42 protein-coding genes and 1 riboswitch (2 of these 43 cut by a window edge) are annotated in these 57,671 nt (G+C 39.8%); of the genes, 21 read left to right on the top strand and 21 right to left on the bottom strand.

Annotated features, from left to right (window positions below; all coding sequences use genetic code 11):
• Both IMPJCBKJ_RS11360 and IMPJCBKJ_RS11355 read right to left on the bottom strand, forming a co-directional pair.
• Nucleotides 1-458: the 5' portion of a hypothetical protein gene (locus IMPJCBKJ_RS11360; RefSeq protein WP_063705788.1), read on the bottom strand. It extends 88 nt beyond the left edge of the window; 458 of the gene's 546 nt are visible here — the first part of the coding sequence; it begins with the start codon at nucleotides 456-458; the stop codon falls past the left edge of the window.
• Between the two features lie 2 nt (nucleotides 459-460).
• Nucleotides 461-1,735 (bottom strand): hypothetical protein, encoded by a 1,275-nt coding sequence (locus tag IMPJCBKJ_RS11355; RefSeq protein ID WP_166340378.1) that lies wholly within the window; start codon nucleotides 1,733-1,735, stop codon nucleotides 461-463.
• Between the two features lie 148 nt (nucleotides 1,736-1,883).
• Here IMPJCBKJ_RS11355 and nhaD point away from each other — a divergent pair, with 148 nt between their 5' ends.
• Together nhaD and lysC are read left to right on the top strand one after the other, a co-directional pair.
• Nucleotides 1,884-3,134 carry a sodium:proton antiporter NhaD gene (gene nhaD / locus IMPJCBKJ_RS11350; protein ID WP_054551492.1) on the top strand — a complete coding sequence of 417 codons (1,251 nt, stop codon included), beginning with the start codon at nucleotides 1,884-1,886 and terminating at the stop codon, nucleotides 3,132-3,134.
• Between the two features lie 88 nt (nucleotides 3,135-3,222).
• A riboswitch (Lysine riboswitch) is annotated at nucleotides 3,223-3,395 on the top strand.
• A gap of 81 nt (nucleotides 3,396-3,476) precedes the next feature.
• Nucleotides 3,477-4,856: a lysine-sensitive aspartokinase 3 gene (gene lysC, locus IMPJCBKJ_RS11345; protein WP_166340376.1), complete on the top strand. Its 1,380-nt coding sequence runs from the start codon at nucleotides 3,477-3,479 to the stop codon at nucleotides 4,854-4,856.
• Here lysC and IMPJCBKJ_RS11340 read toward each other — a convergent pair.
• Nucleotides 4,833-5,570: a 4'-phosphopantetheinyl transferase superfamily protein gene (locus IMPJCBKJ_RS11340; RefSeq protein ID WP_166340374.1), complete on the bottom strand. Its 738-nt coding sequence runs from the start codon at nucleotides 5,568-5,570 to the stop codon at nucleotides 4,833-4,835. The genes lysC and IMPJCBKJ_RS11340 overlap by 24 nt on opposite strands.
• A gap of 147 nt (nucleotides 5,571-5,717) precedes the next feature.
• Here IMPJCBKJ_RS11340 and IMPJCBKJ_RS11335 point away from each other — a divergent pair, with 147 nt between their 5' ends.
• Complete coding sequence (locus tag IMPJCBKJ_RS11335; protein ID WP_166340372.1) at nucleotides 5,718-7,043, top strand: sodium-dependent transporter; 1,326 nt, start codon at nucleotides 5,718-5,720, stop codon at nucleotides 7,041-7,043.
• An 89-nt stretch (nucleotides 7,044-7,132) separates the two neighbouring features.
• Here the strand turns inward: IMPJCBKJ_RS11335 and IMPJCBKJ_RS11330 are convergent, their stop codons facing one another.
• Nucleotides 7,133-8,116, bottom strand: coding sequence for a 2-hydroxyacid dehydrogenase (locus IMPJCBKJ_RS11330; RefSeq protein ID WP_054561682.1), 984 nt, complete (start codon nucleotides 8,114-8,116; stop codon nucleotides 7,133-7,135).
• On the bottom strand, nucleotides 8,082-8,597 hold the full coding sequence (locus IMPJCBKJ_RS11325; protein WP_054551485.1) for a redoxin domain-containing protein: 516 nt from the start codon (nucleotides 8,595-8,597) through the stop codon (nucleotides 8,082-8,084). Before IMPJCBKJ_RS11325 ends, IMPJCBKJ_RS11330 begins: the two co-directional genes overlap by 35 nt.
• Nucleotides 8,598-8,711: 114 nt before the next feature.
• Between IMPJCBKJ_RS11325 and IMPJCBKJ_RS11320 the strand changes: the two genes are divergently transcribed.
• On the top strand, nucleotides 8,712-9,593 hold the full coding sequence (locus tag IMPJCBKJ_RS11320; RefSeq protein WP_166340370.1) for an NAD(P)-dependent oxidoreductase: 882 nt from the start codon (nucleotides 8,712-8,714) through the stop codon (nucleotides 9,591-9,593).
• Between the two features lie 39 nt (nucleotides 9,594-9,632).
• On the opposite strand, the gene sbcB is transcribed toward IMPJCBKJ_RS11320, so the two are convergent.
• Nucleotides 9,633-11,078, bottom strand: coding sequence for an exodeoxyribonuclease I (gene sbcB, locus IMPJCBKJ_RS11315; RefSeq protein WP_166340368.1), 1,446 nt, complete (start codon nucleotides 11,076-11,078; stop codon nucleotides 9,633-9,635).
• A gap of 264 nt (nucleotides 11,079-11,342) precedes the next feature.
• Between sbcB and IMPJCBKJ_RS11310 the strand changes: the two genes are divergently transcribed.
• The 3 genes from IMPJCBKJ_RS11310 to IMPJCBKJ_RS11300 all read left to right on the top strand — a co-directional run bounded on the left by IMPJCBKJ_RS11310 (nucleotide 11,343) and on the right by IMPJCBKJ_RS11300 (nucleotide 12,688).
• Complete coding sequence (locus tag IMPJCBKJ_RS11310) at nucleotides 11,343-11,519, top strand: hypothetical protein (RefSeq protein WP_166340366.1); 177 nt, start codon at nucleotides 11,343-11,345, stop codon at nucleotides 11,517-11,519.
• An 88-nt stretch (nucleotides 11,520-11,607) separates the two neighbouring features.
• Nucleotides 11,608-12,195, top strand: coding sequence for a hypothetical protein (locus IMPJCBKJ_RS11305; protein WP_166340364.1), 588 nt, complete (start codon nucleotides 11,608-11,610; stop codon nucleotides 12,193-12,195).
• 112 nt (nucleotides 12,196-12,307) lie between these two features.
• A complete protein-coding gene (locus IMPJCBKJ_RS11300) occupies nucleotides 12,308-12,688 on the top strand; it encodes a hypothetical protein (RefSeq protein ID WP_138600519.1) in 381 nt (126 codons plus the stop codon).
• A 12-nt stretch (nucleotides 12,689-12,700) separates the two neighbouring features.
• Here the strand turns inward: IMPJCBKJ_RS11300 and IMPJCBKJ_RS11295 are convergent, their stop codons facing one another.
• Together IMPJCBKJ_RS11295 and IMPJCBKJ_RS11290 are read right to left on the bottom strand one after the other, a co-directional pair.
• Nucleotides 12,701-13,120: a hypothetical protein gene (locus IMPJCBKJ_RS11295; protein WP_054551479.1), complete on the bottom strand. Its 420-nt coding sequence runs from the start codon at nucleotides 13,118-13,120 to the stop codon at nucleotides 12,701-12,703.
• 83 nt (nucleotides 13,121-13,203) lie between these two features.
• The gene (locus IMPJCBKJ_RS11290; protein ID WP_054551478.1) at nucleotides 13,204-14,145 is read right to left on the bottom strand and encodes a sodium-dependent bicarbonate transport family permease; all 942 of its coding nucleotides are present in this window, start codon (nucleotides 14,143-14,145) and stop codon (nucleotides 13,204-13,206) included.
• A gap of 110 nt (nucleotides 14,146-14,255) precedes the next feature.
• On the opposite strand from IMPJCBKJ_RS11290, the gene IMPJCBKJ_RS11285 reads away from it, so the two are divergent.
• Nucleotides 14,256-15,206 carry a LysR family transcriptional regulator gene (locus tag IMPJCBKJ_RS11285; RefSeq protein WP_054551477.1) on the top strand — a complete coding sequence of 317 codons (951 nt, stop codon included), beginning with the start codon at nucleotides 14,256-14,258 and terminating at the stop codon, nucleotides 15,204-15,206.
• An 18-nt stretch (nucleotides 15,207-15,224) separates the two neighbouring features.
• Here IMPJCBKJ_RS11285 and IMPJCBKJ_RS11280 read toward each other — a convergent pair whose 3' ends face one another.
• The 3 genes from IMPJCBKJ_RS11280 to IMPJCBKJ_RS11270 all read right to left on the bottom strand — a co-directional run bounded on the left by IMPJCBKJ_RS11280 (nucleotide 15,225) and on the right by IMPJCBKJ_RS11270 (nucleotide 18,729).
• Entirely contained in the window at nucleotides 15,225-16,367 is a 1,143-nt protein-coding gene (locus tag IMPJCBKJ_RS11280; RefSeq protein WP_054551476.1) for a GGDEF domain-containing protein, read from the bottom strand.
• Nucleotides 16,368-16,448: 81 nt separating this feature from the next.
• Complete coding sequence (locus IMPJCBKJ_RS11275; protein WP_166340362.1) at nucleotides 16,449-17,342, bottom strand: TIGR01777 family oxidoreductase; 894 nt, start codon at nucleotides 17,340-17,342, stop codon at nucleotides 16,449-16,451.
• 97 nt (nucleotides 17,343-17,439) lie between these two features.
• On the bottom strand, nucleotides 17,440-18,729 hold the full coding sequence (locus IMPJCBKJ_RS11270; protein ID WP_138600527.1) for a diguanylate cyclase: 1,290 nt from the start codon (nucleotides 18,727-18,729) through the stop codon (nucleotides 17,440-17,442).
• Nucleotides 18,730-18,932: 203 nt separating this feature from the next.
• Here IMPJCBKJ_RS11270 and IMPJCBKJ_RS11265 point away from each other — a divergent pair, with 203 nt between their 5' ends.
• Both IMPJCBKJ_RS11265 and IMPJCBKJ_RS11260 read left to right on the top strand, forming a co-directional pair.
• Nucleotides 18,933-23,702: a hypothetical protein gene (locus IMPJCBKJ_RS11265; RefSeq protein ID WP_166340360.1), complete on the top strand. Its 4,770-nt coding sequence runs from the start codon at nucleotides 18,933-18,935 to the stop codon at nucleotides 23,700-23,702.
• 160 nt (nucleotides 23,703-23,862) lie between these two features.
• The gene (locus IMPJCBKJ_RS11260) at nucleotides 23,863-25,881 is read left to right on the top strand and encodes an ATP-binding protein (RefSeq protein WP_138615919.1); all 2,019 of its coding nucleotides are present in this window, start codon (nucleotides 23,863-23,865) and stop codon (nucleotides 25,879-25,881) included.
• Between the two features lie 98 nt (nucleotides 25,882-25,979).
• Here IMPJCBKJ_RS11260 and IMPJCBKJ_RS11255 read toward each other — a convergent pair whose 3' ends face one another.
• Both IMPJCBKJ_RS11255 and cspD read right to left on the bottom strand, forming a co-directional pair.
• Entirely contained in the window at nucleotides 25,980-28,202 is a 2,223-nt protein-coding gene (locus IMPJCBKJ_RS11255; RefSeq protein WP_166340358.1) for an NADP-dependent isocitrate dehydrogenase, read from the bottom strand.
• A 433-nt stretch (nucleotides 28,203-28,635) separates the two neighbouring features.
• A complete protein-coding gene (gene cspD / locus IMPJCBKJ_RS11250) occupies nucleotides 28,636-28,851 on the bottom strand; it encodes a cold shock domain-containing protein CspD (RefSeq protein ID WP_036968098.1) in 216 nt (71 codons plus the stop codon).
• 209 nt (nucleotides 28,852-29,060) lie between these two features.
• Here cspD and clpS point away from each other — a divergent pair, with 209 nt between their 5' ends.
• Nucleotides 29,061-29,369 (top strand): ATP-dependent Clp protease adapter ClpS, encoded by a 309-nt coding sequence (gene clpS, locus IMPJCBKJ_RS11245; protein WP_161804337.1) that lies wholly within the window; start codon nucleotides 29,061-29,063, stop codon nucleotides 29,367-29,369.
• A 71-nt stretch (nucleotides 29,370-29,440) separates the two neighbouring features.
• Complete coding sequence (gene clpA / locus IMPJCBKJ_RS11240; RefSeq protein ID WP_054561665.1) at nucleotides 29,441-31,705, top strand: ATP-dependent Clp protease ATP-binding subunit ClpA; 2,265 nt, start codon at nucleotides 29,441-29,443, stop codon at nucleotides 31,703-31,705.
• A gap of 171 nt (nucleotides 31,706-31,876) precedes the next feature.
• Here clpA and infA read toward each other — a convergent pair whose 3' ends face one another.
• The 4 genes from infA to trxB form a co-directional block, all read right to left on the bottom strand.
• Nucleotides 31,877-32,095 carry a translation initiation factor IF-1 gene (gene infA, locus IMPJCBKJ_RS11235; protein ID WP_002962494.1) on the bottom strand — a complete coding sequence of 73 codons (219 nt, stop codon included), beginning with the start codon at nucleotides 32,093-32,095 and terminating at the stop codon, nucleotides 31,877-31,879.
• Between the two features lie 90 nt (nucleotides 32,096-32,185).
• Nucleotides 32,186-32,890 (bottom strand): arginyltransferase, encoded by a 705-nt coding sequence (locus IMPJCBKJ_RS11230; protein WP_054551468.1) that lies wholly within the window; start codon nucleotides 32,888-32,890, stop codon nucleotides 32,186-32,188.
• A complete protein-coding gene (gene aat, locus IMPJCBKJ_RS11225; protein WP_166340356.1) occupies nucleotides 32,883-33,599 on the bottom strand; it encodes a leucyl/phenylalanyl-tRNA--protein transferase in 717 nt (238 codons plus the stop codon). The genes IMPJCBKJ_RS11230 and aat overlap by 8 nt, the downstream gene beginning before the upstream one ends.
• 105 nt (nucleotides 33,600-33,704) lie before the next feature.
• Nucleotides 33,705-34,655, bottom strand: coding sequence for a thioredoxin-disulfide reductase (gene trxB, locus IMPJCBKJ_RS11220; RefSeq protein WP_054551466.1), 951 nt, complete (start codon nucleotides 34,653-34,655; stop codon nucleotides 33,705-33,707).
• Between the two features lie 288 nt (nucleotides 34,656-34,943).
• On the opposite strand from trxB, the gene pssA reads away from it, so the two are divergent.
• The gene (gene pssA, locus IMPJCBKJ_RS11215; RefSeq protein WP_166340353.1) at nucleotides 34,944-36,269 is read left to right on the top strand and encodes a CDP-diacylglycerol--serine O-phosphatidyltransferase; all 1,326 of its coding nucleotides are present in this window, start codon (nucleotides 34,944-34,946) and stop codon (nucleotides 36,267-36,269) included.
• A gap of 60 nt (nucleotides 36,270-36,329) precedes the next feature.
• On the opposite strand, the gene IMPJCBKJ_RS11210 is transcribed toward pssA, so the two are convergent.
• Nucleotides 36,330-37,073 carry a YciK family oxidoreductase gene (locus tag IMPJCBKJ_RS11210; RefSeq protein WP_054551464.1) on the bottom strand — a complete coding sequence of 248 codons (744 nt, stop codon included), beginning with the start codon at nucleotides 37,071-37,073 and terminating at the stop codon, nucleotides 36,330-36,332.
• A 228-nt stretch (nucleotides 37,074-37,301) separates the two neighbouring features.
• On the opposite strand from IMPJCBKJ_RS11210, the gene IMPJCBKJ_RS11205 reads away from it, so the two are divergent.
• Together IMPJCBKJ_RS11205 and sohB are read left to right on the top strand one after the other, a co-directional pair.
• Complete coding sequence (locus tag IMPJCBKJ_RS11205; RefSeq protein ID WP_054551463.1) at nucleotides 37,302-39,728, top strand: VolA/Pla-1 family phospholipase; 2,427 nt, start codon at nucleotides 37,302-37,304, stop codon at nucleotides 39,726-39,728.
• A gap of 114 nt (nucleotides 39,729-39,842) precedes the next feature.
• Nucleotides 39,843-40,859: a protease SohB gene (gene sohB / locus IMPJCBKJ_RS11200; protein ID WP_166340351.1), complete on the top strand. Its 1,017-nt coding sequence runs from the start codon at nucleotides 39,843-39,845 to the stop codon at nucleotides 40,857-40,859.
• A gap of 76 nt (nucleotides 40,860-40,935) precedes the next feature.
• On the opposite strand, the gene IMPJCBKJ_RS11195 is transcribed toward sohB, so the two are convergent.
• Nucleotides 40,936-42,267: a dicarboxylate/amino acid:cation symporter gene (locus IMPJCBKJ_RS11195; protein ID WP_054551461.1), complete on the bottom strand. Its 1,332-nt coding sequence runs from the start codon at nucleotides 42,265-42,267 to the stop codon at nucleotides 40,936-40,938.
• Between the two features lie 193 nt (nucleotides 42,268-42,460).
• Here IMPJCBKJ_RS11195 and IMPJCBKJ_RS11190 point away from each other — a divergent pair, with 193 nt between their 5' ends.
• Both IMPJCBKJ_RS11190 and topA read left to right on the top strand, forming a co-directional pair.
• Nucleotides 42,461-45,793, top strand: coding sequence for a hypothetical protein (locus IMPJCBKJ_RS11190; RefSeq protein WP_054551460.1), 3,333 nt, complete (start codon nucleotides 42,461-42,463; stop codon nucleotides 45,791-45,793).
• Between the two features lie 294 nt (nucleotides 45,794-46,087).
• On the top strand, nucleotides 46,088-48,748 hold the full coding sequence (topA, locus tag IMPJCBKJ_RS11185; protein WP_054551459.1) for a type I DNA topoisomerase: 2,661 nt from the start codon (nucleotides 46,088-46,090) through the stop codon (nucleotides 48,746-48,748).
• 133 nt (nucleotides 48,749-48,881) lie between these two features.
• On the opposite strand, the gene IMPJCBKJ_RS11180 is transcribed toward topA, so the two are convergent.
• Nucleotides 48,882-49,124, bottom strand: a complete 243-nt coding sequence (locus IMPJCBKJ_RS11180) for a hypothetical protein (RefSeq protein WP_054551458.1) — start codon at nucleotides 49,122-49,124, stop codon at nucleotides 48,882-48,884.
• Between the two features lie 236 nt (nucleotides 49,125-49,360).
• Between IMPJCBKJ_RS11180 and IMPJCBKJ_RS11175 the strand changes: the two genes are divergently transcribed.
• Nucleotides 49,361-49,909, top strand: a complete 549-nt coding sequence (locus IMPJCBKJ_RS11175) for a TIGR00645 family protein (RefSeq protein ID WP_054551457.1) — start codon at nucleotides 49,361-49,363, stop codon at nucleotides 49,907-49,909.
• A gap of 54 nt (nucleotides 49,910-49,963) precedes the next feature.
• Here IMPJCBKJ_RS11175 and IMPJCBKJ_RS11170 read toward each other — a convergent pair whose 3' ends face one another.
• Complete coding sequence (locus IMPJCBKJ_RS11170; RefSeq protein WP_166340349.1) at nucleotides 49,964-51,589, bottom strand: alpha-glucosidase family protein; 1,626 nt, start codon at nucleotides 51,587-51,589, stop codon at nucleotides 49,964-49,966.
• A 683-nt stretch (nucleotides 51,590-52,272) separates the two neighbouring features.
• On the opposite strand from IMPJCBKJ_RS11170, the gene IMPJCBKJ_RS11165 reads away from it, so the two are divergent.
• The 3 genes from IMPJCBKJ_RS11165 to IMPJCBKJ_RS11155 all read left to right on the top strand — a co-directional run.
• The gene (locus IMPJCBKJ_RS11165; protein ID WP_166340347.1) at nucleotides 52,273-55,062 is read left to right on the top strand and encodes a TonB-dependent receptor; all 2,790 of its coding nucleotides are present in this window, start codon (nucleotides 52,273-52,275) and stop codon (nucleotides 55,060-55,062) included.
• 105 nt (nucleotides 55,063-55,167) lie between these two features.
• The gene (locus IMPJCBKJ_RS11160) at nucleotides 55,168-56,664 is read left to right on the top strand and encodes a tryptophan halogenase family protein (protein ID WP_166340345.1); all 1,497 of its coding nucleotides are present in this window, start codon (nucleotides 55,168-55,170) and stop codon (nucleotides 56,662-56,664) included.
• 2 nt (nucleotides 56,665-56,666) lie between these two features.
• Nucleotides 56,667-57,671 carry the 5' portion of a glycoside hydrolase family 13 protein gene (locus IMPJCBKJ_RS11155; RefSeq protein ID WP_166340343.1) on the top strand. It continues 846 nt past the right edge of the window, so 1,005 of the gene's 1,851 nt are visible here — the first part of the coding sequence; it begins with the start codon at nucleotides 56,667-56,669; its stop codon lies beyond the right edge, outside the window.

Raw genomic sequence — 57,671 nt, 5'->3', positions numbered from 1 at the left:
TTTTCTACTTCGCGAGCAAGACCTAAACGCACCATACGTAGGTAAACGTCTTTGCGTAAATCTGAGCCTGAGAAGATTTCTAATTGATCAAACAGGTGCTTGTTGATTTGCACTAAGGTTTGCATTAGTTCAAGGTCGTTTACTTCGTCAAACAAAGCACGCATTGGATCTTTACCGGTATTGGCATAGTGCTCAATCAAGATGTAGATAGTCAGTGCAATGGCTCGCGAAATTTTACCCATATTTGGGGTGCTTTCGTCGCTACCAAAATAGTAAAAGCCACGGCTATCGTGTTGCAGGTCATGGCCAAGGGCGTTAAATAACGCGCGATAAGCATCAATGTGTTGATCAAGCTCTTGCCACATCAGCGTGTCTTGTTCGCTAATGTGGTAGCCTGATGTGAGCTTTTTATTAATAGCTTGCAGATGTGTTAAATCATCTAAATTAATATCTGTCATGGTTATTGCTCTGTTGCTTTTTTATCGTCAGCAATCGATGAGTTAAATGGGTAAAGAGAGAAGTGTTGCTGGGCAATTTTTATTTTTACTTTCTCTTGGCTTTGGCTGATTTCAAGGTCGCCATCGCTAATCAATTTTTGATACAAGAACAGCATTTCGTCAGCTTCTAAATCTGGGTAGCTTTCATCTAAGAAACTAAGCAGCGGCTGAGCTTTTTTGCTGGCTTTTTTAAAGCGTTTTCTAAATTGTGTTTTAACGTCGTTGTAATCAGGGATATGCGGGCTTTGATAGGCGGGCACATCATCATGTTCAGGAAGCTGATATTCATCGTGCTCAAAGTCAACTAAGCCTGCCATATAGGCCACAATATGACGTTGCTGACCAAGTGAAAAGCGTTGCGCGTCTGAGACAAAGTTAGGCTGTACTGCACTTAACATGTTATCGACGCCATTTTTACGCACTAAACCAAGCACTTTAGCCGCTTGACGCGTAATTAGGTTGTTACGGCGTAACTCTTCACGCAGTGGCATCAACATATCGGCGCTTTTACGTAAACTTTCACGGCCAACTAAATGCATTTCTAGAATACGAGTACGTAATTGTTCAAGCATGCGCTTGTCTTGATATGATTTACCAAGGCGGTCAATTTGCTCTATTTGCGAGCTAATTTGCGCTTCGATGGTATTAAAGCAAGCGTGGAAGTCACCTCGAATATCAACCATTTCCAGCATAGGCTCGATGTATTCATCGAACGCTTCAATTACAGCCTGATAGCGTTTTTGCAGTGATTGCACCGCGTTGTCTGCTTTTGCTTGCTCAACAATATTTAAAATTGCGTTTTCATTGTGGGCAAACAATTTCATTATTTTGCGTACCCGATCATCCATAATGCGGCTAAAGCGGCGAAGCTCGTCGTAATCTTCAATTTCACCCGCTTTAGCAAGGCGATTGCCAAGGCGAGCTAAGTCATCAACGAGCACGCTAATCTCTTGAGCAAGACCTAAGTGCTCTTCTTGTAGCAAGAAAGTCGCAAAATCGGCGATCGCGCGGTTTATTTCTAACTGTGATGATTTTGCCAGTGGAATGATAATATCTTGATTCAATAAACGGTTTGTTTCTTTATAAATGCGTTCGTTTGACCATGAAGGCTGCTTTTGTTTTATCGCATTTTGTACGTCTTTCAAGCTGAAATCAGCCATCTTAAAACGTTTAAATAGCAGTTCTAACACCCCCCAATGTTCAGTAAGGGTATTTAATAACTTTTTAGCTGGGATCATAAGGCTCCAGTAAATTCAGACTTTGGTGTTGGCGATTAGTAGTAAATTATGTAATTGAGAATAGTTTTATGCTTTCTATGCTGCTAGAATCCGCGCCGAAACACTCGACTTACAATTTTTACATTATTATAAAGGTTGTTCAAACACCATGGTAACCCCACTTATCCTAACCCTGATAGCGGTGGCATTTTTGCTTATCGTTATAGAGGATATTATCCATGTAAACAAGGCCAAAACGACGCTTTTTTTTGGCACTTTATGCTGGATTATCTTATTTATCTCTCCAATTCATGGGCAAAGCCCAGAAACCATACAACATCAACTGGATCACAACATATTAGAAATCGCGACTTTGTGGCTATTCTTAATGGCTGCGATGACCTTTGTAGCGTATTTAAACTCTAAAGGCTTTATCCAGAATATTGTTCATAAAATTATGCCAAATCAAATCAGTGAACGAAAGCTGATGTTTCTGATTGGTGGTTTTGCATTTCTATTTTCATCTATTTCAGACAACATAACGGCAACTTTAATCTCGCTTGCGGTGGTGATGTCACTTAAGTTAGATCCTAAAAAATTAATAAAATATGCGACCTTAATTGTATTTAGTGTTAACTCGGGTGGGGTGTCGTTGATCACCGGTGATGTGACAACCTTGATGATTTTCTTAGACGAAAAAGTCACCATTGCTAATCTACTATTATTAATTGCCCCTGCACTGACAAGTGTTGCACTGCTGGCGGCGATGTTGTCGGTGGGTATGTCGGGTAATGTTGTGTTTGAAAAACAAGCAGCCCGTCGTATCGAAAAGACAGATATTACCATTGCGGTTATCTTCTTCTCGACGATTATTGCCACGTTAACTTTGAGTGTGCTTTATAGTGTGCCGCCGCTGTTAACCTTTTTATTTGGTTTATCACTTATGTTTTTGGTTGCGCAATTTTTAATGCGCAAAAAAGACGTAAACAAAAAAATCATCGATTATATTCGTGAAATTGAATACGACACCTTATTGTTCTTCGTTGGTGTGTTATTGCTGGTTGGTGCATTAAAAGAAGTGGGCATGCTTGCTAAATTTACTCACTTATATGAGTTGATGGCACCGGAATATGCCAACTACTTGATGGGACTATTATCAGCGGCGGTAGATAACGTACCTCTCACTGCAGCACTTTTAAAAGCTGATATTGTGATGAGCCCTCAGCAATGGTTGTCGTTTACTTACGCAACTGGGGTAGGTGGCTCAATGCTTATAATCGGCTCTGCGGCAGGTATTATTGCCATGAGTAAGGTAAAAGCACTAACCTTTATGAGCTATCTTAAAATGTCGGTTTATTTATTAATTGCTTATACCGTTGGTTATTACGGTTCGCACTTAGCGGGCAGTTTAATTTCATAAAACGACTTGACAGCTAGACGTCTAAACGTTAACTTTCGAAGCCTGCTTTTAACAGCAGGCTTTGTTATTTTAACCAGGTGTTAACTTAACATTCAGAAGAGGTGCGATACTTAGGTAATTAATGTGAGGTGACGAACGCCAATGACCATTAATGAGGGAAGTACTCGCCGAGAAAATTAACCGGACGTCACGGTTATTTTTCGGTTTATGGGGCTGAATCCTCAAAACTGTCACCAAACTAGGTGGAGAGCTTCTGGCATGGACTACTCTTTATTTTCAAAGCACCCCCTTGCCGAGTTCTTCTTGATTTACTGTGGATAGTTTTCCACAAAAGGAGACGACATGAATACCCAATTAGCCGCCAACAGAAAATCAGATTACGTTGTTGCAAAATTTGGTGGCACCAGTGTAGCTAACTTTGATGCTATGAGCCGCTGCGCTGAAATCATTTGTGCTGATAATCAAGTACGTATAGTTGCTGTGAGTGCCAGTGCGGGCGTGACAAACCATTTAGTTGCATTGTGTAAAGCTGATTTGAGTGCGGCTGAACGTGATGAGCACATTACTGGCGTTGTCGCCATTCAAGAAGCAATTTTGGCAGAGCTATCGCTTGATGCTGATTTAGCACATGGCTTTAATGAAACGCTTAAGACTTTTCAAAAGCTAGCATCAGACGGGGCTAAGTCTGTAGCTGAGCAAGATGAACTACTGAGCTTTGGTGAGCGTTTATCATCGTATTTATTTACTCAAGTATTACGCGGTCAAGGTCTTGATGCGGTGCGTTTTGATGTACGTAAAGTGCTAAAAACAGATAGCCAATTTGCTAAAGCTACCCCAAATGTTGCAGCAACCGCTGCGGCTGCTAAAGAGCATTTAGTGCCGCTACTTGATGACCATGTTGTGGTAACTCAAGGTTTTATTGGTAGCAATGAGCACAATCAAACGACCACTTTAGGCCGTGGTGGTTCAGATTACAGTGCTGCATTACTCGCTGAAGCAATTAACGCAAAAAGCGTGCATATTTGGACCGATGTTGTGGGTATTTTCAGTACAGATCCGCGTTTATGCGCTAAAGCAAGCCCAATTGCACGCTTAAGCTTTGATGAAGCGGCAGAAATGGCAACGTTTGGTGCAAAAGTACTGCATCCTGCTACTATTTTACCGGCAAGCCGTAGCCACATTAGTGTGTTTGTTGGTTCAAGCCGTGAGCCGCAATTAGGTGGTACATGGATTGAAAAAGAAAAGTCTCAGCAACCAGGTATTCGTGCGGTAACACAACGTAAAAACCAAATTTTGTTAACGGTTAAAAGCCCAGAAATGCTCCTAGCGAGTGGTTTCTTAGCGCGTGTATTCACTATTTTAAGTGAGTTTAATATTTCGGTTGATTTGGTTACTACCTCCGAGATCAGTGTTGCAATCACTTTAGATAACGCACCAAATGCATCACGCCCTGAGCTTGATCAAGCTTGTTTAGATAAGCTTTCTGAGTTTTGTCATGTGTCGGTTGAGAATAACTTAACGCTGGTGGCTTTAATTGGTTCTGAGATTCAATTACGTCAGCAAGAAATGAACTTAATGCAGGTATTGAGTGATTTTAATATTCGTTTAATTTGCCACGGTGCAAGTAAACATAACCTGTGTTTCTTAGTTGAGCAAAGTGAGTCAGATGAAGTCGTGCAGGCTATTCACAGCCGACTATTAGAAAGCCAAGTCGCGGCGTAAGTCATTAAAGTTAATAAAAGAGCACTGCCAGTCAGTGCTTTTTTGTGCCACAACACTTATATCAAAACCTTCAATAGAGTTACTACTCGCGCTGAAATTATGTTTGCTCAATTCTTCAAATACATTAAGGGCAAGTAGTTTCGCAATCGGCTGAGCACTTGCTTTGGCAAGCGCTTCTTTTAATGTCCAAATTCTAAAAAAGCACTGTGCCTGTTCATCGGGAGCATCAAAACGGCTAATTAAGTCAACTTCATCTTGATGATAAAAATGCTTTGCGAGTTTGATAAAAGGGCGAGGCTTACTGCTTTGTTCAATATCAAAACCAAATAGCTGCTGTTTTGGGTTAAGAGCAGCGCCAATTAAACCATTTGAATGTGATAAACAAGCCCACACAGGTTCTCTAACCGGGGTATGTAATTTTAGCTTGCTGTCTTTGTCATCAAACTGGCTCGATATTTCACTGAGCGCTAAATCGTCATGAGGGTAAGCATGTTGATACAAATACTTTAACGTTAGGCGAGTCGCTAAGTACTCTTGCTTTGCACTAGGCACTTTGCGTTTTTCAAGCACACTTAACTCAAACTCACTAAGTAATTTATCAAGGGGTAAACTTGCAACATCAATACGTGTTGCATCCATAAGCATGATTTTTTTGGCCGTTGTTTGGCACTGCTGTTCAATGATAAGGGTGTTCGAAAAGTAGTGACTGCTCATGGTATAACGCTTACACGGGGCTTGAATTTAGTTTTGTTTATTTTTACAGCAAATGCACTTTTATAGGCACGAACAAACGCAAATAGTTTACGCAGTTGACTGTAATTATGGTTTAATGAGGAAAAATAATAACAGATTTGTAGATGTATGGCACAAGTTCGTGACGGCTTTCAAAGCCGATTAGGTTTCGTTTTAGCAGCTTCTGGCGCGGCGGTAGGTTTAGGTAATATTTGGGGCTTTCCAACACAAGCGGCAAACCATGGCGGCGGTGCATTTTTACTTGTTTATTTCATTGTTATTTTCTTATTAGCGCTTCCAGCTCTTTATACAGAGCTGTACTTAGGCCACCAAGCGCAAGCTAATCCGGTAAAAGCATTATCTAGTGCATGGCAAGACACAGCGCCAAAAGTGGGGGCCGCAGCTGGCTATATTGGCCTCTTTGGTGCGATTGTGATGCTGAGCTTTTATTCGATAGTTGCAGGGTGGATGCTCGCTTATGCGCTGGAGCCAGTCGCAAGCTTCTTTGGTTTTACTGAGCTAAGTAACTTTTTACACAGTGACTCCATGGCGCGCAATTTTGTGTTTACGCCACTGATGCTTATTCTTACTGCGAGTATTATTTTAAAAGGCGTTAAATCAGGTATCGAAACTTGGTCACGTCGCTTAATGCCATTATTGCTAGTGTTATTAGTTGCGTTAATTGCTTATATCGCGACCCTAGATGGTGCGCTGGATGGTTTTGCAGCCTATTTAGTGCCAGATTTTAGTCAAATTCTTGATGCAAACTTAATTATTGCGGCAATGGGGCAAGCGTTCTTTTCGCTGTCGTTAGGTGTTGGCTGTATGATGGTTTACGGCTCTTATTTAAAGCCAGATGCCAACCTGCCTAAACTAACCGGCACTGTGGCACTGCTTGATACCGGTGTGGCCTTCTTAGCGGGTTTATTGATTATTCCGGCTATTTTTGTTGCCCAACATAACGGTGTAGAGGTATTTAGCGGCGGTAAATTGGTTGGTGAAGGGCAGTTAATTTTTGCGATTTTACCTGAACTGTTTAGCACAATGGGCCAAGTGGGTTTACTCGTTGGCTTATTATTCTTTGTTTTAATGTCGATTGCCTCAGTGACATCAACCATCTCATCGACCGAAATTCCAGTGGCATTTTTAGTTGAGAATCACAGTGTAGAGCGCAAAAAAGCAACCTTATTTGTAACGCTAATCGTGTTTATTGCCTCATCACTGATTATCTTAAACTTTGACTGGTTATTTGGTTTAGTCATTATGGTACTTACACAGTACCAATTACCTTTAATGGGGCTGTTCTATTTCATTACTGTTGGTTGGTTATGGCAGCGTGGTAATAAATTGCATCAAGTATCGAGCGGCCCTCATTATTGGTTTGCCCAGTACATTCGCTTTATCTGCCCGTTATTAATGACGGCGGTATTCGTGAACGTGGCGTTGTTGAAGTAGAAAGTCCAGTTGCGAGTTTCTAGTTACTAGATAAAAGTAAAAGGCGTGGGTTTAAACTCACGCCTTTTTTAATTTAAGGTGCATTTGCCTTATATAACTTCGTTAGTTAATGGTAAGCCTTGGCTTATTTCATTGGCACTTTGTAATGTGGTACAGGCTATTTCGCTCAGTGCTTCTTGGGTGAAGAAGCCTTGGTGGCCTGTCACTAACACATTCGGAAAACTAATAAGGCGTGAAAAAATATCGTCTTGCATGATTTCTTCACGGTGATCTTTAAAGAATAACTCTGACTCTTGCTCATACACATCTAGGCCTAGGTGTCCAAGCTTTTTAGACTTAAGCGCTTGAATACATGCTTGGCTATCAAGAAGTGCACCACGAGAGGTGTTAATCAGCATGACACCGTCTTTCATTTTCTCAAATGCGCTAGCATCAATTAAATGATGAGTATGCTCGTTGAGCGGGCAGTGCAATGAGATGACATCACTTTGGGTAAGCAATGTGTCTAAATCGCACAGGGTATAAGGGCCTTCACCAGCCATAGGATCGCACACGAGTACCTTAGCTCCAAAGCCATTTAATATATTTACCAGCGCTAAACCGATTTTGCCGCAGCCTATAATCCCAATAGTTTTTTTAAACAGATTAAAACCAAGTAAACCGTTTAAATCAAAGTTGCCTTCACGTACTCGGTTAAAGGCTTTATGGGTTTTTCGGTTGAGCGTTAGCATGAGTGCAATACAATGCTCTGCTACTGCTTCTGGGCTATATGCAGGGACGCGGCAAACCTTGATGTTATGCTCTTTGGCAGCATCAAGGTCTACATTATTGAAGCCCGCACAACGCAATAAGATTGCTTTAATGCCAACAGCCGCCATATCTGCAATGACGTGTTTGTCGACCGTATCGTTTACAAACACGCACACTGCATCGAAACCTTGGCAGAGGGGCGTGGTATTGCTGTTTAAGGATTGCTCAAAATAACTGAGCGAAACAGACTCAGCGTATTCAGTTAGATTCCTTTCAAAAAACGGTTGCTCATACTTTTGCGCACTGAATAAGGCCAGTTTCATCATTTAAATTACTCTCTATCACCATTTTGAGGGTTTCGGGCTTGGTGCGCGGGGCATATCGCGCAACGAGTTGACCCTCTGAGTTTATAAGAAATTTGGTGAAATTCCATTTAATTGCACGGTTTTGTGCAATTCCACGGGTATGACACTTTAAATAATTAAATAACGGGTGGGCGTCTGGGCCGTTGACTAACACCTTGTTAAAAATAGGAAAGCTGACATCAAAGTGTTGCTGATAAAAGGCTTTAAGCTCATTGCCATCTAGAGGTTCATTGTGGCCAAATTGATTACAGGCAAAACCGAGTACGGTAAATCCTTGCTGTTTATATTCTTGATAGAGTTTTTCAAGGCTTGCCATTTGCACTGAAAAATTACATTTGCTGGCAATATTGACGATAAGCGCTGTTTTACCTTGTAACGATTCAAGGCTAAAGTTTTCACCAGATGCAAGCTGGGCATTGAAACGATATATACTATCCATGTTTTACCTGTGTGTTTTTTAACGGTTTAAATGAACTTTTTTTCATTCGCTTTTTAGTTATTCGGTTGAGATAATGAAATTGTTACTAATTTATCACTCAAATAGGTCAGTTTTATGTCAATGAAAGTCGCCTTCATCGGATTAGGTGTAATGGGTTACCCAATGGCGGGTCATCTTGCCAACGCAGGTCACAACGTGACAGTTTACAACCGCACAACGGTTAAAGCGCAAAAGTGGGTTTCTGAGTATCAAGGTGAATACGCTGAAACACCAAGTAAAGCAGCAAAAGGGGCTGATATCGTTTTCATGTGCGTAGGTAATGATGATGATTTACGTTCAGTTGTTTATGGCGAACAGGGTGTGCTGGCAAGCATGCATGAGGGCAGCTATTTAGTTGACCACACTACAACGTCAGCTGAAGTGGCACGTGAAGTGGCTGCTCAAGCGAAACTACAAGGCATCGCATTTTTAGATGCGCCGGTTTCTGGCGGTCAAGCTGGGGCAGAAAATGGTGTATTAACCGTGATGGTTGGTGGCGACGAAGCTGATTTTAATGTTGTTCAACCTGTTATGGCTGCTTTTAGCCGTTTTAGCCAATTATTAGGTGAAGTAGGCTCTGGTCAACTGTGTAAAATGGTAAATCAAATTTGTATTGCGGGTGTGGTACAAGGCTTGGCTGAGGGCTTACACTTTGCAAAACAAGCTGGCCTTGATGGTGAAAAAGTAATTGAAACCATCTCTAAAGGCGCTGCAGGCTCATGGCAGATGGAAAACCGCTACAAAACAATGTGGGCTGGCGAATACGAATTTGGTTTTGCTGTTGATTGGATGCGTAAAGATTTAGGCATCGCTTTGGATGAGGCAAAGGCCAACGGCGCAACTTTGCCGATGACGGCAACCGTTGATCAATATTACGCCGATGTACAAGCGTTAGGCGGCGGCCGCTATGACACATCCAGTTTATTAGCGCGTATCGAAGCGTTACATAAAAAGTAATATCCATAAAAAACGCGACAATGATTGTCGCGTTTTTTATTACATGCTTTGTGCGTAATTGTACAACGCTTTTAATATATGCAGATTTTTCTCGTTATCATCATTTTCATGAGCCAGATTCTCAAGAGTGATCATGAAATCTTGGCCACTGATCGACGGGCTATCTTCACCGTGCATTAGCTTGTTTTGGCAATACTGGCGCCATTTTGCCAATTCATCTTGGCTAAGTGTATGTGGCCAGTTTCGAGCGCGGTATCTGAATAACAAGGTAGCAAACTTTTTATCATCAAAATCAAGCTGCATTGAGGCTAATTGCTCAGGGCTTGCATCACGTATCATAGCAAATTTTGCTTTATCAGCATGGCTGGTAAAACCATCATAAAGTTGATAGTCAGGGTTAGTGGTTTCGCCGTAATCACGTTGTTCGTTAAACACTTCGGTTACTTTGTCGCGAAGCTCAGTGTTGGCTTTTAAAATAGCGAGATTTTGTAGGCATTTTTCGCGGTCAATACCTAATCGGGCTGCGTTCTCTGGTAGCAAGGTTTTTGCTGGTGCGAGAATAGGGCACTTATTTAAATGCACGAGTTTTAAGCCTACCGGTGCTTCGTCTTCGCCAAGGTCGCTGTGTTTTGTGTAAAGACGCGTGCGTAGCTCTTCAACTGATAAATCTAATAGCACTTGCGGATCTTCAGTCAAATTAAAGCAAATAATGGCGTTTTTATTGACTGGGTGAAAGCTCATTGGTGCAATCCAGCTGGTGCAGCCTTGGCTTGCTGGAATTCGTGACGAAGTGTGCACAAGTGGTGTCATATTAAATACATCAACTAAATCAGCCAGTGCTTTTTTAGAACGTAAGCTAAAGAAAAACTGATACAACTTAGGTTGTTTTTCTTTTATTAATTTTGCCAACGCTATGGTTGCCGTTACATCACTTAATGCATCGTGAGCGGCTGCATGTTCAATGCCATTGGCAACGGTTAAGTGCTCGAGCTTAAAGCTCGGTGTACCGTCTTCTTTGAGCGGCCATTCAATACCTTCTGGGCGCAGTGCATAACAGGCACGCACTAAATCAATAATATCCCAGCGGCTATTATTGTTTTTATATTCACGCTCGTAAGGGTCATAAAAATTACGGTATAAGCTGTAACGTGTGACTTCATCATCAAAACGGATACTGTTATAGCCCGCAACACAGGTGTTAGGTTGGCTAAATTCAGCATGGATCTTTGCCATAAACTCAGCTTCAACTAAGCCTTTTTGCATTGCAACTTGCGGGGTAATACCCGTTATTAAACACGCCTCAGGGTGCGGCAAGTAATCGGCTGCAGGCTTGCAATATTCAATTAACGGCTCACCAATAATATTCAAATCGAGATCGGTACGAATACCTGCAAATTGACTTGGGCGGTCCTTTTGCGGGCTTGCGCCAAATGTTTCGTAGTCGTGCCAATAAATTGTTGGTTGCTGTTGTTCTGGATATGCCATGCATTAAACCTTGCTAAGCGTTGGGCCGCTTTGACTTATTTTTGAATTGACAGAATTATGGCATAGAGGCTTGTTAGTTTATAGAGTTAAAGGTGCTGATGCTGTTTAGTGGTCGTTTTATATACCTGCGTGGTATAAAAAATAGCCTAACGGCTAGGTTTTATGCTTATATAGGGCCTAGTCGTTAGTTTTTACCTAAAATTTTATTGTAGTGGCTCGGTATTTGCTAACGAAAGCTATCTTTAACAATGAAGGAACAAAAAAATGACTTTATCAGCTTTATTACTATCTACTTTAGCATTCGACGCAGCACCAGCTTCAAGCTTTGATACAACAAAACTTCAAGGCTCTGGTGGAATCGTAATCATTAAAGAAAAGAAGAAGGAAGAGCTACAAGGTTCTGGTGGAATAGTTATTATTAAAGAAAAAAAACCTAACTAAACAATAGACTATTCAAAATAACCAGCTCAAACAGCTGGTTTTTTTTGTCACATAGTAATATCCTAATGCTTGGTATGAAGGGTAAACTATGTTTGAATACTTAGCAGAATTATACAACAAGGCATTATTGGTCAGTGAAAACAGAGAAGTGTTTTCATATCAAGTACTCATATCATTGTCTTACCTCTTAGCCCTCATACTTTCAATGATACGAGCTGTTAAAGATAAAGAGTTATTTAGTGACTTTTTAACAATAGCTGTTGTTGTCACGAAATATATGCTTACAACATTATTAATGGAATATGCACTGACTTATATTCAAGAAAATCATGCAGTTGATAATGTTCAGAATGTTTATCTTGGTTTAAGCGCTACTTCATTGTTTAGTATGTATGTGCTTGCTAAGCTTCATGAAAAGTTCAGTTATAAGTTCGGCTTGCTGTTCTTTTGTGTCATCAAGCTAACAATAGGCCTTTCTATCGCTCACTTTATTCTTTGGTTTAAGTTTGTTGTGTTAGACATACAAGCTGAACACGCCTACATACACTACATGTATAGTTTTATTGTGCTCTACATTAGTATTGTCCTTGCTGTTGTAATGTTGTTTCCAGGTCTTTTGAAAACCAAATTAAAACTATTACTTAGTCCAAGCTGGCCTTTTGGAACAAAAAGTTAACATTAATTTATGATGTTTTTCAGTCCTATAACTTCATTTATAATGCTTTTTCCTGATGTATTGCGAACCAAGTTTGGGTGTATAGTAACATTTAGTTTACCGAGGGATCGTAATGCTTGAACTAATTTACATAGCCATTGTCGTTTTAGCCATCTTGCTTGTTGCAAGTACATGGTTGATTGCGCGTAAAAATATCTTTGAAGATCAAATCAGATCTAAATCAGTTGAGGTAGTTTGGTGCACGTTACAAGCTGAGCATGAAACAGATATCAGCAAAGCAATTAAACTATTTAATAAAGCTGAACAGTTAAAGAGTGAAATTGCCACCTTAATGGGTAATTCACCGCAAGCTGCAGACTTTAAGTTAGCAGAGCCTGTTGGGCTTGATAGTAATGAAATAAAAGAGTTATCACTTGGGGAGCTGCAGCGCTACTACGATAAACAAAATAATATATCCGATATCTACGATAAAATGTACAAAGGTAAGAATTAGTAAAAAGCCAGGTTATTTAACCTGGCTTTGTATTTTGAGCTCATTTTTTATTTGTTTTAGCTGAATATCTGCAAGCTGACTAAGGGCTTCATGAGTGTGGTTATCACCTTTAATTAGCCCCGCCATAGAAAGCTTTTTTATACTCTTAATAATACCGTTACTTACTGCTTGTAGTAACGCCCCATCAAGTGTCACTGTGGTTTGTTCGCTACCATTAAGTAGTGAATCAAAGCTAACTTCAGAAGCTTTAGCCACGTTATCAATTAGTTCATAAGGCACTGCAGCAACTTCAATACTTTGCTCGCAAAAACCTGATGTTAACGATAAGTGCCTTTCTAATTCAGCATAGTTTTGCACCTTACAAAGCGTACATATGCGCTTAAAAATATCACTCACATGCTGTTGCTCGGTGCTGAGCGTTTGATTAAACATAGCATGTCCTTGCGCTGCTTTTTTGTTTATATTAAACGACTTTTCAGAAGATCTCATTAATAAAGTTAAGGTGTGACCGTTTTTTAGCCCATAAATAATGCTATTTGATGGTATAAGCCAATTCCTACTAATACATTGAAAGGAAAGGTAATGCCCAAAGAACATAACATGGCTAAACCAATGTCTGCATCGGGTATGGCTGCTTTAATCGCGGCAGGGGCTGCAATGTAAGAGGCACTTGCAACTAGGCTTGCTAGTATTACCACAGAGCCTAATTCTAGTTGTAATGCAGTACCAACGCAGACCCCGATTGCACCTAATAAATTTGGTGTTATAAGAGCAAATAATGCTAATCGCCATTGGTGCCATGGAATAGGGCGCAGAGTTTGTGCAGCCATTAAACCCATTTCAAGTAGGAATAGTGCCAGCACAACTTTAAAGCTGTTCGTTAAGAGACTCGTTACTTGGCTCCCTTGTTGCGTCCCGTACATCATGCCAATAATTACACCACCAACTAGCAGAATGACACTTTTGTTAGTAAGTGTTTCATGCCAAAGTGCTTTTAGAGAAAGGTTTTGTCCAGAACCATTACCAAGGCGGCGATACAGTAACAATCCAACAATAATCGCAGGTAACTCAAGCATTACTAAATAAAGTGTGACTTCAGCACCTACATTAAGTGAATTCGATTCAGCATAGGCTAAAGCAACTGCAAATGTACCTGCGCTTACTGAGCCGTAATGGGCAGCAATACTTGCGCTATTAGCAACAGAGAGGTTTAGCAGTTTGTTTAAAATAGGAAACAGCATCAATGGTATTAAGCCACCAAGTAGTAATACAGCGCCCATTTCTGGTAGAAGTTGCCAATGCAAATTGCCATGCAGCACCATACCTCCTTTTAAGCCAATGGTGAGCATTAACAATAGGCTAAGAGTTTCATAGGTCGCTTGCGGAATTTTTAGGTCAGAGCGAAGTAATCCGGCAGTGAGTCCTAAAACAAAAAACATTACAACAATATCAGGCACTTTGTACTCCTCTTGATTAAAAAGCGCCGCTATTCTAGATAAAAAATCACATAGTAAATAATAAAATAAATGATAATATCCTATAGGTTTTTATCTATGGGTTTGATTTTATGGATTTAAGGCATATTTCTTTTCGTTTACTCGAGGTATTCATGTGCGTTGTAAAAACACGCTCAATTAGTGAAACAGCAAGGCAATTACATTTAACGCAACCAACGGTATCGCAGCAAATTAAACGCTTACAAGAAACAGTCAATGAGCCATTAGTGATGGTTAATCAGCAGCGAATTCATGTTACTGAAGCGGGTTTTGCATTGTTTCAAACTTGTCAGCAGGTGTTTGGTCACTTTGATGACTATCAAGATTATCTTGCTGAGCTTAGAGGTGGTGAGAGAGGGCGCTGTAAAATAGCCATGGTTAACACCGCGCAATATATCTTGCCTAAGTTACTTGGTCCGTATAGTAATTTACACCCTCATGTTGAGTTACCCCTTGAAATAGGTAACCGGGCTGAAGTGCTAGCCCGTTTTGAAAGAGGCGAAGACGATATTTATGTCTTTAGTCATCCACCTTCATTAGAACATGCAAAAGCAGGACGGTTTTTACAAAACCCATTAGTGTTTATTGCACCAACCAACCATGCGCTCGCGAGTCAGACTCAGGTCACATTACAAGACTTAGTATCTGAACGTTTTTTGCTTCGAGAACCTGGCTCTGCCACACGAATGCTGTTTGAAAGTGAACTGCAAAGCAGAGGCTTTGTATTAAGCAACACAGTACAAATGGCAAGTAACGAAGCTATTCGGGTTGCGGTTGGTTCAGGAATGGGGCTAGGTGTTGTTTCTCGCCATGTATTGCCACCCCATGATACAAGTTTTTGTATGTTAGATGTAAAAGATGTCAATTTAGCTAGTCATTGGTATTTTGTGGTACGCACCGATCGCCATTTATCTCATGCGGCGCGAAGCTTTTTAAAATTTGCTCAATTGAATTTAGAACAATGCTTAAATAAACAGTGGGTCACTAATGAGCTAAACCTACTCAATGAAAGCTTAAATTAAAGATTCTAACTACCGCATTTAAAATGCCATAGTTACAACTTGATTTCGGCCATTTGACTTGGCTTTGTACAAACCTTTATCGGCTTCTGCGAGCAATTCATTGACATTATTGGTGCCCGATTTATGTGTAATAATACCGACACTGATCGTAAGCTTTAGAGCTTGGTTTTGATAAAAGAAACGATCGTTGTGTATCGCTAAACGAATTCGTTCAGATAGGCTTTCGCCTTGAGTTTGAGTGGTGCTAGGTAATATGACTGCAAATTCTTCACCACCGATTCTGGCCACCAAATCGTGTTCACGTAGTTGGCTTTTAATCTTTTTTGCAACCCATTTGAGTGCTTCATCTCCTGTTTCGTGACCATATTGGTCATTTACTTTTTTAAAGAAGTCGATATCAATCATCAAAGCGCAGAGCTCAGTCAGGTTATGATTAGCTTGTTCTAAGTAGCTGTTACTAATTGTTATAAATGATCTACGGTTTAATAATCCAGTGAGTGGATCTCGATTTGCTAGATCGTTTAGTACTTGCTCTGATTCTAAAAACATCATTAATGGCCAGATCATGGCGGTTAGAGTGGTAATTATAATATGGCTTATCAGAATGACCGCGAGAATGTGAGTTAAATCAGTATCAATAATGTCTTGATAATCCGAAACTAAAAGCGAAAACTGTAAAAGCATAATCAAAGCATGAATTACAAAGCATAGTTTTAGTAAAGCAAGATGCATGATGCGCTCAACCTGTAGTTTTCTGAGGGCAAAAGCAGCGTAGCTAAAGCATATGGCGATAATGGCCGTGGTGATTATTTGGTTTAACGGGGAGTCATGCACTGGCAGCAATATCAGCATGGATAGAGTCACTACAAATGCACAGGCTTTATGATATTTTTTATCTGACTGACTGAACGCATGGATCCCTAAAATTGCAGCTAAAGGCGCTGAAATAATGAGTAAATCAGCCAAGTAATGGGTAATTAAGGGGAAGTCGATAAAAACACGCAGAGATGCGGTGATCTGCGCAAATACGAAAAGTAAACACGAACTACCCCAATATAAATAGCTTGCTTGTTGTCTCAAGAAATATAAAGACAGTAGAAACGCCCCAATAATCACATTCAATAAAATTGAAATGCTGATTATGGTGGGTAAATGCATCATGATTTTCCCTGGATAATCACTCGACTAAAATCAGGTTAATTATTATGTATTAGTTGAATCTTATCAACTAGTACATTGTAACTATAATTTCAGACTTTCTAATGCGGGCTTCAATGTTGGGTAATGGAAGCGGAAATTGTGATTAAGTAATTTATTGGGAAGCACAAATTGACCATGAAGTAGAAGATCTGACATCTCTCCCATCATCAATTTGAGAACCCAACTAGGCATACGCAACATGGCAGGACGCGAAATTACATTCGCAAGTGTTTGACTAAATTCATTATTATCAACGGGGTTTGGCGCGGTGGCATTAATTGGTCCGTGAATCTCTTGATGTGAAAGCACAAAAAGAATAAGTTGGATCATGTCATCTATATGGATCCACGACATCCCTTGACGACCATGACCTAAAGGGCCACCAAAACCAAACTTGAAAGCTGGCAACATTTTACCTAAAGCTCCCCCTTGTTTTGCTAAAACGATGCCTGTACGCAGCAAGCAAACGCGAGTTTGATCACCGTGCGCTTTCGTTGCGGCATGCTCCCAATCACGACAAAGGACATGGCTAAATTCAGGGTATATATCATTAAAGCTTTCATCGATTGGCTGGTTTTCTTGACGGCCATAAAAACCAATCGCACTGCCAGAAATGAATGTGTGAGGAGGGGACTCACAGCGGCTAATCGCTTTTGAGATTTGTTGGGTAAGGTTAATCCGGCTATTAAGTAAAGTGCGCTTTTGCGATTCACTCCAACGTTTATTGACAATTGGCTCTCCTGCAAGATTAATGACAGCATCAATCTCTTCAAAATTGACTTCATCTAACGACTTAACTGTGTGTACCTGATGAGTTAGTATCACAGCAGCTTGTATCGGATTGCGTGTTAGCACAGTAACCTTGTGGTGATTAAGTAAGAAAGGGCACAAATGTCTACCAATGAGGCCTGTTCCACCTGTTAATAAAATATGCATAGTGCTACCTTAATTAAAATCTGTGTGTGTTTTTTATACATAGTGATGGGGCTTTTTGCAAATTTATACGTATAAAGCAGTAATTTAGATTAGTCTTCTAGCCGCGATTGTTGTGTATGTGATAACTATTCTTTGACTCATGCTTAGCGTGATACATTGCTTGGTCAGCGAGTTTAAGTAGATGTTGATGATTTAGGCTGTGATCAGGAGCGAGGGCTACTCCAATACTTAATGAAATATTTAATGTCAGCTGTTCGAGTACAAAAGGATTGTCAAAACGTGCTAATAAATGAGTGATCATCGCATTAACGTATCTGTATTTGGCAATATTATGTGTAATTATGACAAATTCATCTCCTCCATAACGATATACATCATCATCAGCTCTAACAGATGACGTAATTCGTTTTGCGGTTTCAATGAGAATTTGGTCACCAATTAAATGACCATACTCATCATTCAGTTTTTTGAATTTATTGATATCTATAAATATAACGGCCAGCTTACTGTCTTTAGAGCAAGTAGAAATGGCTTGCTTTAATGCAGGCTTTAGCTCTGTTCTATTCAAAACACCTGTAAGATGATCATGACTAGCTTGAAAATTTAACTTGCTCGTTCGTTTATAAACAATGTCACTCATGCGTGCAAAACGTTTTAACACAAAGCCAATTTCATCGTTGTAATTAATCGTCAACATTTTAGGTCTTTCGCCTTTTTCTAGTTGTTCAGTGTTTTGAATTAACAACTTAAGAGGTTTAAAAAGCCTTGAATTAATATAAAAAGCACAAAAAACTAACAAGGTCACTATTAATGGTATTTGCAAAGTAACAAACCGAGTTATGAATAGTCTGTTTCTTTGGTAGTCAGCATTTTGCTGTTCTAGCTTGGCACGTTCAATATTTTGAAACAGTAAAATATGCTTGCGGATTTGGTCCATATACTGTTTCCCCTCATTCGTCAAAACAATCGCTTTTGCTTCTTCGATTGCATATGGCGTGTTTTGCATTACAAGTGTGACAGTTAACGCTAACTCCGCTAACTTTTTGTCGACTAGCTCATCTATTACTGCAAGTGTATTTTGTTGTTCGGGGTTACTTAGCGTTAGTCTATTGATGGCTAAAAAATGTTGTTTAACTTGTTCAAGTGCTGCGTAGTAGGGTTCTAAATAGTTTAGATCTTGCGTTAATAAATAACCACGTTGCCCGGTTTCTGCGTTCGTTATTTGATTGTAGAGCTTTTCTGATTCATCGAGCACATCATGAGTATGGATCACTGCCTCAAGCTTAGCCTGACCTTGTTTATCTAATACATAGATAATGAAGGTATTGGCTACCACCACTAAAAAAATGGTAGATAGCAAAAAGATGAATTTAATTCTCAGCGACATTGAAATAGCGACAGCCTAAAATTACTAACCTGTAATGATAAAGTATTGACTGAGGTTGAGTATTTTACCAGTTTGAGTTTTGATATATGGATTCGAAATTTTAGCTAATTAATTAATGTGAGCTTAACAAATTGGTGCAGATTGTGTTTATTTTTGGTATTTTGGTCCCGATAATAAGTAAAAAATGTATTTAAGGAACTATTATGCATAAGGGATTAATTGCAGGTGCTGCAGTTTTTAGTATGTTCAGTGCATACTCTCTTCAAGCTGCAACAGTCGAAAGGGTAAGTCCCCTCAACCAGCCACAACTTCAAAAGCAACTATTAATAAATCAGTCTCTTCAAAAAAAGGGTTTTTATTTTGAAGAGGTTATTTTACCTCATCATAGCTCTAATGGTGTATTAAGAAAAAATTCATCAAACAAATTTCTACAGCAATACTATTCTGGCCTTCCTATCTGGGGGCAGCAAATTCGTGTTCAAGAGAAGTCACAGTATATGAGTGGCTTTTTTGCGACTGATATAAATGATGCGCAATTACAATTAAGAGCCAACAGTCAATTTGATTTAGAGTCTGCCGTTTTAGCGGTGCTTAAAGCATCTAAATTGTCATTAGACTTACCCTATAAACTTATAAAATCTGAACGTTATATTTATATTAGAGGTAATCAAGCTCATTACGCATATTTAATTGAACTTGAAATTTTAAATGCTGAACATGAGTCAAAGCCTACAGCTATCATCAATGAAAAGACTTATGAAGTGTATAAAGCGTGGAATAATATTAAGCACACACAGGCGACGGGTCCTGGGGGGAATGAGAAAGTTGGCCGTTATGAATATGGCGAAGATTATCCTGCCTTTGCAGTTTCTCAAGTAGGAGAAACATGCTTTTTAGAGAATGATAAAGTGAAAACTGTTTCGATGGAGTCAGGCAGTGAGCCATCATCTGCGTTTTCATTCCCGTGTGATCGAAATACTCACAAAGAGGTCAATGGTGCCTATTCATCTTTGAACGATGCATCATTGGATAATGATAATGGCGGTTTGAGTAATCTTAATGAGTTTTTAAATCAGGGCGATCCTAATAACCTTGATACAGATGGAGATCAAATTCCAGACGGCTGGGAATATGAGCATGGTCTAAATTCAACAGACTCTACTGATGCAATGCTTGATAGTGACAATGATGGATTTAGTAACTACACCGAGTTTCAGTTACAAACAGACCCACAAGATGCAGATTCATTTCCAGAGCAATTGAATCTAACTAGTTCATTTGAAGGTACTCAACTTCCTCAATGGTTTAATCATTCATCAGAGAACAATGCTGATTGGTACATTGATAATAGTTTTGCTACCGATGGTTCGCAAAGCATTCGCTCTGGTAAAATCTCAGATAGTCAAATGAGCTCATTCAGTGCTACAGGTCTCTTCGTGGAAGCATACCTTATATTTGACTATAAAATAGAGTCTGAAGAATGTTGCGACTCTTTCGTTCTAAAAATTAATGGTTCAAGTAGTGTCTATAAATCGATTGCTGGAAGAAAAGAAGGGTCGGTAAGTGTTAAAATCTCTGAAGGTGCTAACGTTATTGAGTTTTCATATTCAAAAGATGGTTCAATATCTACAGGAGAGGATGCTGTTTGGCTAGATAATTTTAAGTTTATTTCTAATACGAGCGATGTTGATACTGATAGTGATGGCCTGCCAGATTTTTGGGAAGTTGAAAATGGGCTTAATTTAACTGACGCTAATGATGCATCTTCTGACTTCGACAATGACGAACTAACTGCGCTGCAAGAGTATAGCATTGGAACCGATCCTTGGAATTCGGATAGTGATCATGATGCACTTCCTGACGGTTACGAAGTCAATGTAATTATGACTTCACCGATTAACACAAATGTTGCTGGTTCTGATTTAGATGAAGATGGTTACACAGACGTACAAGAGTATTACGCGCAAAGCTCGCCAACAGAATACTCTTCAACGCCTTCAGCAATAAATAACCTCTTCGAAAGCTTTGAAAATGGTGGGCTACCAAATCGATTTACAATGTCATCAACAAATAATGTTGACTGGATTTCAAGTGATAGCTGGTCTACGGACGGAGATAAGAGCCTTTCTATTATCCCGAACTATGATGACAAATATTATAAAGGAGATCGTAAAGGACGTTATAAAGGACTTAAGGCAGGGTTTATTATTGCTGGTATGTTTGAGCAGGGCTTTATTACTGTTGACTATAGGATCAGTAATATTTGGCTTTTAAAAGTTCAAGTTAATAACGAAAATATACCAGTTCGTGATTATCAATCTCGACTATTAATTCCTGTAGCAAGGGGCTTTAATACAATTAAATTTAATCAATTTGATCTTTATTACGAATCCCATGACTTTTCTTTTATTGATAGAATCATATGGATTCCAGAGGTTGATACTAGTTTAGATACCGACAATGACGGCATGCCAGATTTTTGGGAGCTTCAATTTGGCTTAAATGTCTTTAACTTTTACGATAGAGGTTTTGATTATGACCAAGATGGTTTGAGTAACTTAATTGAATTTGAAATAGGTTCTAACCCTAGAGCTGAAGATACTGATTCAGATGGTGTGGTTGATAGTGAGGATAGTCATCCAGATGATCCAAATTTAGGAGAAAATTTACCACCTGTATTCTCTGATTTGTCACCTATGGAATTTGAAGGTGTTGATGAAAAAACAGATATTCCTAGTAGCCTTTATCCTGAGGTAACAGATAACAATAGATTTGCTGTAAAGGCATATCCCTCATCTAAAAGCTTAGGTTATGGCGAGCATCAAATAACTTGGTCAGCTAGTGACAATGCAGGGAATAGGGCAAGTGCTGTGCAAACATTCTATGTAACTGATAGGACTGCTCCAACCATCCAAAACGATATCGTCGCTATGAACAGCGAATTTACTGAAGAACAATTGTTTGAAACCTTGCTAGAGCAGTCAATAGTCTATGATAAGGTATCAGGCATCAAAGAAATAACTATCGAATCAGACATTGATTTAGAATTTCGATCTGGGCGTTACTCTTTAGATATTACGGCAAGCGATAATGCTGGTAATACAGCCTCAGGCACAATAAACCTACATATAAATCCTCGTATTGATATTCAGCCTTATACCTATATTTATCGAAATGCTCTGCCTGTCGTTGCGCTTAATATAAAAGGTAAGCTTCATAATTACCTGGGGTTGAATTTGATTGCTGGCAATTATATTCAATCTCTTAGTGACTACAGCTATGAAGGGATTAAAAATGTAGTATTAGGAAATACGCTTGACTCGTCAGTTGATTCTATTGAGCTTGAAGTATATGACGGCGGTTATACAGGAGAGTTTAATAAATCTGAAATAATTTATTTAGATGAAGATGCACCACGCAGTATCACGGCCACTTATAAACAAAATGGTAAGAGAATGACGAGTTTAGTCAAAGGGTATGATACTTATGTTGAAATAGGAGCGTATGGCTTTTCAAATTATGAACATTTAGACCTAAAAGTGTCATTCGTATCTGATGACCAATTCATATATGGAGTTTGGCTGTCTATGTATGACTCAGTTACTCGGATAGGTGATTTTAATTTTGAAGATGACTTGCAAGGAGACATTACCTTTGAATATACCATCTATAAAGATGATAAGTCGGTTCTGACTAAAACTGAGACCGTGCCATTAATTAATAATGTTACCTTTGATGATGAAAGTGCGGACACCGATGGTGATAATATCCCTGATAGCATAGAGTGGATAGGTGACAGTGATGGTGATGGCATTGTTGATTTCTTAGATAATTCAGCAAACACCTCGAAGGGGGTACTCGCATCTGATTCTTATGTACATACGAACAATGTTTTTCATATCATCAGAGCAGGTGACGTTATTCGAACTCACAGTGAGCACTTCATAGAAAATATGAATGTATCTGAAGAGATGTTGATTGATGCCTTCACGCAGATGAGGGTTGAAGATCCTCACTTCCAATTGAAGAGTGACATGATAAACATTAATGTTGAGCTCGCTCAGCGCACAGAATCAGTAGACCTTGCTTTACCAATGCTTGAAAACGCTTTATTGAGCGATGAGCTACAAGCACGCGTACTAACGTTAAGTGGTTGGAAATCGGTAGAGATAATTGCAAGCAGCGAGTTTAGTGCTGAGTGCAGTAATTGTTCAGTGATTAGGATTGAAGATGGTAGTGAATTTGACTTAGACGGCGTGAAAAATGGTTTTGTTGAGGTTGTCGCAAAACTTGCCCAAGAAAGTCTTAATAGCGCACCAACATTATCTCTTATTATTCCAGAAACGATAGAAGAGCTGCATACTTTCGTTCTAGATGCGTCAGGCACGTCAGATAGCGACGCAGATGAGCTAACGTATCACTGGTCTATTTCAATACCTGAAGTTACTATCGAAAACCAAAATGAAAGTATAGCAATCTTAAAAGTGTCAGAGCTAATAGAGTCAAAGCAAGGGACAATTTCTTTAACCATTAACGATGGTTATGAGGAATTTGTTCATGAACAATCTGTTCTATTCGTGCATGTAAACCAATTGCCAACTATTGAACTTGCTAGTAGTTATACAGTTAATGAGAATGCAGACGGTGTAATTACCGTTTCTGCGACAGATAAGGAATCACAGTCGTTAACTTACAATTGGACACAAACGCAAGGTCTTCAAGCTGATATTCTTCAATCGAATTCGGCAACGTTAAAATTTAAATCTCCAGCTGTTTCAGAGGATTCATTGCTCAAATTCAAAGTAGCAGTTTCGGATGGGGAAGGAACTACAGAACAATCGATAGAAGTTACTGTTAAAAATGTACCTACTACTAGCAATAGTGATAAAGCTGAATCTAGTAGCGGTGGCGTTTTTGTATTTCTCATTGCTTTGTTACCTTTTGTTTATAGAAGGCGACTATACAGAGATTAAAATAGCCAAAAAAGCCCCTTTTAAAGGGGCTTTTTTAATAGGAGCAAGTCATTATAAATAATTTAAATACAGTCATAAATTATGATTACTACTGTTGTTATTTGAAATTCTTGGTATGCTTATTAAAGCAAAATAAAATTCGTGTAACTAGGGAGCTAGGTTGAACTTTCTGCGCCAATTTCACAACATCGTTTCTGATCAAAATACTGACTTCTCAGAGAAAATAACTGAGTTACTAAAATTTGGTCTAGATGTATTTAATCTTGATTTTGCGATAATCAGTCGTGTAGAAAATAATGTTTACACGGTCATACACGTAATTGCTCCAGATGATGCAATTGCTGTTGGTACTCAATTTGAACTATCGGGTACGTATTGCACCCATACGCTCACAGCGAATAAAGCGATATCTTTTCATCAAGCCTCTCAAAGTACTATTGCAGAGCATCCTTGTTATCTGAATTTCAAACTTGAATCTTATATTGGCGCACCTATTTTTGTAGGTAATAAAGTCTTTGGTACTCTTAACTTTTCTGCACCGCAACCTTCACCGCCTTTTAATGATGATGCCCATGATTATGTTGAGCTTTTTGCGCAATGGCTTGGAAATGAGTTTGCACGAAATTCAGCATCAAAAAAATTAATAAAAAAGAACTCTATGCTTGCTCAAGTTGAGAAAGTTGCGAAGATTGGTTCATGGGAGTTAGATCTTGCATCAAATCGCCTTTATTGGAGTAAACAAACAAAAGCGATCCATGAGGTACCAGAAGATTTTACTCCCTTACTTGATAATGCCATAGAATATTACAAAAAAGGGCCAAGTAGGGATGCCATTGAGCTTGCTGTGAAAGAAGCTATTGAAGATGGAAAACAGTGGAATATCGAAATTGAATTGATCACAGCGAAAGGTAAACCTATATGGGTATCCACTTTTGGTGAACCTGAATTCAAAAACGGAAAGTGCGTAAGATTAATAGGTACATTTCAAGATATTACTAAATCGGTATTATTGCGAGAAGAACTTAAAAAGCAAAAGGCAGACGCAGAACGCACCTTAGAAGATCGTAGTATTTTACTTGCAAAAATAAGTCATGAATTACGTACTCCGTTGAATGGTATAACTGGCATGTTGACGACTTTGCTTTATGAGAAATCTGAGCAAAAGCGTGAAGAGAAGTTGAAAGTTGCGCTTCGTAGCGCCGATATATTGCTTAATATTATTAATGAAGTTCTCGATTTTTCGAAAATTAACCATGGAGAGCTGAAACTAGAGCCATGTCATTTCTTGTTAAAGACAATTTTTGTTGACCTTGCTTCGTTATATTTACCGCTATACCAAGAAAAGAACTTAAATTTTGAAGTTGATATTGATATCAGTGATAAGTGCTGGACTTACTGTGATAACACGCGGATCACCCAAATAGTGTCTAACTTGTTAAGCAACGCATTAAAATTTACTGAGCAAGGTGATATTAAATTGCGCGCTGTCGCACAGCAACAAGGTGATGATGTGCTTCTAAATCTGCGGGTAAGTGATAGTGGTGTCGGCATGTCAGAATCTTTTATGAAGTCACTATTCTCTCCCTTTACACAAGAAGTAAACAAAGAGCGTAAAAAAGGTGGTACAGGGCTTGGCCTTGCAATAGTTAAGGAACTTATTGACTACATGGGCGGCTCTATTAAAGTTACTAGCGAATACGGCAAAGGAAGTTGTTTTGATATTCAATTAACTTTAAAAAGGGGAGTAGCTCAGACGTCTGACCTTATTACTGCCGCAAATATTGACTTTTCAACCTTGCCATTGTCGATACTTGTTGTTGATGATAATCAAATTAATCGTTTTGTTCTAAAAGCCCATTTAGAAAAGTTAGGTTTAACTGCTGATTATGCATGCGATGGTATTGATGCGATAAATAAGTGCAAACAAAATAACTACAATCTAATATTTATGGATTGTGTAATGCCTGAAATGGATGGTATTGAAGCAACTAGTATTTTAAGAGAAGAACTAATTTGCCCGGTACATAAAACTTACATAGTTGCTTTGACAGCTAATACTTCAGCCGATGATAAGGCTGCATGTAAGCGAGCTGGTATGGACTTGTTTGTTTCTAAACCTGTTAAAAATACAGCCATAGAACAAGCTATTATTTCAGCAAAAGAGCACTTATTTATGTAATGTTTTTTCTAATTAACCTCACTAAATGGCTGGCGATCAGAGTCCAATAAAAAAGGGTTATCAAATTTATAACCCTTTTTCGTAAGCTTAGTTTGAGATTAAACTAACTTTGCTAATATATCATTAAATGTAGAGCTTGGGCGCATCGCTTTGAATGCTAACTCATCATTTGGTTGGAAGTAACCACCAACACTCATAGCAGGACCTTGTGCATCGTTTAATTCAGCAACGATTTGGTCTTTTTGAGACTCAAGATCAGCAGCAATTTGCGTGAACTGTGCTTTTAATTCCGCGTCATCATTTTGCGCAGCAAGTTCTTGTGCCCAGAATAATGAAAGGAAGAAGTGCGAACCACGGTTATCAATCTCTTTCACTTTACGTGAAGGTGATTTGTTTTCCGCTAGGAAAGTACCTGTCGCTTTATCAAGCGTATCAGCAAGTACTTGCGCTTTCTTATTACCAGCATTAACTGCTAAGTGCTCTAAAGAAGCTGCTAGTGCTAAGAATTCACCTAATGAATCCCAACGTAAGTGGTTTTCTTTTTCGAATTGTTGAACGTGCTTAGGCGCAGAACCACCGGCACCTGTTTCGAATAAACCACCACCATTCATAAGTGGTACGATTGAAAGCATTTTAGCACTTGTACCAAGCTCAAGGATTGGGAATAAATCAGTTAGGTAGTCACGTAGTACGTTACCAGTTACTGAAATAGTGTCTTTACCTTCTTTGATGCGCTCTAAAGAGAATTTAGTTGCTTCAACAGGTGCTAAAATGTGGATTTCAAGACCATCAGTATCGTGGTTTGGCAGATACGCGTTTACTTTTTTGATTAACTCAGCATCGTGAGCACGGTTTTCGTCTAACCAGAAAACTGCTGGCGTGCTCGTTGCGCGAGCACGGTTAACAGCAAGTTTAACCCAATCTTGAATTGGTGCATCTTTAACCTGACACATACGCCAGATATCGCCTTGCTCAACAGCATTCTCAAGTAAAGTTGTACCAGCTGTGTCTACAACACGGATTGTACCAGCTGCTGCTACTTCGAACGTTTTGTCGTGTGAACCATACTCTTCAGCTTTTTGAGCCATAAGACCAACGTTAGGTACGCTACCCATAGTAGTTGGATCAAATGCACCGTTTTCTTTACAGAAATCGATAGTTGCTTGGTAAACACCTGAGTAACAACGATCTGGAATGACAAAGCTAGTGTCTTGTAATTTACCTTCGCTATTCCACATTTGGCCGCTAGAACGGATTGCAGCAGGCATTGATGCATCGATGATCACATCACTTGGTACGTGAAGGTTCGTGATACCACGGTCAGAATCAACCATTGCAATAGCAGGGTTGTTGTCGTATACCGCTTGGATATCCGCTTCGATTTCAGCTTTTTTAGCTGCATCTAGGCTTTCAATTTTTGAGAATACATCACCAAAGCCGTTGTTTACGTCAACATCTAGCTCTTTGAAAAGATCAGCGTGTTTTGTGAAAACGTCTTTGAAGAAAACTTTTACAGCGTGACCGAAGATGATTGGGTCAGACACTTTCATCATCGTTGCTTTCATATGTAATGAGAACAACACGCCTTTGTCTTTTGCTGCTTGAATTTCTTTTGCAAGGAAAGCTTGAAGCTTAGCAGCACTCATACGCGAAGCGTCAATTACTTCACCTGCTAGTAATGGTGTGCTTGCTTTAAGAACTGTGATATCACCATTTTCAGCAACATGCTCGATACGTACGTCAGTTGCTTGTGCAACAGTGACTGATTGCTCTGAACCGAAGAAGTCACCGTCTTCCATGCTAGCAACGTAAGACTTTGAATCTTTGCTCCATGCGCCCATTGAGTGTGGATTGTTACGTGCGTACTCTTTTACTGAACCTGGAGCACGACGGTCTGAGTTACCTTCACGAAGTACCGGGTTTACAGCAGAACCTTTGATTTTGTCGTAAGTTGCTTTAACTTTCTTTTCTTCATCAGTTTTTGGCTCTGAAGGGTAGTCAGGTAATGCGTAACCTTTTTCTTGTAACTCTTTGATTACTGCACGTAGCTGAGGGATAGAAGCACTGATATTAGGTAGTTTGATAATGTTAGCTTCAGGTGTTTTAGCCATTTCACCTAATTCTGCAAGTGCATCATCAATACGTTGATCTTCAGTTAAGTACTCAGGGAAGTTTGCAATTACACGACCCGCTAATGAAATATCGCGAGTTTCAACTTCAACACCAGCAGCGTTTGTATACGCTTGGATGATTGGTAACAATGAATACGTCGCAAGAGCTGGCGCTTCATCTGTTTTAGTATAGATAATTTTTGATGTCATCATCATTCCTAGATAGTTGGCGTAATGTTTGGTAATGACTGCTAACAGTAACCCTTAATTAGCCATATTCAACAATGCAATAGATAGCTTTGAATTACCAAGCTTTAGGTACCTTGATAAAACAACAGCAAGCAGTCTGTTAGCTGTTGCCACTCAATACAAAGTATTAAAATAACCACAGCTGACAGACTGTAAAATTCTTATAGCTCAAATAAGCAAATCATGGAATTAGCCAAAAGCCTTACGTCAAAATGACGAAAAAGCTAAATTTAAGCAACAAGAGTGTAACAAGCTTGGCTCTAAAGGGCTAATAACAATTAATCAATTGGGGTAAACAAATGGAATTTCAAGGTAAGTGTAAGGATAAATTTTAGTGGAAGAGTAAGCGAGGAACTTAACAAGGTCGCTCGCTTGATACTCGAATAGGTTTTACCTAAGAGATTTCATCGTTAGGCGCAATATTCGTTGCGTGTAACCCTTTTGGACCTTGTTGCAATTCGAATGTTACATCTTGACCAGCTTTAAGTGTTTTATAACCGTCCATTACAATCGTTGAGTAATGAGCGAAGATATCAGTCTCGCTGCCGTCTTCTACGATGAAGCCAAAACCTTTGGCATTGTTGAACCATTTGACTTTTCCACAAGCCATACTTCTACATCCTTCTATAAGTTGACTAATTTAGTTATTCTAAACCGTGTAATTTGCTAGACTGACTAATGATTAATCAATCTATATTTGACTGTAGTTTATTTAGCCAGTCAGTCAAGTGTTTTAGACTATTTTTTAACAATTTATTTATTTTTTTATTCAAGTTTGCTTGAGTTCTAAAGACAAGACTATATTTAATTATGAGTGGCATGAAAGATTCTGGTGTTATTGAAACGGTTCGCGATAGTGAAAAGCAAAAATTGCAACCACCGCGAAAATATAAGGTCATTTTAAATAATGATGATTACACGCCTATGGACTTTGTGATAGAAGTACTAATGACGTTTTTTAATATGGATAGCGATAGAGCAACAGATGTGATGCTTCAAGTTCATCATAATGGTAAAGCGATATGCGGTGTTTACAGCGCTGATGTAGCTCATACCAAAGCTGAACAAGTTAATCGTTACGCACGAGACAACGAGCATCCACTGCTATGTAGTTGTGAGCAGGAATAAATACCAAGGTAGGGTGAACTAATTAGCCCGTCACAACGGTATATAAATATTATCTCAGTAAGGGGTTGCCAATGCTAAACAAAGACTTAGAACTAACCTTAAATGCGGCGTTTCGCGAAGCGAGAACACGTCGTCATGAATTTATGACCGTCGAGCATCTTTTACTTGCACTGCTCGATAACCCTTCTGCTGGGGAAGCGCTTAACGCCTGCGGCGTAGATATGGGCGCATTAAAAGTCGAATTATCAGATTTTATTGACGAAACAACACCGGTTATTCCTGATCTTGAGGAAGACAGAGAAACACAACCGACGTTAGGTTTTCAGCGTGTATTACAGCGCGCTGTTTTTCACGTGCAGTCATCAGGCAAAAACGAAGTTACTGGCGTGAATGTGCTAGTGGCAATTTTTTCTGAACAAGAGAGCCAAGCAGTTTATTTACTTAAAAAATCAGATGTTAATCGTTTGGATATTGTTAACTTTATTTCGCATGGTATTTCTAAAACAGATGACGACATTGGCGGTGAAGATCACGACGACATTCATGAAGAAGTGCAAGAAGTGCAAGGTGAAGAGCCAACTAAGCTTGAAAACTTCACGACCAACCTGAATCAACAGGCCATTGATGGCAATATTGACCCATTAGTGGGCCGCGACAACGAAGTTGAACGCACTGTACAAGTGTTATGTCGTCGTAAGAAAAATAACCCGCTATTGGTTGGTGAAGCAGGGGTGGGTAAAACAGCCATAGCTGAAGGCCTAGCTTATCGTATTGTAAACAAAGAAGTACCTGAAGTGATTGCCGATGCAGTGGTCTACTCACTCGACATGGGCGCGTTATTAGCGGGTACTAAATACCGTGGCGACTTCGAAAAACGTTTCAAATCGCTACTTAAAGAGTTACAGGCTAAACCAGGTTCAATTTTATTTATTGATGAAATTCATACCATCATTGGCGCCGGTGCAGCATCGGGCGGGGTAATGGATGCATCGAACCTAATCAAACCGCTACTTTCAAGTGGTAAACTGCGCTGCATGGGCTCGACTACTTATAATGAGTTCAAGAATATCTTTGAAAAAGACCGTGCGCTAGTACGTCGTTTCCAAAAAATTGATGTGCTTGAACCAAGTGTGGCTGATACCACGAAGATTCTTAACGGCTTAAAAGAGCGTTACGAAGAGCACCATGGTATTCGTTACACACAAAAAGCATTGAAAGCAGCTGCAGAACTTAGTGCTAAATACATAAATGAACGTCACTTACCAGACAAGGCTATTGATGTGATTGATGAGGCTGGTGCTAATCAACGTTTACAGCCAGTTTCTAAACGTAAGAAAACAATTGGCGTGGCTGATATCGAGCTAATTGTATCTAAGATGGCGCGTATCCCTCAGCAAAGCGTTTCGTCAAGCGATAAAGAAACACTTAAAAACCTTGATCGTAACCTGAAGATGCTAGTGTTTGGTCAAGACCAATCAATCGATGCGTTGACTTCAGCAATTCGCTTATCACGCTCAGGTCTTGCTAACGAAGATAAACCAGTGGGTTCGTTCTTATTTGCAGGCCCAACAGGAGTTGGTAAAACAGAAGTTACTAAGCAGCTTGCTAAGTGTATGGGTGTTGAGTTTATTCGTTTTGATATGTCTGAATATGTTGAACGTCATGCGGTCAGTCGTCTAATTGGTGCACCTCCTGGCTATGTAGGTTTTGAGCAAGGAGGTTTATTAACTGAAGCGGTAATTAAAAATCCGCATGCAGTTGTACTACTAGACGAAATTGAAAAAGCACATTCAGATATTTACAACATTCTACTGCAAGTAATGGATCACGGTACACTTACTGATAATAACGGTCGTAAAGCCGATTTCAGAAATGTAGTATTGGTGATGACGACGAATGCGGGTGTTCAAGAGACTGTACGTAAGTCAATTGGCTTTACTGAGCAAGACCATTCTCATGATGCGATGAGTGAAATCAACAAAGTGTTTTCACCTGAGTTTAGAAACCGTTTAGATAACATCATTTGGTTTAATCACCTTGAGAAAGAGATTATCTTGCAAGTGGTTGATAAGTTCATTGTTGAGTTACAAGCGCAACTTGATAAGAAGTCGGTTAATCTTGAGCTTACATCCAAAGCAAGAGAGTGGTTGGCAGATAAAGGCTACGATAAAGCAATGGGGGCACGTCCGATGGCACGTGTTATCCAAGATGAGCTTAAAAAGCCGCTGGCAAATGCAATCTTGTTTGGTGAGCTAGCCGATGGTGGTTCAGTCAAGGTTTCGGTTAAGGACAAGAAAATCCACTTTGATTTTGAGACTAGCTTAGAAACGGCTTAATTTATCAAGCTGAAACAAAAAGCCCAGCAATTGCTGGGCTTTTTGTTTATTAAATGGAATTAAAACTAAGTTAGTTTGAACACCATTTAACAAACGCTTTTAGCTCTTTGTAATAAACACACCTGCTCATTCAAAGCAGCAAAAAGCTAAATCTCTCGTTAACGCACTAACTTAGCGAGCACGGAATACGATGCGACCTTTCGATAAATCGTAAGGAGTCATTTCTACGGTTACTTTGTCACCAGTTAAGATGCGGATGTAGTTTTTGCGCATTTTACCAGAGATATGAGCCACAACAACGTGACCATTTTCTAGCTCAACTCGGAACATTGTATTTGGTAAAGTATCAAGGACCGTACCTTGCATTTCGATTACGTCTTCTTTCGCCATGTTTAGCGTAACACCTCTTTAATAGTTAAACGCTGCAGATTTTGCCGAAAATACAGCAATAAGTAAAGCTACAGGGCTCAATTTTGTAAATTAAATCGCCAACCACTCGTCGCCAATGTGCTTTTGTGCAGGCAAAAATTGGGTTTTATATTTCATTTTAGTGCATTCGTCGATTTGGTAGCCTAAATAGACAAATTGTTTTGCTTGTTGTTTTGCAAATTTAATTTGTTCCATGATCATGATGCTACCGATACTGTATTGCTCATAGTCGGGATCAAAAAAGGTATAAATCGCTGATAGGGCATTGGTCATACAGTCGGTTACCGCAACGGCAACTAACTTATCGCCATCTCTTAACTCTATAAATGTAACGGGTAGCCACTGGCAAAACAAAAAGCTTTCGTACTGACTTTGGTCAGGCGGAAACATTGAACCATCTTGATGTCTTTGCGTGATGTATTTGCAATATAACGGGTAGTATTCTGCGCGTTCGTACTCACTATAACTGACCGTGAAAACCTTATTTGCTTTATTTAATTTGCGCTTTTGCGATTTTGAAGGAGTAAATTGTTGGGCTAAAACGCGCACTGAATTACAGGCATTACAAATAGGGCAATGTGGACGATAGATTTGGTCGCCACTGCGTCTAAAGCCTAATGCTAATAATTGTTCAAATTTATCAGGGCAATAACAACTCGGATCAAGTATAACAAGTAGTTGTTCCTGACGGTCGGGTAAATAACTGCAATCAAATTGCTGGCTTAAACCAAGCCTAGCGGGTAAGTGCTCAGTCATAAATATTAATCAACTCTTGTGGTTGCCACATATCTTTTTTAGGCACATAACTGTGTGCTAATTTAAGTCTAGTTAAAAATTCCTCGCGTGGGATAACTTTTGCACCTAAAGTGATTAAATAAGGGTTTTCTAGTTGGCAATCAATAAAATGGGCTTGATGTTTGTTAAGCCAATTAACTAATGCCCACATCGCCAGTTTCGAACCATTACTGACTTGATGGAACATTGATTCACCACAAAAAATACCGTTTTGCATAATGCCATAGAGGCCAGCTACCAGTTCATCTTCATGCCAAATCTCAAGACTGTGTGCTAACCCCTGATGGTGCGCTTCAATATAGGCATGCATCATTTGCTCTGTGATCCAGGTACCTTCAGCATCGATACGTTGCTCACGGCAAGCATTGATAACATGGGCAAATGCGTGATTAATGGTGACACGCACAGGAAAACGCTTTAAATGCTTTTTTAAACTGCGGCTGACATGAAATTCATTTAGCTCAATAACGCCGCGCATGCTAGGTGACCACCACATGATGGGCTCATAGTCACTAAACCAAGGAAAAACACCTGTGTTATAGGCATTTTTAATGCGTTCAACTGATAAATCACCGCCAATTGCTAGCAGGCCATCGGGCTCATCAAGAGCGAGTTCTGGGTCTGGAAAATCAACAGTCTCGGGCGAGAGTTGGTACAGTTGCTTGATCATATCAGCTTGTCGTTGTTCTTTGTTCTGATTTTAACAAAATTTTAGCTATAAAAAAGGGGCTGTTTTACAACAGCCCCCAGTATTTAGTGCTTTAGATCAATTAACTTATAGGTTATCTAAAAAGCGTTCAGCATCAAGTGCAGCCATACAGCCAGTACCTGCTGATGTGATTGCTTGGCGATAAATGTGATCAGACACGTCACCTGCAGCAAATACACCTGGTACACTTGTTTGTGTTGCGTTACCGTTTAAACCAGATTGAACAACTAAATAGCCGTCTTTCATTTCTAGCTGACCTTCAAACATGTCAGTGTTTGGCTTGTGGCCAATTGCAATGAATACACCGGCAAGATCTAAGTTTTCTGTTTCTTCAGAATCAGTTGCTTTAATACGGATGCCAGTTACGCCCATTTCATCACCAAGTACTTCATCCAAAGTGCGATTGTAATGTAAAACAACGTTACCGTTTTCAGCTTTTTCTTTTAAACGATCTGCTAAGATTTTCTCACTGCGGAAGCTGTCACGACGGTGGATAACGTGAACTTCATCAGCGATATTTGATAAGTAAAGTGCTTCTTCAACAGCAGTGTTACCACCGCCTACAACCGCTACTTTTTGACCACGGTAGAAGAAACCATCACAGGTTGCACAAGCAGAAACACCACGACCTTGGAAGTTAGTCTCTGATTCTAAACCTAAGTATTTAGCCGACGCGCCTGTTGCGATAATTAATGCATCACACGTATATGTGCCTGAGTCACCAGTTAAAGTGAAAGGGCGCTTTGAAACATCAACTTTATTAATGTGATCAAAAACAATTTCAGTTTCGAAACGTTCAGCATGCTCTTTCATACGGTCCATTAATGCAGGACCTGTTAAACCGTGTGCATCGCCAGGCCAGTTTTCAACTTCAGTGGTTGTCGTTAATTGACCACCTTGCTGAATACCAGTGATAAGAACAGGGTTAAGGTTGGCACGTGCTGCGTATACCGCTGCCGTGTAACCAGCTGGGCCAGAACCTAAGATTAATAGTTTACAGTGTTTTGCGTCACTCATGGTTTTTCCTAAAAACGTTTCAATACGATGTCTATGCGCCCGATTCTAAGAAAAACAAGGCGGATGTAAACAAAAGCCCTGATTATTTTTTTAGTCAAATCGCTAAGCTGTCAAATAATCCTTACTTATTATAATTTAAATAACTCTTTTTGCTCATAAAACAGGCTAATTACAAATTGTTCTGTGATCAAAGTACGGTAATTCATGACCAAGCAATATTTTTTTGGTATGTTTTAGCTAATTTTGATATTAGCTCTTGGTATGAGCTAACTAAACTAACAGGCAATTATGGTATTTTGGCAGGAAAAGCCCGCTTTTGGGCTGACTACAGAAGACGTACAGGTCTTAACCAATGCAAAAGAGTATCGCACTGAACTATTGCGTTTAATTGGTTCAGCGAAAAAAAGAATTTATATTACTGCTTTGTATTTGCAAGATGATGAAGCAGGACGAGAAATATTGACTGCCTTACATCAGGCATCACTTGCTAATCCTGAGTTAGAAGTAAAAGTACTCGTTGATTTTCACCGAGCTCAACGTGGTTTAATTGGTGCAGCTAAGTCTGATGGCAATGCCAGCATGTATTGTGATTTTCAAGAGCAGTATCAATCAAATGTGAAAGTACATGGTGTTCCGGTAAAAGCCAAAGAGCTTTTCGGGGTACTGCATTTAAAAGGTTTTGTGATTGACGACACATTATTATACAGCGGCGCAAGCTTAAATAATGTATATCTTCAGCAAGATGACCGTTATCGTTTAGACCGTTACTTCTTAGTTCACCAAGCTGGATTATGTAATTCGGTCATCGAATTTATAGAAACACATCTGTTAAGCTCAGTTGCCGTGCCGCGAATTGATATGCGCCCACTGATACAATTTAATGATATTAAAGTCGCGCAAAAGCAATTGATGCGTGAACTTAAATCTGCAAGTTACGAAAGCGCTGCAGAAGCCAGTGCCGGTGAGTTGGGTGTGCGTTTATTTTTAGGTTTAGGGCGTAGAAGTAATAAGCTGAACCGTTTAATTAAATCGTTATTCGATACCACTGAGCAAGAGCTCGTTCTTTATACCCCTTACTTTAACTTTCCTGCGCCATTAATGCGTTCATTACGCCGTTTATTAAAGCAAGGTAAGCAGGTAACTATTGTGGTAGGGGATAAAACTGCCAATGACTTTTATCTGCCGCCAAGTGAGCCGTTTAGTAAGATTGGTGCATTACCTTATTTATACGAAACCATTTTGTATAAGTTTTTAAAGTCACAAAAACGCCACATCAGTAATGGTAATTTGAATGTTTACCTTTGGAAGCATGAAAGTAATTCTTTTCACTTAAAAGGGATTTGCTCAGATAAGAGCTTACATTTATTAAGTGGGCATAATTTAAATCCACGTGCATGGGGCTTAGATATCGAAAATGGTATTTTAATTGACGACCCTAAGCAGCATATCCTTGAACAAATAGAAAACGAAAAACAAGCTATATTAAAGCACTGTCGACGTTTAACAGGCCCACAAGACTTAGAAACGATGAATGACTATCCTGCGCCGGTTAAAAAGCTATTGGGGCAGGCTAAACGTGTAAAAGTTGATTTTATTATCAAACGCTTTATTTAATCGAAAAATTAAAAAAGCAGCGAAAGCTGCTTTTTTTGTGTCTAGATATTAGTTTCGGGCTTATTTTTGCTGAGCATCTAAAGACTGACCATTCACTTCTTTAGAGTCGTCGCTCATCAAGTATAAATAAGTTGGCATTAAATCTTCGGGTGTTGCTAACTTATCCCTATCTTCACCAGGGTATGCAGATGCACGCATTGATGTGCGGGTAGCGCCAGGATTGATACAGTTTACGCGAATATTGGTTTTACCCACTTCACAAGCCCACGTTTGCATCATGCCCTCTACAGCAAACTTTGAGATAGCATACGCACCCCAGTGTTCGCGGCCTTGGCGACCCACCCCAGATGAAGTAAAAATAACAGATGCACTGTCAGATTTTCGAAGCAGAGGGAACATAAATTTAGTGATCATAGCTTGTGCAGTTACATTCACTTTCATGATGTTTTCAAATGTTGATACACAGAAGTGCTCAAGTGGACCTAATGAACCTAAAATACCTGCATTATTAAGTAAGCCGTCTAACTTACCGAACTGCATTTCGATGGTTGCAGCTAAGTCACGGTAGTTTTGCTTTGTGGCACCTTTTAAATCCATTGGCACAATAGCCGGTTGTGGATAGCCAGCGTTTACAATTTCATCGTAAACACATTCAAGCTTATTGGTTGTTTTTCCAAGTAAAATAACAGTGGCACCATGCTTAGCATAAGTTAGTGCGGCAACACGACCAATGCCGTCACCAGCACCTGTTATTAAAATTACTTTGTCTTTTAGCGCATTCTCTGCGGCTTCATAAGTATGCATAAACGTACCATCGATTGAGTTTTTTGCTATTTTACCATAGCAAAAAGCCAAGTTATCGAATTTATTGCAAATTAAGGTGGCGAAAATTGAAACTTTACGTTAAGTTTAACTGGTCTAATGTCTCATTAATAACCTAATTACATTAAATTAACTTAGAATGAAGGTAGTAGAACCACTACTTTTAACTTTGAACACACAATAACAATAAGATTTGCGCGGAGCGAAATTATGAAAAAACTGCTACTCTCACTAGCCATTGCGTCAGCCATTACTGGCTGTGGTGGAGGAGAAACATTAGAAGATGTAAAAAATGATAATCCTCCTGTTCTCCCAACCGCGACAGTAAAATTTGACCCAGCGAATAGTGTTATCTCAGTGCCGAATGATTTACTTATGAGTGGTACGCTTGATGGTACTTTAAATATGCCGGGTGAATTAGACGACGACAATGTTAGTGTTGACCGTGCGGCCTATGCTGATCCACAACTTGCACTTGGTGCGCTTGATGGTTGGTCTACGCAAACTCCGTTTAAAATTGACTTAACTTTTCCTTCGGGTATCTCTCTTGATATGACATCTGCTGCTTCACCAGGCGCTGTGCGTATTTTTGAAGTTGTTATGGGTGCAAGCCAAACAGACGAAACCTGTTCACAAGTACCAGCTGGTATCGCTTGTAAATTAGTGTCTGAACTTACTTTCGGTGTTGACTTTATCACACAAGGTTCTGGTGATGCGGTTGCTGTGATCCCACTTAAGCCATTTAAAGCTGGCAGCACTTACATTAATGTTTTGACAACGTCATTAATGGACTCAGAAGGGCGCTCAATTGAGCCTTCTTCAACTTATGCACTCGTGAGCGAAGAAGCAACACTTATTACCGACTCACAAAAGTCACTTCAAGCGGTTATCAATAGCTATGAAAACGCAGTGACATCAGGTGGTGCAATCACAAAAGATGAAATCATTTACTCAGCAGCGATGACAATGCAATCAGCAGGTCAAGTGCTTGGAACAGTTAAGCAGCTTCTTGCTGCAAGTTTAACCCAAGATGCACTACCGACGCCTATGGTGCAAATTCCTGATCAACCCGTTATTACCGTTGAGCAAGTATTTGCATCACAAGGTATTACTGGTGTGTCACCTGTGTTTGGTGGTGTGCAGTATCAAAAAGGTAGCGTAATGTTACCTATGTATTTAGCTACACCAACTGGCACAACGGTTGATGATTTATCTGCGACTTACTGGCAAGGTTTATGTGATAGCGGTGTTGCGGTACTAGGTTATGCAGCCGCAGCGGGTGATTCATTCCCAACAGATCCTATTAGCGAAACTGATGGCCTGTGTATGGCGTTAAGTGAAGGCAAGTTACGTGATTTAGGTTTAGACCAAACTAAACACTTAACTAAGTACAACACAATTCCAAAAACACAAAGTATTGCTAATGTGCCAGTACAAATTACTAAACCAATTTTACCTGTAATTAATGCAGTGCGAGCTCAGCTCGGCTTAGACGCATTGAGCATACCTGAGACAGGCTGGCCAGTTGTTATCCTTCAGCACGGCATTACTTCTAAAAAAGAAGATATGTTAGCCATTACTGCACAATTAACACTGCAAGGCTTTGCAACAGCTGCAATCGATCATCCTATGCATGGTGAGCGTGGTGTAGATGTAGATGGCGACGGTACTGACGACTTTAATGCCTCTACTGGTTCTGTATTAAGCTATATGAACTTACAGTCATTATTAGTAGCCCGTGATAGCTTACGTCAATCAGTTGCTGATTTACTTGGTTTACGTTTAGGCCTAAGAACAGCAACAGATCTAAACTCACAGGACGTATCTTTCCTAGGTCATTCGTTAGGCTCGGTGGTTGCCCCTGCCTTTGTTGCTGTTACTAATGCACCGCTAGCTGACCAAGTTGATCCAATGTTCAACGTTAAAAGCGTAGCACTTGCCAGTGGCGGCGGTGGTATCGCAAGTTTCTTAATTGAGTCAAATACATTTGGCCCATTTGTTCAAGGCTCTGTATTACTTGCAGCCGGTACAGCTGAATCTGCTGAGTTTGGTGCTTATGCTCAAAATGAAGCGTTATCAAATTGTGGCGTGCTATTACCAGACCAAACTAAATTTGTCACATGTGCTTATAAAGAGTACGTTGGTTCACTAACAGTGGCAGGCGAAACAGAAAAGCTAGCAAACATTCAAAGTGTGGTTACTCAATTTGCTTTTGCTGCACAAACAGCACTTGATAGTGGCGACCCGTCAAATTATGCAGCCTCTGTTGCAGCGCTTGGCACGCCAGTGTACATGAGTGTAGTGGTTGGCGATGGTGCTAACAACAATGCTGATATGGTTATTCCACCAATGGTGGCGAGCAACCCAATTGCTGGTAGCTTACCTCTTGCTAACCTAATGGGCTTATCAACTATTGCAGAAACTCAAGGCCCGACTGCTGATGCAATGAGCTATGTGGTTAAATTCACAAAAGGCCATCACAGCTCTGTATTATCACCTGCAGCGACAGAAGATTCAGGTGCTACTGCTGAAGAAAGTGCAGCAGCAACAACAGAAATGCAATTACAAATCGCGACTTTCTTAGCAAGTCGTGGGCAGTATCTTCAAGTTACAAACACAGAAGTTGTTACTGAATAATTAAATGCTATTAATTACGTAATAACCAATTAAGTAAAAAGCCACATCATGTGGCTTTTTTTTGCTTTAAAGCGTGGTAAATTGTGCCGAAGTATTAATAAATGGAGAGTTTGATTGGAATTTTTATATGAATACGGGTTGTTTTTTGCAAAGACCCTGACATTTGTCATCGCAATTGCAGTGATTGTTGCCATTATCATGGGCGCAGCAGTGAAACCAAAAGCGAAGAAAGGGGAGATAACAATTGATGATTTAAGTGAGCAACTTGATGATCTAAAACAAAGCTTTATCGAAAATACCCTTTCTAAAAAAGAGCTCAAGGCTCATCAAAAACAGCAAAAAACTGAGGCTAAAAAACAGCAAAACGACGAGCCTAAATCGCGTTTATATGTCATTGATTTCAATGGCAGTGTTGATGCCCATGAAGTAGAAAGCCTACGCGAAGAAATTACCGCTATTTTAACCATTGCTGACAAAGAAAAAGACCGCGTACTGGTTCGCCTTGAAAGTGGTGGTGGTGTGGTGCACGGCTATGGCCTTGCTGCCTCTCAACTGCAACGCTTACGTAATGCTGGCATTCATTTAACGGTAGCTATTGATAAAGTAGCAGCAAGTGGCGGCTATATGATGGCCTGTGTGGCCAATGAGATTGTTGCAGCACCTTTTGCCATTGTTGGCTCGATAGGTGTTATTGCGCAAATTCCTAACTTTAATAAAATCTTGAAAAAGAATGATGTTGATTTTGAGCAAATCACCGCAGGTGAATACAAGCGTACGCTAACTATCTTTGGTGAAAATACCGATAAAGGTCGTGAAAAATTCAAAGAAGAAATTGAACAAACCCACGGTTTATTTAAAACCTTTGTGAATGAGCAGCGTCCATCTCTAGATATTGATACTGTTGCAACCGGTGAACATTGGTTTGCTACTCAAGCGTTTGATAAAGGTTTAGTTGATAAGATTGATACAAGTGATGATATCTTATTGAGCCAAGCTAAAAAACGTCAAATCTTTAAAGTAAAATACCGTGTTAAGAAGAATTTAAGCGATAAGCTCGCCGTCGGATTAAGTTCAGGGGTAAGTAAAGCGGGAGTGACTTTAATGTCTCGTTTAAAAGGCTTAAACCCTTAAATTTAAAAACATGAAAGTAGTATAAAAAACCCGCTTATTATTTAGCGGGTTTTTTTATGAGTTAATTAGTGTGAAATTAATTAATAGATTTATGGTAATCTTCTAAATCTTTAGCGGCATTTGGGTCGTTAAATACGTCCTCATCAAACTCACCTTCAGATTTTGCAACCACACAGGTCACCATGCAGTCACCGGTCACGTTAACAGCGGTTCGCGTCATATCAAGTAAGCGGTCGACACCAATGATGATAGCAATACCTTCTACAGGCAATCCAACTTGATTTAATACCATAGCTAACATAATAAGGCCTACACCCGGCACACCAGCAGTACCTACAGAAGCAAGGGTTGCGGTTAAAATAACCATCAGATAATCAGAAATCGTTAAATCTACTGCAAAAACTTGCGAAATAAAAACAGTCGCAACGCCTTGCATAATCGCCGTACCATCCATGTTGATGGTTGCGCCAAGGGGCACGGTAAAAGAAGCAACAGAGTTATGAGCACCTAACTTTTTATTTGCTGTTTCAAGGGTTATAGGCATAGTTGCGCTTGAGCTTGATGTACTAAATGCAAATAAACAGGCATTTTTCATTTTCTTTAGAAATGTAATAGGGTTTAGACCTGTAAACAGCTTAAGTAACAGGCTGTAATTCACAAAACCGTGAAATAATAAAGCAAAAACAACGACACCAAAATATAAGGCCAAGCTAGTGATAAGCTTTAAGTCAATGGTTGTAAATAATTTTGCCATTAAGAAAAATACACCATACGGTGCAATATTCATAAGCAGTGTTACAAGCTTTAAAATTACGGTATTTAAATCTTCAAAAACACTGGCCACTCGTTTACCTGCTTTTCCACTGAGTGCCATCGCAACACCAAATAACAAGGCAAAAACGATAACTTGGAGCATGTTGCCACTTGCCATTGCATCAATAGGGTTTGTTGGGAACATACCAATAATGACTTGCGCAAGGGTGGGAGCTTCTTTCGCACTATAGTTAGCATCTGAAGGTAAATTGATTCCCTCACCTGGATTCACTAATAACGCCAAGGTGATAGCAACAGTAATGGCGATTGCCGTTGTCGCTAAATAAAGCAAAATAGACTTACCACCTAGTCGACCTAACTTTTTTGGGTCGCTCAAGCTACAAGTTCCACAAACAAGTGATACAAATACTAAAGGCACCACAAGCATTTTTAAGCTTGCAATGAATATTTGCCCGCCAACATGGAAAATACCATCAACAAAAAAAGCTTTAATAGGTAAAGAGAATAACCCTAATGGAATAAGGAAATCGTCTTCACCCGCTAAAATGGCTTGAAAGATAAAACCAACAACTACACCAAGTACCATACCAACCATGATACGAGATGTAAGGCTTAAAGACCGTACTTTTGACATACACCTAATCTATCTTGTTATAAATTTTGTCATAGACTACCAGCATAAGGATTTTTATACAGAAAAATTCGATAAATAATTAAATTAATTCGTTAAGAAATGAATAAAAAAATGATTATTTTCGGACTGATTTTAGGTTAATATTAGGTAAATAATAAAACAAAGTTTGAAATAGCTAACTAGGGAGAGGTCAATGCCTTTATTTCGATGGCTAAGTGTAATAGTTTTCAGCTCATTATTAGCTGCATGTGGTGGCGGTGGCTCACTGGAAAGTGATGGTGGTTCGCTTGATGGTGGGGATGATTCAACAGCTGAAGCTAGTTATGAAATTGCAGTACAAGGTTTTTCGCTGTCATCTGGTGAACAAGATAATCAGGTAACAGCTGACTCTCCGTTAACAATATCTGCTACATTAACAAATAATGATGAAGCTGTTGCTGGGGTTGTTATTAACTTTAGCTTAAACGGCGATATTGGTCTTTTAGATCCAGTATCTGGAACTGATCTAACAGATAGCAATGGTGTTGCTTCTATTAAACTTACGGCAGGTGATACTGCTGGCGCTGGCATAGTAACTGCTACCTACGCTCTTGATGGAGATACCTATAGCGACACATTTGGTTTCACATCGGATGGTTCAGAATCAGATGATTCAAGTGTGAGTGGCAGCGTCACATTAAACCTCGCTATTACAGACACTTCTGGAGCACCGTTTACTGTTGATAACCCTGTAAGCAAAGATAATAAAGGTACAGTCACAGCAACTTTGCTTGATGAAGAGACGCCCCTTGCAGGTCAACTTATTTCATTTAGCACTAATTTTACAGGTAAAATTACGCCTGTTTTAGGAACCGCTCTAACAGATTCAAATGGTGAAGCTTCTGTAACACTGAGCAGTGGTGATGCGAAAGGGGCAGGTCAAGTTGTAGCAACCTATACAGATGAAAGCGGTAATGCAGTCACTAAAATTGCTGGCTTTATTTCTAATGGTGATGAAGCCCCTGATGATGCTATACAGTATTCGGTTACAGCTTCTCTTTTAACTGGTTGTGTCCCTTCTTGGGATGACAATAGAAGTAACGTAAAACTAGACCCGACCTCAATAGCATCAGGCTGTAGCATAACTAACTCGGTATCGAGTGCTGAACTTGCTGATTTATTTATTGAAGTAACAAATCAGCAAAGTGGTGACGCTGTTGCTAATGCACTAGTAGAAGTAACAACTGATCTAGGGACAGTCCTTCCATCATCAGGTCGAGCGTTGACTGATAGCTTTGGTGTTGCACTATTGAAAATCCAACCTGGTAACACTGGCGGTGCAGGAACAATTACAGTATCTGCTTTAGATGAACAAATTAGCACTAACTTTGCAGTAGGTATCGCAGATTTAATTCTAGAAGTGGACAACGGCCTAAATGTTGACTCAAATGGTGATGTAATTCCTCTTAAAGCTGGAGGAAGTACAATTATTGAGGTCACTTTAAAGGACGAAGAAGGGAATTTATATACCACACCAACAGATGTAGAATTTAGTTCAACATGTGTTGATAACAATAATTCAAGTATTGATGCCTCTGTAAAATCATCAAGCGGTATAGCTAGTTCTACCTATAGAGCCAATGGTTGCGGAATTGATGATGTTGTTAATATTACAGTCGAAACGGGCGGAAAGAACTTTACTGCTTCAACGATCATCCCTGTTGAAGTTTCAGCAGTACAATCAATTCAGTTTATCGACGTCTCAGAACCGGTAATTGCTCTTCCTCCAGGTGAAGGTGGCTTACCTACACAGTCTGTCGTTCGCTTTAGATTATTAGATGCCGACGGCATTGTATCGCCACAGCAGCGAATTGACTTTAAGTTAACAGACTCAACTGGTTTAGCTGGTTTGACTCAACGTACAGCGAATACAGACAATGATGGTGTTGTGCAAACTACGGTCACTTCAGGTATTGTGCCTGGTCCTCTTGTAGTTAAGGCTTGTTTTGTTTCAAAAACAGATGTTGCTGCATTACCAGAAGGTGATGATTTATCATGTTGGACAGATGAGGTGCAGTTGTGTGCAGATGAACCAACAAATGACATTTGCCCTGAAGGAACGCTTCACCTCGTACCACTAGCAGAGCAAATCAATGCAGTATCATCGCAACTTGCATTATATTCAGGCATTACGGATCAAAATAGTTTCGATTTAAGCCCTCAAGTTTTTAACCCTAATGCACTGAATTACAATGGAATTACTAATAGTCTTACGGTTTATTTTGGTGACCAATTTAATCAATTTAATAGTAATGGTGTCGAATCAACAGTTTTGACAGAGTCAGGCGTTGTAGGTCCACAAAGTAATGAAGCGGTGTGTCGTACTACTGACGCGTCATGTGTAGTAACGTGGCGTTCACAAGGTGAGCGACCGTTCTATGATTACAAGTGGGGTAATAGAATTGGTGAAATCGATGGTAACTCTGCAACTACCGAAGGTATAAACCCTAAGACGGGTGATGTTAACTGCGATCCTTATTTTGAAACTGCAGCGCCTTGTATCGGGACATTAGTTCGCGCTAAAAACGATCCTAATGGTGTTATACGAGGCGGAAGAACAAGTATTATTGCTGTTGCAAAAGGTCAAGAAAGCTTTGTCGATGAAGAGTCATCAGATGGAATAACTAGGCGCAATGGTTTATTCGATATTGGCGAATATTACACATTATATGACTTACCAGAAGCGTTTAATGATCATAATGAAAATAGCACTTTTGACAAGGCGAACTGCAGTGATGCAGATAGTGATAGTTACGATCCGAACACAGATCAATGTTCTGAATTAAACTCGCGTGGTGGTCATAACGAAACATGGCGTGATCTTAATAATAATGGAATTTATGACGGTGCAGATGGTTTGTATAATGGCTTATTGTGTAGTGAAGCTGCCTTTAATGCAGGCCAGTGTACCCGTGATTTAATTGAAGTTCGTAAGCAAATTGAAGTTGTCATGTCTGGTGATGATCCATATGTTCGCTTTGCTGTATTAAAATCCAATGAAGTAGTATCTGCTCCATATGAGGTTTTAGTGCCTGCTGATTGTTCGAGCACAATAGCTGGTGTATTTGAGGTATCTGATAATGTGTTGTGGTGCGATGCCGCCTCTATTGATTTATCTGAAGTATCTCGTGCTAACCCAGACTATGATGCAACAGACCCCGATGAAACAGATCCTGAGACCTTAGAAGTGGGTTTATCTAGTATCAATGTACGTATTTTTTATAGTGATGAGTTTGGTAATCCACTTCCTGCTGGAACTGAAGTTTCGCTAACGGCCGATAATGGAGATTTTTCTATAATTGAGCATGAGGAAACGATTCCGAGCACAAATCGTGACTCAACAATGTATTCTGATGTTCGAATTGCTAGGGAGTCTGATGGTAACCAAGATCAAGATGGTGTGCTAACTATAACTTTCCAATTTGAAAATCAGCTTGGCGGAACTAAAACGGTGAGCCGATCGATTTCAATAATCGATGATAAATAAAGTTAAATCTTAAAAAATGCCAACCAGAAGGTTGGCATTTTTGTTGCTGTTCTATATATTCCCCTTGAAATTACCTTAAAACACCACATTGACTAAATTAGCAACAAAAATTGTTTAATTATTCAGTCAATGAAGAAAAGTTTCTATTAAAAGCTTGTAACAATTGGTGTTTGTAGATATACCTATAAATATTCGTGCTCCAATGATAAAAATCATACTTATTTGTTTAATGTGATTGATATACATTTATAAGGGCAAAAAACTTTTAAAATACTCGGTCAGAAATAGGCAACTATGGGCAAATCACTTGTAATTGTAGAGTCTCCTGCAAAGGCAAAAACAATTAATAAATACTTAGGTAACGATTTCATCGTAAAGTCCAGTGTTGGGCATGTGCGTGATCTACCAACTTCAGGTTCAGGCAAAACAAAAACTGCAGCGACTAAAACCCCTGCTGAAGTTCGAAAAATGTCGCCAGAAGAAAAAGCTGCCTATAAAAAGCAACGCGACTATAAAAATTTAGTTGCTCGTATGGGTATTGACCCTGAAAAAGGCTGGGAGCCACATTACGAAGTCTTACCGGGCAAAGAGAAAGTTGTTCAAGAATTAAAGAAACTTGCTGAAAACGCCGATAAAATCTATCTCGCAACCGATTTGGATAGAGAAGGGGAAGCGATTGCATGGCACCTCGAACAAATTATTGGTGGCGAGCCTGAAAAATATAAGCGAGTTGTTTTTAATGAAATTACTAAAAATGCGATTCAGCAGGCATTTGAAACACCCGGTGAACTAAACACTGACATGGTTTATGCGCAACAAGCGCGTCGTTTTCTTGACCGAGTCGTGGGTTTTATGGTGTCGCCATTACTGTGGGCTAAAGTAGCACGTGGCTTATCAGCCGGTCGTGTGCAATCTGTTGCAGTACGTTTACTTGTTGAACGTGAACGCGAAATCAAAGCATTTATCCCCGAAGAGTTTTGGGATATCCACGCTGACGTTAAAAATACAGAGGCAGCTTTACGCTTAGAAGTTACTAAACACGCTGGCAAGCCTTTTAAACCAGTTAATGAAGAGCAGGCGATGTCTGCTGTTAGTGAACTCGAAAAAGCTGACTACAAAGTCATTAGCGTTGAAGAAAAGCCTAGCAAGAGTAAACCGAGCGCACCTTTTATTACTTCAACCATGCAACAGGCTGCCAGTACGCGCTTAGGTTATGGTGTTAAGAAAACCATGATGCTTGCTCAACGCTTATATGAAGCGGGTCACATTACCTATATGCGTACCGACTCAACTAATTTATCGAAAGATGCAGTTGAAATGTGTCGTGATTACGTGACAGAGCAATTTGGTGAAAAATATTTACCGAAAGCACCGATTAGTTATAGCTCTAAAGGCAATGCACAAGAGGCACACGAAGCGATCCGTCCTTCTAGTGTTACCGTACTATCTGGTCATTTAGACGGTGTTGAAGCAGATGCTAAAAAACTTTACGAATTAATTTGGCGCCAATTTGTTGCCTGCCAGATGGTTCCTGCTGAATACGATCTAACCACTTTAACAGTGGGTGCTGGCGAATATCAGTTAAAAGCTAAAGGTCGCGTTCTTCGCTTTGATGGTTGGACAAAAGTCCAACCGGCTGTTCGTAAAAAGAATGAAGAAGATCAATCACTGCCAGCAGTTAAAGAAGGTGATGTTTTAACGCTTGTTGAGCTAGATCCTAAACAACATTTTACAAAGCCACCTGCACGCTTTAGCGAAGCGAGCCTAGTTAAAGAATTAGAAAAGCGTGGCATTGGTCGCCCATCTACGTATGCATCTATCATCTCTACGATTCAAGATCGTGGTTATGTGCGTGTTGAAAATCGCCGCTTCTTCGCTGAAAAAATGGGCGAGATAGTTACAGACCGCTTAGTTGAGAACTTCGAAGATCTGATGAACTTTGACTTTACCGCTAAGATGGAAGGCCGTCTCGATGATATCGCAGAGGGCGAACGTGTTTGGACACAAGTACTTGATAGATTTTACGCAGACTTTTCAACACAGCTTGAAATTGCTTCAGGTGACGAAGAGCAGGGGGGCATGCGTCAAAACCAAATGGTCGAAACTGATATTGATTGCCCTACGTGTGGTCGTAAGATGGGGATTCGTACCGCATCAACGGGTGTATTTTTAGGTTGTACTGGTTACAACTTGCCACCTAAAGAGCGCTGTACTACAACCATGAATTTGGTATCAGGCGATGAAGCTATTGCTGCGGATGTCGAAGACGTAGAAACTGAATCTCTAATGCAAATGAAGCGTTGCCCAATTTGTGAAACGGCAATGGATTCATACTTAATTGACGAAACACGTAAGTTACATGTGTGTGGTAACAACCCGGCATGTAAGGGTTATATCGTTGAGCAAGGCACCTTTAAAATTAAAGGCTACGACGGCCCTATTATCGAATGTGATAAATGTGGCTCAGACATGCAGTTAAAATCTGGTCGTTTTGGAAAGTACTTCGGTTGTAGTAATGAAGAGTGTAAAAATACACGTAAGTTACTCAAAAATGGTGAAGCTGCGCCACCAAAAGAAGATCCAGTTCACTTACCTGAACTTGAATGTGAAAAGTCAGAAGCTTATTTTGTACTGCGTGATGGTGCGTCAGGTATTTTCTTAGCGGCTAATACTTTCCCTAAATCACGTGAAACGCGTGCGCCTAAAGTGGAAGAATTAAAGCGTTTTAGAGATCGTATTTCTGAAAAGTTTTATTATCTTGCTGACGCACCTACACAAGATCCTGATGGAAATCCTTCAGTCGTTCGCTACAGCCGCAAAAATAAAGAGCAGTATGTAATGAGTGAAGTAGATGGCAAAGCCACAGGTTGGACCGCCCACTACCAAAATGGTAAATGGGTAGAAGAAAGTAAAAAGAAAGCGCCTGCTAAGAAAAAAACAGCAGCCAAAAAATAAATCGCCAGATTATATAATCGAAGTCGCGGCGTAATGTCGTGCAAACTTATTGTTAATTTGAGATGCAAATAAAAAACCGGAACGCACATCATTGTGTCATTCCGGTTTTTTCATATTCTAAGTAAACGTAAAATTAGATTTGTACGTCTTTTACTTTTTTATAGCCTTCAGCTTCAAGCTCATCGTTTACACATTTTAATACGTATGGCTTTAATTCTTCGTTGCTGATGTCATCATCTTTTGCCCAGTTTAAACACATTTCAGTGTATTCTTTGATCATTTCAGCTGATGCTTCAGGTGCTTCGTTAGCGATTGCATTCGTTGCTGACACGCTTAAAACAGGTGCCAAAATTAGTGCTAGCAATGCTTTTTTCATTTAATTATTCCTAATCAAAAAATTAATTATCACTGGCTAAATGCACAGTAATGGTGCGCAATGTGTATGTCACTTTGCTTGAGTGAATTTATAAACTAAATTTCAAAAAAAGATAACGAAATTTTTTTATCGTAAAGATAAGCAAAAAATAACCACTATTTTGCCTCTAATGCTGGTAATCGTAAGGTCAAAACACGTATTATCGCGCTAATTTTAAAAGAAAAGTGAACTAACTTATGTCTGAACAAGGGACTCATTCAAAAACAAAGAAAGTACCAACCAAACTAGAACAAGTTGTAGAGAGTTTTATTTTTCGCTCGCGTTGGTTACTAGCGCCATTCTTTATTGGCTTATTAGTCGCTGTGGTATTACTGTTGCTAAAGTTCTTTAAATATTTATACAGCATGGCTTTAAATACGTTCACTGCGTCAAACCAAGAGCTTTTGGTAGGTATTTTGACTTTAGTTGACACTGCGCTACTAGCTGGGCTTTTGCTTATTATTATTTTTAGTGGTTATGAAAACTTTGTTTCAAAATTAAATATAGAAAACCATGAAGATAGACCAGTTTGGATGGGCAAGGTTGGTTTCTCTGGCCTTAAGATGAAGTTGATTAGTGCAATTGTTGCAATCTCGGCTGTGGAGCTTTTAAAGGTATTTATTAGCTCAAACAACCATTCAACAGATGAGTTACTCTGGAAGGTGTTAATTCATGTCACGTTTGTGGTGTCGGGGGTGTTGTTTGCTCTTACAGATTACATTAATAGTAAAACCATGAACCACTAATACCACGAAATAAAAAAGCCCTGCATTGCAGGGCTTGGTTTTAACAACTGATTTTTAATTCAGAGTTGCGTAAAAGCAACCAAACCCGGGCAGAGTGACTGTATTATTGTTTAATTCAGCTGTGTGATGAGAGATCTCTGTATGCTGTGAAGACACAGAATCAGAGATTGTCAGTTCGCTACTTTTTGCACCTAAGTTGAATGCACAAAGCATTTTAGTGTCGTTAAGCGTTCTATAAAAAGCAAGCACAGGCTCTTGTGTTTCGATAAATTCAATGTCGCCTTCAAGCAGTACGTTCTTATCTTTACGCCATGCCATAAATTCACGATACGCATTCAAAATTGAATCTTTATCTTGATCTTGCGTGTTTACCGCAACTGATTTGTGTGCATTGCCTACAGGTAACCAAGGTTTTACTGTAGAGAAACCAGCTTGCTCAGCATCTGCTGCATCCCATGGCATTGGTGTACGACAACCATCACGGCCTTTAAAGTTTGGCCAGAATGTAATGCCGTATGGGTCTTGTAAGTCTTCAAATGCGACTTCAGCTTCACCTAAACCAAGCTCTTCACCTTGGTACATACACACGCTGCCACGTAAAGACGCTAACAGGGCAGTAAGCATTTTACATTGCTGCGGATTGATAATGTTATCTTTACTCCAGCGGCTAGCAACGCGTTCTACATCATGGTTACTAAATGCCCAACATGGCCAGCCTTCGGTCATACGCTGCTCAAGAGTACTAACTGTTGTACGAATATATTCAGCGCTATAGTCGTTAGTCAGTAGCTCAAAGCTATAACCCATATGAAGTTTGTCACCACCTGATGTGTATTCAGCCATGGTTGCGAGTGAATCTTCAGATGAGATTTCGCCTAATGCAACGGTACCAGGGTACTTGTTTAGTAGGGCACGAATGTCCTGCATAAAAGTCAGGTTTTCAGGTTGTGTATTATTGTAGTAGTGATACTGGAACGCATAAGGGTTGTCTTCGCTAAAGCCACGGCCTTGACGCTTCTCAGGTGGCTTAGCCGGGTTGTCACGTAATTGCGCATCGTGATAGCAAAAGTTAATTGCATCTAAGCGGAAACCATCAACGCCTTTCTTCAGCCAAAACTCAACATTGTCTAATACAGCTTTACGTACCTCTGGATTATGGAAGTTTAAATCAGGTTGTTCAGTCAAAAAGTTATGTAAATAATATTGACCACGACGCGGTTCCCACTGCCATGCAGGACCACCAAAAATAGATAACCAGTTATTTGGTTGTGTACCGTCAGGTTTGGCATCTGCCCACACGTACCAATCTGCTTTATCGTTGATCTTATCTTCACGGCTATCAAGGAACCATTGATGTTGATCTGAGGTATGGCTCAATACCTGATCAATAATGATCTTAATATCACGTTGATGAGCTTGTGCAATGAGTTCATCAAAATCATCAAGGTTACCAAATAGTGGATCGATATCACGATAGTCACTGATGTCATAACCAAAGTCTTTCATTGGTGATTTAAAGAAAGGTGAAACCCAAATAGCATCAACACCTAGGCTTTTAATATAATCAATGCGATCAATGATACCTTTGATATCACCAATGCCATCGCCATTGGTGTCTTGGAAACTGCGCGGATACACTTGATAAATAACCGCACCTTTATACCACTGCTTTTGAGCCATGTTTTTCTCCATCGTGACACTCAGAGTGTGTAAACTATAAGGCAACCATTAGTCGTATATGTTGCCGGAATGTCAAAAGCATACGTGAAGGGTGTGATACTGTAAAAACTCTGCATACGTATGCACGCCAAATTCACCTCTGTCCTCAGTAAAACTTATTAACTTGATTTAAAATTGAGCAGCATAAATTTAGCGCCGTAAAATTTACCAATTAGTAAAGTAATTGTCTTATTCAAACTCAAAACGCCAGCGTGGTGCATAATATAGCTGGCTTACACCAGAATGGTGCAATGTGATTATTGGTAAGACCAATTATCATTGTTCCATGTGCGTTCCTATTATTATTGCGTTAAGTCACCATTTAAGCGGGGTAAATGGCCTAGTACCTATTTCTGTAACCAAATTGGGGGCGAAAATATAGCGAAAATGTTTCATTACTATTAATTTACACAGTAAAATTGATAAATCATTTATATTCAATCGGTTATGGGGTGAACTTGTAAAGATGGTGTTAATATTTGTAATGATGAGCTACGCTGAATACGTATGCATAAATTTGTTAAGAAAATAACCAGGGCGTTAATATTTAATTCGACAACAAAATCAGTCAGCGAATAACAGCTATTATGTTCATGAATAACTGCAACACGTTGACATTACAATTTGGGTAATGGGAAAACATCATGTCTATGTTCAAACCAAGTATATTAACTCTGGCTTTAACAGCCGCAGGTTTAAATAGCTTTGTAGTGTATGCTGCAGAAGAAGACCAAAAAACAAAAAACGACAACGTTGAAGTTATCGAAGTAAAAGGTTTTCGTGGCAGTGTTGTAGAATCTATTAATACTAAACGCTTCACTCCTGAAGTTGTTGAGTCAATCTCAGCTGAAGATATCGGTAAATTACCTGATTCATCAATTGCAGAATCGATTGCACGCCTTCCTGGTTTAACAGCACAACGTCTAGACGGTCGCGCTAGTCGTGTAAGTGTTCGTGGTTTCAGTGAAAACGAAAGTGCAACAACATTCAACGGTCGTGAGCAAGTTTCAATCGGCGACAACCGTGGCGTTGAATTTGACCTTTACCCATCAGAAATTATGAGTGGCGTAACGGTATACAAAACCCCAAGCGCAGGCATTGAAGCAGAAGGTATCGCTGGTGTTATCGACATGCAAACTGTTAAACCTTTAAGCAAAGGTGAGCAAGTTATCATGTTCAATGGCCAGTACGAACAAACGGGTTTTGATAAATTAAACCCAGACGGTGACGACCAAGGTTTCCGTGGTACGTTCTCATATATTGATCAATTTGCTGATGACACAGTTGGTGTTGCATTTGCATACAACACGATGAGTTCTCCAAACCAAGAGAAACGTTGGAACGCATGGGGTTACCCTGAGTTTACAGGTGAAGATGGTAATACGTACTCAATCTTAGGTGGTGCTAAGCCATTCGTACGTTCATCAACGCTTGAACGTGATACAGCCATGCTTGTTATTGAAGCTGCGCCGACTGAACGCCTGAACATGACCTTTGATGCTTTATATGTAGATTTCTCTGATGAGAAAATCTTACGTGGTATCGAAGTGCCATTTGCATGGGGCCAAGGTTCAATTGACCCAAGTTCAGCTGTTGTTGACGCAGATTCTGGTTTCATCACAAGCGCAGTAACAGAAGGCCAACGTGTTGTTGTTCGTAATGACTACGAAGAGCGTAACGCGGAGCTAACTCAGTTTGGTTTTAATGCAAAATACGACATCAGCGATGATTGGTCAGTAGAATTTGATGTAAGCCGCTCTGAAGTTGAGCGTCAAATCTGGAGTATCGAAAGCTACTCAGGTACAGGTCGTGGTGATGCAAATGGTGTTGCTGATACGATTGGTTATGAGTTTGACGGTGGTAACACAGGCGCACAATTCAGCCATAACCTTGATTACAGCGATTATGACTTAATTCAACTTGGTGGCCCATTATCTTGGGGTGCAAGTGCTGCACTTAACGATAAGTACGGTCTAACTGATACTGCTTATCAAAATACTGCGCAAGATGGTTTCATCAATGCGCCAGAAATCAATGATGAACTAAGCACATTGAAACTTGCGGCTAGCAAAGTACTTGATAACGCGTACATCAGCCGTGTGTCATTTGGTATGTCTTACCGCGACCGTGAAAAGAGCAAAGTGTCTGAAGGTTACTTCATGACATTAAAAGACTTCTCTTTATCAAACCCGGGTATGTTATCAATCCCAGAGCAATACCGTTTAGGGTCAGCTAGCCTTGATTTCATTGGCATGGGCAACATGGTTGCTTACGATACCAACGGTCTAGTGAATGATGGTTACTATAGCCTGCTTCAAGAAAGCTTAACTGATTCAAAACACAAGACACAGTCTTGGACAGTTCAAGAAGAAGTAACAGCGTTCTTTGCTCAAGCTGACATTAATGCAGAGCTGGGCTCTATCCCTGTAACAGGTAACGTTGGTGTGCGTTATGTGAAAACTGAACAGTCTTCACAAGGCTTCGCAGCTAACACTGTGGATGGTTTAGTTGTTGTATCACCAACAGATGTAAACCATGACTACAGCCACTTCTTGCCAAGCATCAACTTATCATTTGCAATTGATGAAGAGCAAACAGTACGTTTTGGTGCCGCGAAAACCATTTCTCGTGCTCGCTTAGACGAAATGAACGCGTCAGTTAACGCTACTTACAATCAACAACCAGATGAAAACGGTAACTATTGGAGTGTATCAGGTGGTAACCCTGAGCTTGAGCCAAAAGAAGCAACTGGTTTTGATTTAAGCTACGAAAACTACTTCCATGAAGAAGGTTACTTCGCTGCAGCTGTATTCTATAAAGATATCACTCAGTGGATTTTCGATGGTACTTATGAAATCGACATGAGCGGTGTAGCTGATCCGTCTACTGGTGAAATTCCTGCGACTTCAACTGGCACAGGTTCAGGTAAAGTGAACGGTGGTTCTGGTGACCTATGGGGTTATGAGCTTTCATTAACTCTACCATTCACTATGTTCAGCGAGTCACTTGATGGTTTTGGTTTAATCGCAAGCCATACAGGTGTTGAGCAAGACTTAACTGACCAAAATGGTAACGATTATGAGCTACCTGGTTTATCTGACCAAATCGATAGTTTAACAGTTTACTTTGAGCGTAACGGTTTCCAAGCGCGTACTAGCATGCGTAAGCGTAGCGACTTTAAAGGTGACGTATACGGTTTAGGTTTTGCGACTACACAAGTTGACATTAAAGGCGAAACAATTTGGGATGCTCAAGTTGGTTATGACTTTAGCGAAGGCGGTGTAGAGAGCCTTGACGGTTTATCTGTCACTTTCCAAGTACAGAACATCACAGAAGAGCCGTTCACGTCACTACAAGGTGATAACTCACTTCAAGTACGTGACTACCAAGACTACGGTCGTACATTCCTGTTAGGCTTCAGCTACAAGCTGTAATTAGCTAAAACAGCGATAGAAAATTGCCCTTGTGATTTGTTTTACAAGGGCTTTTTTATATCAGTGAGCTACACTCAATGAATAGAAATTGGCGTTAGGTGTACTATGGAAACAAAAAAAATAACCAAGGTCGTGATTGCCGGTGGTGGCACAGCAGGGTGGATAACCGCTGCATTACTTAATAAAGTACTGGGCAAAGTAATTGATATCACGCTGGTAGAGTCAGCAGAGATTGGCACTGTTGGTGTAGGCGAAGCAAGCATCCCACCTATTTTGCATCTAAATGGTGCGCTAGGCATTTCTGAAAAAGAATTTATTAAGGCTACTGGTGCCACGATTAAGCTTGGTATTGAGTTTGAAAATTGGCGCAGCCAAGGCCACAGCTATATGCATGCCTTTGGTGAGATAGGTAAAGATTTTCCGTTTTGTGAGTTTTATCATTTTTGGCTAAAAGCAAATCAAACACAAAACGCGCCTGACTTTTGGGATTTTTCACTTAACTACCAAGCAGCAAAAGCGCATAAATTTGCTCACCTTAAGCACATTCCTAACACTCAGTTGGCGGGCTTACATTATGCCTATCATTTTGATGCCACTCGATACGGCGAATTCTTAAAAGAGTTGGCGCAATCACGGGGCGTTAAACGCATTGAAGGCAAAATTGAATCGGTTAATCAATGCCATCAAAGCGGGCATGTTCGTTCTTTGTTACTTAAAAATGGCGAGCAAATTGATGGCGACTTATTTATTGATTGCACCGGTTTGCGTGCTTTATTAATAGAGCAAACACTTAATACCGGCTTTGAAGATTGGTCGCATTGGTTACCGTGTGATAGCGCGATTGCGGTGCAAAGTGAATCAGCTTCGGATGCAATTCCTTATACACGTTCAATTGCAAGAGACTCAGGCTGGCAGTGGCAAATACCATTACAGCATCGAGTAGGCAACGGGCTTGTGTATTCTTCTCGTTTCTTATCAGACGAAGCGGCAAAACAACAGCTCTTGGATAATTTACCTGCCAAACCACTGACAGAGCCGCGTGTTATTAAGTTTAAAACAGGCCGCCGTTTAAAGCAGTGGCATAAAAATGTGGTATCGGTCGGCTTATCAAGCGGCTTTTTAGAGCCATTAGAATCGACCAGTATTCATTTAATTCAAAGTGCAGCCATTCGTTTAATTAAGTTTTTTCCTCATCAAGGTATTAAACAAAGCCTTGTAGATGAATTTAATCAACAAAGTAAAACAGAATTTGAGCGAATTCGTGATTTTATTATTCTTCATTACAAGCTTACTGAGCGTGATGACAGTGCGTTTTGGCGTTTTTGTAAAGGCATGGATATTCCATGCAGTCTCAGAAAGAAAATTGAGCTATTTAAAACCAGCGGCAAGCTAATTAGAGAAGACGATGAGCTCTTTGCCGAAATCGCATGGCAGCAAGTGATGATAGGGCAAGGGCTTATTGCAGAGGATCACCATCCTTTAACAGATGCGTTATCTGATGAGCAATTAAATGAGTTATTTAGCAATTTAAAAACCTTGATTAATAGCACTGTCGAGCAGTTGCCGACCCACAATCAATTCTTAGAAAAAGTACAAAATTAATTATGAAAAAAACACAAACATTTTTAGCGTTAACAACCGCATTTACACTTTTTAACTCAACAGCAAGTTTTGCAATTACTGCGTCACCAGAAAACTGGTGGGTAGGGATGCAAAACGACTCATTACAAGTCATGCTTTACGATAACAATATTGCTAACAAAGCGTGGCAAATGGTGCCTTACAAAGGCGTTGAGTTTAAAGGGGTGACAACAACAAATAACCCTAACTACGCGTTTTTAGATTTAACCATCAGCGATAATGCAAAGGCGGGAACACTGACTTTTAAAGCTGAAGACGGCACCACCTTTACTTACCCATTAAATGACCGTGATAAGCAAAGTGCCAATCGTCATGGCTTTACAAATAGAGACACGCTTTATTTAATAAACCCTGATCGCTTTGTAAATGGTGACCCAAGTAACGATAGTGTTGCAGGTATGCAGGAGGCTGCAAACCCAAGCTTTAAAGGTGGCCGACATGGCGGTGATATTCAAGGTGTTATCAATAGCCTAGATTACCTTGAGGACCTCGGTGTAACGCAACTTTGGTTAACACCGGTGCTTGAAAATGACATGCCAAGTTATTCTTATCATGGTTATGCTATTACTGATTTTTACAAAGTTGATCCGCGTATGGGCAGTAATGCGCTTTATAAAACCTTATCGGCAGAAGCGAAAGAGCATGGTATCGGCTTAGTGATGGACATGGTACTTAACCACTTTGGTTCATCGCATCAGTGGATGAGTGACATGCCAACGGCAGATTGGGTTAACTTTGATGGCAAGTTTGAAAACGGTAAAAATGCCACTAGTCACGCCAGACAAACAATTCAAGACCCTCATGCGAGCCAATACGACAAACGTCAATTTAATGATGGTTGGTTTGTTGAGACGATGCCTGATTTAAATCAGCGCCAGCCGTTAATATCAACGTATTTAATTCAAAATGCCATTTGGTGGATTGAATACGCCAACTTAAGCGGCATTCGTGTTGATACCTATTCATAC

It is taken from the genome of Pseudoalteromonas sp. MB47 (assembly GCF_011319765.1).
GTDB lineage: Bacteria > Pseudomonadota > Gammaproteobacteria > Enterobacterales > Alteromonadaceae > Pseudoalteromonas > Pseudoalteromonas simplex.
Note: the sequence above shows the minus strand (reverse complement) of the source record. Positions and strands in the feature narration are given on the sequence as shown.

What these genes read in the sequence shown, in the direction of transcription:
- IMPJCBKJ_RS11255 (WP_166340358.1), bottom strand. Translation starts at nt 28,202, where the DNA reads ATGACATCAAAAATTATCTATACTAAAACAGATGAAGCGCCAGCTCTT.
- IMPJCBKJ_RS11335 (WP_166340372.1), top strand. Translation starts at nt 5,718, where the DNA reads ATGGCACAAGTTCGTGACGGCTTTCAAAGCCGATTAGGTTTCGTTTTA.
- IMPJCBKJ_RS11190 (WP_054551460.1), top strand. Translation starts at nt 42,461, where the DNA reads ATGCCTTTATTTCGATGGCTAAGTGTAATAGTTTTCAGCTCATTATTA.
- IMPJCBKJ_RS11170 (WP_166340349.1), bottom strand. Translation starts at nt 51,589, where the DNA reads ATGGCTCAAAAGCAGTGGTATAAAGGTGCGGTTATTTATCAAGTGTAT.
- IMPJCBKJ_RS11160 (WP_166340345.1), top strand. Translation starts at nt 55,168, where the DNA reads ATGGAAACAAAAAAAATAACCAAGGTCGTGATTGCCGGTGGTGGCACA.
- IMPJCBKJ_RS11280 (WP_054551476.1), bottom strand. Translation starts at nt 16,367, where the DNA reads ATGATGCATTTACCCACCATAATCAGCATTTCAATTTTATTGAATGTG.
- topA (WP_054551459.1), top strand. Translation starts at nt 46,088, where the DNA reads ATGGGCAAATCACTTGTAATTGTAGAGTCTCCTGCAAAGGCAAAAACA.
- IMPJCBKJ_RS11210 (WP_054551464.1), bottom strand. Translation starts at nt 37,073, where the DNA reads ATGCATACTTATGAAGCCGCAGAGAATGCGCTAAAAGACAAAGTAATT.
- IMPJCBKJ_RS11195 (WP_054551461.1), bottom strand. Translation starts at nt 42,267, where the DNA reads ATGTCAAAAGTACGGTCTTTAAGCCTTACATCTCGTATCATGGTTGGT.
- IMPJCBKJ_RS11265 (WP_166340360.1), top strand. Translation starts at nt 18,933, where the DNA reads ATGCATAAGGGATTAATTGCAGGTGCTGCAGTTTTTAGTATGTTCAGT.
- IMPJCBKJ_RS11285 (WP_054551477.1), top strand. Translation starts at nt 14,256, where the DNA reads ATGGATTTAAGGCATATTTCTTTTCGTTTACTCGAGGTATTCATGTGC.
- IMPJCBKJ_RS11330 (WP_054561682.1), bottom strand. Translation starts at nt 8,116, where the DNA reads ATGAAACTGGCCTTATTCAGTGCGCAAAAGTATGAGCAACCGTTTTTT.
- IMPJCBKJ_RS11320 (WP_166340370.1), top strand. Translation starts at nt 8,712, where the DNA reads ATGTCAATGAAAGTCGCCTTCATCGGATTAGGTGTAATGGGTTACCCA.
- trxB (WP_054551466.1), bottom strand. Translation starts at nt 34,655, where the DNA reads ATGAGTGACGCAAAACACTGTAAACTATTAATCTTAGGTTCTGGCCCA.
- IMPJCBKJ_RS11270 (WP_138600527.1), bottom strand. Translation starts at nt 18,729, where the DNA reads ATGTCGCTGAGAATTAAATTCATCTTTTTGCTATCTACCATTTTTTTA.
- IMPJCBKJ_RS11355 (WP_166340378.1), bottom strand. Translation starts at nt 1,735, where the DNA reads ATGATCCCAGCTAAAAAGTTATTAAATACCCTTACTGAACATTGGGGG.
- IMPJCBKJ_RS11175 (WP_054551457.1), top strand. Translation starts at nt 49,361, where the DNA reads ATGTCTGAACAAGGGACTCATTCAAAAACAAAGAAAGTACCAACCAAA.
- infA (WP_002962494.1), bottom strand. Translation starts at nt 32,095, where the DNA reads ATGGCGAAAGAAGACGTAATCGAAATGCAAGGTACGGTCCTTGATACT.
- IMPJCBKJ_RS11165 (WP_166340347.1), top strand. Translation starts at nt 52,273, where the DNA reads ATGTCTATGTTCAAACCAAGTATATTAACTCTGGCTTTAACAGCCGCA.
- aat (WP_166340356.1), bottom strand. Translation starts at nt 33,599, where the DNA reads ATGATCAAGCAACTGTACCAACTCTCGCCCGAGACTGTTGATTTTCCA.
- IMPJCBKJ_RS11310 (WP_166340366.1), top strand. Translation starts at nt 11,343, where the DNA reads ATGACTTTATCAGCTTTATTACTATCTACTTTAGCATTCGACGCAGCA.
- cspD (WP_036968098.1), bottom strand. Translation starts at nt 28,851, where the DNA reads ATGGCTTGTGGAAAAGTCAAATGGTTCAACAATGCCAAAGGTTTTGGC.
- lysC (WP_166340376.1), top strand. Translation starts at nt 3,477, where the DNA reads ATGAATACCCAATTAGCCGCCAACAGAAAATCAGATTACGTTGTTGCA.
- pssA (WP_166340353.1), top strand. Translation starts at nt 34,944, where the DNA reads ATGGTATTTTGGCAGGAAAAGCCCGCTTTTGGGCTGACTACAGAAGAC.
- clpA (WP_054561665.1), top strand. Translation starts at nt 29,441, where the DNA reads ATGCTAAACAAAGACTTAGAACTAACCTTAAATGCGGCGTTTCGCGAA.
- IMPJCBKJ_RS11275 (WP_166340362.1), bottom strand. Translation starts at nt 17,342, where the DNA reads ATGCATATTTTATTAACAGGTGGAACAGGCCTCATTGGTAGACATTTG.
- IMPJCBKJ_RS11340 (WP_166340374.1), bottom strand. Translation starts at nt 5,570, where the DNA reads ATGAGCAGTCACTACTTTTCGAACACCCTTATCATTGAACAGCAGTGC.
- sbcB (WP_166340368.1), bottom strand. Translation starts at nt 11,078, where the DNA reads ATGGCATATCCAGAACAACAGCAACCAACAATTTATTGGCACGACTAC.
- IMPJCBKJ_RS11295 (WP_054551479.1), bottom strand. Translation starts at nt 13,120, where the DNA reads ATGTTTAATCAAACGCTCAGCACCGAGCAACAGCATGTGAGTGATATT.
- IMPJCBKJ_RS11305 (WP_166340364.1), top strand. Translation starts at nt 11,608, where the DNA reads ATGTTTGAATACTTAGCAGAATTATACAACAAGGCATTATTGGTCAGT.
- IMPJCBKJ_RS11325 (WP_054551485.1), bottom strand. Translation starts at nt 8,597, where the DNA reads ATGGATAGTATATATCGTTTCAATGCCCAGCTTGCATCTGGTGAAAAC.
- clpS (WP_161804337.1), top strand. Translation starts at nt 29,061, where the DNA reads ATGAAAGATTCTGGTGTTATTGAAACGGTTCGCGATAGTGAAAAGCAA.
- nhaD (WP_054551492.1), top strand. Translation starts at nt 1,884, where the DNA reads ATGGTAACCCCACTTATCCTAACCCTGATAGCGGTGGCATTTTTGCTT.
- IMPJCBKJ_RS11300 (WP_138600519.1), top strand. Translation starts at nt 12,308, where the DNA reads ATGCTTGAACTAATTTACATAGCCATTGTCGTTTTAGCCATCTTGCTT.
- IMPJCBKJ_RS11230 (WP_054551468.1), bottom strand. Translation starts at nt 32,890, where the DNA reads ATGACTGAGCACTTACCCGCTAGGCTTGGTTTAAGCCAGCAATTTGAT.
- IMPJCBKJ_RS11180 (WP_054551458.1), bottom strand. Translation starts at nt 49,124, where the DNA reads ATGAAAAAAGCATTGCTAGCACTAATTTTGGCACCTGTTTTAAGCGTG.
- IMPJCBKJ_RS11205 (WP_054551463.1), top strand. Translation starts at nt 37,302, where the DNA reads ATGAAAAAACTGCTACTCTCACTAGCCATTGCGTCAGCCATTACTGGC.